The 56,607-nt window shown below is 67.2% G+C and carries 49 protein-coding genes and 1 pseudogene (2 of these 50 cut by a window edge); 18 read left to right on the top strand and 32 right to left on the bottom strand.

From position 1 onward, the window contains the following. Positions 1-662 carry the 3' portion of a TolC family outer membrane protein gene (locus FOC84_RS31260; protein WP_173149199.1) on the top strand. Its footprint begins 676 nt before the window's first position, so 662 of the gene's 1,338 nt are visible here — the last part of the coding sequence; the start codon falls outside the window, past its left edge; its stop codon occupies positions 660-662. A 32-nt stretch (positions 663-694) separates the two neighbouring features. Here the strand turns inward: FOC84_RS31260 and FOC84_RS31255 are convergent, their stop codons facing one another. Next, entirely contained in the window at positions 695-1,882 is a 1,188-nt protein-coding gene (locus FOC84_RS31255; RefSeq protein ID WP_173149197.1) for an MFS transporter, read from the bottom strand. A 225-nt stretch (positions 1,883-2,107) separates the two neighbouring features. Here FOC84_RS31255 and FOC84_RS31250 point away from each other — a divergent pair, with 225 nt between their 5' ends. Further along, positions 2,108-2,659: a Dps family protein gene (locus FOC84_RS31250; protein WP_173149195.1), complete on the top strand. Its 552-nt coding sequence runs from the start codon at positions 2,108-2,110 to the stop codon at positions 2,657-2,659. Positions 2,660-2,719: 60 nt separating this feature from the next. Here FOC84_RS31250 and FOC84_RS31245 read toward each other — a convergent pair whose 3' ends face one another. Continuing rightward, a complete protein-coding gene (locus FOC84_RS31245) occupies positions 2,720-4,933 on the bottom strand; it encodes a TonB-dependent siderophore receptor (protein WP_438800901.1) in 2,214 nt (737 codons plus the stop codon). Positions 4,934-5,120: 187 nt separating this feature from the next. Between FOC84_RS31245 and FOC84_RS31240 the strand changes: the two genes are divergently transcribed. The 4 genes from FOC84_RS31240 (at position 5,121) to FOC84_RS31225 (ending at position 10,273) form a co-directional block, all read left to right on the top strand. Continuing rightward, a complete protein-coding gene (locus FOC84_RS31240; protein ID WP_254241840.1) occupies positions 5,121-6,125 on the top strand; it encodes a helix-turn-helix domain-containing protein in 1,005 nt (334 codons plus the stop codon). A gap of 116 nt (positions 6,126-6,241) precedes the next feature. After that, positions 6,242-6,769, top strand: a complete 528-nt coding sequence (locus FOC84_RS31235; protein WP_173149193.1) for a sigma-70 family RNA polymerase sigma factor — start codon at positions 6,242-6,244, stop codon at positions 6,767-6,769. A gap of 5 nt (positions 6,770-6,774) precedes the next feature. Then, positions 6,775-7,737: a FecR domain-containing protein gene (locus tag FOC84_RS31230; protein WP_173149191.1), complete on the top strand. Its 963-nt coding sequence runs from the start codon at positions 6,775-6,777 to the stop codon at positions 7,735-7,737. An 88-nt stretch (positions 7,738-7,825) separates the two neighbouring features. Continuing rightward, on the top strand, positions 7,826-10,273 hold the full coding sequence (locus FOC84_RS31225; protein ID WP_173149189.1) for a TonB-dependent siderophore receptor: 2,448 nt from the start codon (positions 7,826-7,828) through the stop codon (positions 10,271-10,273). An 8-nt stretch (positions 10,274-10,281) separates the two neighbouring features. Here the strand turns inward: FOC84_RS31225 and FOC84_RS31220 are convergent, their stop codons facing one another. Both FOC84_RS31220 and FOC84_RS31215 read right to left on the bottom strand, forming a co-directional pair. Next, entirely contained in the window at positions 10,282-10,782 is a 501-nt protein-coding gene (locus FOC84_RS31220) for a hypothetical protein (RefSeq protein WP_173149187.1), read from the bottom strand. After that, entirely contained in the window at positions 10,779-11,945 is a 1,167-nt protein-coding gene (locus FOC84_RS31215) for an MFS transporter (protein WP_173149185.1), read from the bottom strand. The genes FOC84_RS31220 and FOC84_RS31215 overlap by 4 nt, the downstream gene beginning before the upstream one ends. Here FOC84_RS31215 and FOC84_RS31210 point away from each other — a divergent pair. Continuing rightward, positions 11,944-12,993 (top strand): SDR family oxidoreductase, encoded by a 1,050-nt coding sequence (locus tag FOC84_RS31210; RefSeq protein WP_254241838.1) that lies wholly within the window; start codon positions 11,944-11,946, stop codon positions 12,991-12,993. The genes FOC84_RS31215 and FOC84_RS31210 overlap by 2 nt on opposite strands. Here the strand turns inward: FOC84_RS31210 and FOC84_RS31205 are convergent. Continuing rightward, positions 12,874-13,881 carry a LysR family transcriptional regulator gene (locus FOC84_RS31205; RefSeq protein WP_173149183.1) on the bottom strand — a complete coding sequence of 336 codons (1,008 nt, stop codon included), beginning with the start codon at positions 13,879-13,881 and terminating at the stop codon, positions 12,874-12,876. The genes FOC84_RS31210 and FOC84_RS31205 overlap by 120 nt on opposite strands. A 184-nt stretch (positions 13,882-14,065) precedes the next feature. On the opposite strand from FOC84_RS31205, the pseudogene FOC84_RS33465 reads away from it, so the two are divergent. Both FOC84_RS33465 and FOC84_RS31195 read left to right on the top strand, forming a co-directional pair. Then, a pseudogene (locus FOC84_RS33465) lies at positions 14,066-14,221 on the top strand (nitrilase-related carbon-nitrogen hydrolase); the annotation flags it as partial. A gap of 274 nt (positions 14,222-14,495) precedes the next feature. After that, positions 14,496-14,666: a hypothetical protein gene (locus FOC84_RS31195; protein ID WP_173149182.1), complete on the top strand. Its 171-nt coding sequence runs from the start codon at positions 14,496-14,498 to the stop codon at positions 14,664-14,666. 53 nt (positions 14,667-14,719) lie between these two features. Here the strand turns inward: FOC84_RS31195 and msrA are convergent, their stop codons facing one another. From msrA to FOC84_RS31170, 5 genes are read right to left on the bottom strand one after another with little or no spacing between them, the layout of a single operon-like run. Beyond that, positions 14,720-15,412: a peptide-methionine (S)-S-oxide reductase MsrA gene (msrA, locus tag FOC84_RS31190; protein WP_173149180.1), complete on the bottom strand. Its 693-nt coding sequence runs from the start codon at positions 15,410-15,412 to the stop codon at positions 14,720-14,722. Between the two features lie 31 nt (positions 15,413-15,443). Further along, on the bottom strand, positions 15,444-15,944 hold the full coding sequence (gene msrB, locus FOC84_RS31185; protein ID WP_173149178.1) for a peptide-methionine (R)-S-oxide reductase MsrB: 501 nt from the start codon (positions 15,942-15,944) through the stop codon (positions 15,444-15,446). 35 nt (positions 15,945-15,979) lie between these two features. Further along, the gene (locus tag FOC84_RS31180) at positions 15,980-16,339 is read right to left on the bottom strand and encodes a pentapeptide MXKDX repeat protein (RefSeq protein WP_173149176.1); all 360 of its coding nucleotides are present in this window, start codon (positions 16,337-16,339) and stop codon (positions 15,980-15,982) included. A gap of 41 nt (positions 16,340-16,380) precedes the next feature. Further along, positions 16,381-17,172 (bottom strand): molybdopterin-dependent oxidoreductase, encoded by a 792-nt coding sequence (locus FOC84_RS31175; RefSeq protein WP_173149173.1) that lies wholly within the window; start codon positions 17,170-17,172, stop codon positions 16,381-16,383. 10 nt (positions 17,173-17,182) lie between these two features. Further along, the gene (locus tag FOC84_RS31170; RefSeq protein ID WP_173149171.1) at positions 17,183-17,812 is read right to left on the bottom strand and encodes a cytochrome b/b6 domain-containing protein; all 630 of its coding nucleotides are present in this window, start codon (positions 17,810-17,812) and stop codon (positions 17,183-17,185) included. A 147-nt stretch (positions 17,813-17,959) separates the two neighbouring features. Here FOC84_RS31170 and FOC84_RS31165 point away from each other — a divergent pair, with 147 nt between their 5' ends. Next, positions 17,960-18,688 (top strand): response regulator transcription factor, encoded by a 729-nt coding sequence (locus FOC84_RS31165; protein ID WP_173149169.1) that lies wholly within the window; start codon positions 17,960-17,962, stop codon positions 18,686-18,688. Beyond that, positions 18,685-20,157, top strand: coding sequence for a sensor histidine kinase (locus FOC84_RS31160; protein ID WP_173149167.1), 1,473 nt, complete (start codon positions 18,685-18,687; stop codon positions 20,155-20,157). Before FOC84_RS31165 ends, FOC84_RS31160 begins: the two co-directional genes overlap by 4 nt. A 17-nt stretch (positions 20,158-20,174) precedes the next feature. Here the strand turns inward: FOC84_RS31160 and FOC84_RS31155 are convergent, their stop codons facing one another. From FOC84_RS31155 to FOC84_RS31120, 8 genes are all read right to left on the bottom strand, one after another. After that, positions 20,175-22,745: a PEP/pyruvate-binding domain-containing protein gene (locus FOC84_RS31155; protein WP_173149165.1), complete on the bottom strand. Its 2,571-nt coding sequence runs from the start codon at positions 22,743-22,745 to the stop codon at positions 20,175-20,177. After that, the gene (locus FOC84_RS31150; protein WP_173149163.1) at positions 22,742-23,392 is read right to left on the bottom strand and encodes a TetR/AcrR family transcriptional regulator; all 651 of its coding nucleotides are present in this window, start codon (positions 23,390-23,392) and stop codon (positions 22,742-22,744) included. The genes FOC84_RS31155 and FOC84_RS31150 overlap by 4 nt, the downstream gene beginning before the upstream one ends. 85 nt (positions 23,393-23,477) lie before the next feature. After that, on the bottom strand, positions 23,478-24,635 hold the full coding sequence (locus FOC84_RS31145) for an NAD(P)H-dependent flavin oxidoreductase (protein WP_173149161.1): 1,158 nt from the start codon (positions 24,633-24,635) through the stop codon (positions 23,478-23,480). A gap of 89 nt (positions 24,636-24,724) precedes the next feature. After that, a complete protein-coding gene (locus FOC84_RS31140) occupies positions 24,725-25,537 on the bottom strand; it encodes an anaerobic ribonucleoside-triphosphate reductase activating protein (protein WP_173149159.1) in 813 nt (270 codons plus the stop codon). After that, positions 25,503-25,685 carry an anaerobic ribonucleoside-triphosphate reductase gene (gene nrdD / locus FOC84_RS31135; protein ID WP_173149157.1) on the bottom strand — a complete coding sequence of 61 codons (183 nt, stop codon included), beginning with the start codon at positions 25,683-25,685 and terminating at the stop codon, positions 25,503-25,505. The genes FOC84_RS31140 and nrdD overlap by 35 nt, the downstream gene beginning before the upstream one ends. Before the next feature lie 74 nt (positions 25,686-25,759). Next, positions 25,760-27,754 (bottom strand): ribonucleoside triphosphate reductase, encoded by a 1,995-nt coding sequence (locus FOC84_RS31130; RefSeq protein ID WP_173149155.1) that lies wholly within the window; start codon positions 27,752-27,754, stop codon positions 25,760-25,762. 111 nt (positions 27,755-27,865) lie between these two features. Continuing rightward, positions 27,866-28,216 carry a DUF3325 domain-containing protein gene (locus FOC84_RS31125; RefSeq protein WP_173149153.1) on the bottom strand — a complete coding sequence of 117 codons (351 nt, stop codon included), beginning with the start codon at positions 28,214-28,216 and terminating at the stop codon, positions 27,866-27,868. Further along, positions 28,213-29,820 carry a PepSY-associated TM helix domain-containing protein gene (locus FOC84_RS31120; RefSeq protein ID WP_173149151.1) on the bottom strand — a complete coding sequence of 536 codons (1,608 nt, stop codon included), beginning with the start codon at positions 29,818-29,820 and terminating at the stop codon, positions 28,213-28,215. The genes FOC84_RS31125 and FOC84_RS31120 overlap by 4 nt, the downstream gene beginning before the upstream one ends. A gap of 327 nt (positions 29,821-30,147) precedes the next feature. On the opposite strand from FOC84_RS31120, the gene FOC84_RS31115 reads away from it, so the two are divergent. After that, complete coding sequence (locus FOC84_RS31115; RefSeq protein ID WP_302053181.1) at positions 30,148-30,666, top strand: lipid-binding SYLF domain-containing protein; 519 nt, start codon at positions 30,148-30,150, stop codon at positions 30,664-30,666. Positions 30,667-30,689: 23 nt separating this feature from the next. On the opposite strand, the gene FOC84_RS31110 is transcribed toward FOC84_RS31115, so the two are convergent. Continuing rightward, entirely contained in the window at positions 30,690-31,670 is a 981-nt protein-coding gene (locus FOC84_RS31110; protein ID WP_173149146.1) for a Bug family tripartite tricarboxylate transporter substrate binding protein, read from the bottom strand. Positions 31,671-31,684: 14 nt separating this feature from the next. Further along, complete coding sequence (locus FOC84_RS31105) at positions 31,685-33,106, bottom strand: M20 family metallopeptidase (protein ID WP_173149144.1); 1,422 nt, start codon at positions 33,104-33,106, stop codon at positions 31,685-31,687. Positions 33,107-33,219: 113 nt separating this feature from the next. On the opposite strand from FOC84_RS31105, the gene FOC84_RS31100 reads away from it, so the two are divergent. After that, positions 33,220-34,131, top strand: coding sequence for a LysR family transcriptional regulator (locus FOC84_RS31100; RefSeq protein ID WP_173149142.1), 912 nt, complete (start codon positions 33,220-33,222; stop codon positions 34,129-34,131). Positions 34,132-34,166: 35 nt separating this feature from the next. Here FOC84_RS31100 and FOC84_RS31095 read toward each other — a convergent pair whose 3' ends face one another. From FOC84_RS31095 to FOC84_RS31070, 6 genes are all read right to left on the bottom strand, one after another. Beyond that, positions 34,167-35,141 (bottom strand): Bug family tripartite tricarboxylate transporter substrate binding protein, encoded by a 975-nt coding sequence (locus FOC84_RS31095; protein ID WP_173149140.1) that lies wholly within the window; start codon positions 35,139-35,141, stop codon positions 34,167-34,169. Positions 35,142-35,254: 113 nt separating this feature from the next. Further along, a complete protein-coding gene (locus FOC84_RS31090; protein ID WP_173149138.1) occupies positions 35,255-36,403 on the bottom strand; it encodes an FAD-dependent monooxygenase in 1,149 nt (382 codons plus the stop codon). After that, positions 36,400-36,876: an acyl-CoA thioesterase gene (locus FOC84_RS31085; protein ID WP_173149136.1), complete on the bottom strand. Its 477-nt coding sequence runs from the start codon at positions 36,874-36,876 to the stop codon at positions 36,400-36,402. The genes FOC84_RS31090 and FOC84_RS31085 overlap by 4 nt, the downstream gene beginning before the upstream one ends. Continuing rightward, the gene (locus tag FOC84_RS31080) at positions 36,863-38,551 is read right to left on the bottom strand and encodes an AMP-binding protein (protein ID WP_173149134.1); all 1,689 of its coding nucleotides are present in this window, start codon (positions 38,549-38,551) and stop codon (positions 36,863-36,865) included. The genes FOC84_RS31085 and FOC84_RS31080 overlap by 14 nt, the downstream gene beginning before the upstream one ends. Positions 38,552-38,575: 24 nt before the next feature. Further along, positions 38,576-39,475 carry a VOC family protein gene (locus tag FOC84_RS31075; RefSeq protein ID WP_173149132.1) on the bottom strand — a complete coding sequence of 300 codons (900 nt, stop codon included), beginning with the start codon at positions 39,473-39,475 and terminating at the stop codon, positions 38,576-38,578. A gap of 23 nt (positions 39,476-39,498) precedes the next feature. Further along, entirely contained in the window at positions 39,499-40,758 is a 1,260-nt protein-coding gene (locus FOC84_RS31070; RefSeq protein ID WP_173149130.1) for an alpha/beta hydrolase, read from the bottom strand. A 219-nt stretch (positions 40,759-40,977) separates the two neighbouring features. Between FOC84_RS31070 and FOC84_RS31065 the strand changes: the two genes are divergently transcribed. Then, positions 40,978-41,688 (top strand): TetR/AcrR family transcriptional regulator, encoded by a 711-nt coding sequence (locus FOC84_RS31065; protein WP_173149128.1) that lies wholly within the window; start codon positions 40,978-40,980, stop codon positions 41,686-41,688. 1,121 nt (positions 41,689-42,809) lie between these two features. Here FOC84_RS31065 and FOC84_RS31060 read toward each other — a convergent pair. Then, on the bottom strand, positions 42,810-43,538 hold the full coding sequence (locus tag FOC84_RS31060; protein WP_173149126.1) for an IclR family transcriptional regulator: 729 nt from the start codon (positions 43,536-43,538) through the stop codon (positions 42,810-42,812). A 198-nt stretch (positions 43,539-43,736) separates the two neighbouring features. Between FOC84_RS31060 and FOC84_RS31055 the strand changes: the two genes are divergently transcribed. From FOC84_RS31055 to FOC84_RS31040, 4 genes are all read left to right on the top strand, one after another. Further along, on the top strand, positions 43,737-44,675 hold the full coding sequence (locus tag FOC84_RS31055) for a hydroxymethylglutaryl-CoA lyase (RefSeq protein ID WP_173149124.1): 939 nt from the start codon (positions 43,737-43,739) through the stop codon (positions 44,673-44,675). Positions 44,676-44,764: 89 nt separating this feature from the next. Then, positions 44,765-45,961, top strand: a complete 1,197-nt coding sequence (locus FOC84_RS31050) for a CaiB/BaiF CoA transferase family protein (RefSeq protein ID WP_173149122.1) — start codon at positions 44,765-44,767, stop codon at positions 45,959-45,961. A gap of 2 nt (positions 45,962-45,963) precedes the next feature. Next, entirely contained in the window at positions 45,964-46,950 is a 987-nt protein-coding gene (locus FOC84_RS31045) for a Bug family tripartite tricarboxylate transporter substrate binding protein (protein ID WP_173149120.1), read from the top strand. A gap of 33 nt (positions 46,951-46,983) precedes the next feature. Then, the gene (locus FOC84_RS31040) at positions 46,984-47,964 is read left to right on the top strand and encodes a Bug family tripartite tricarboxylate transporter substrate binding protein (protein ID WP_173149118.1); all 981 of its coding nucleotides are present in this window, start codon (positions 46,984-46,986) and stop codon (positions 47,962-47,964) included. 21 nt (positions 47,965-47,985) lie between these two features. Here the strand turns inward: FOC84_RS31040 and FOC84_RS31035 are convergent, their stop codons facing one another. The 5 genes from FOC84_RS31035 to FOC84_RS31015 form a co-directional block, all read right to left on the bottom strand. After that, complete coding sequence (locus FOC84_RS31035) at positions 47,986-51,075, bottom strand: efflux RND transporter permease subunit (protein WP_173149116.1); 3,090 nt, start codon at positions 51,073-51,075, stop codon at positions 47,986-47,988. After that, positions 51,072-54,152 (bottom strand): multidrug efflux RND transporter permease subunit, encoded by a 3,081-nt coding sequence (locus FOC84_RS31030; RefSeq protein ID WP_173149114.1) that lies wholly within the window; start codon positions 54,150-54,152, stop codon positions 51,072-51,074. The genes FOC84_RS31035 and FOC84_RS31030 overlap by 4 nt, the downstream gene beginning before the upstream one ends. Further along, positions 54,149-55,315: an efflux RND transporter periplasmic adaptor subunit gene (locus tag FOC84_RS31025; protein WP_173149112.1), complete on the bottom strand. Its 1,167-nt coding sequence runs from the start codon at positions 55,313-55,315 to the stop codon at positions 54,149-54,151. Before FOC84_RS31025 ends, FOC84_RS31030 begins: the two co-directional genes overlap by 4 nt. 199 nt (positions 55,316-55,514) lie before the next feature. Continuing rightward, positions 55,515-56,288, bottom strand: a complete 774-nt coding sequence (locus tag FOC84_RS31020; protein WP_173149110.1) for a hypothetical protein — start codon at positions 56,286-56,288, stop codon at positions 55,515-55,517. A gap of 14 nt (positions 56,289-56,302) precedes the next feature. After that, positions 56,303-56,607, bottom strand: partial view of a hypothetical protein gene (locus FOC84_RS31015; RefSeq protein ID WP_173149108.1) — the 3' portion only. Its footprint extends 259 nt past the window's final position; the window shows 305 of its 564 coding nt (coding positions 260-564); its start codon lies off the right edge, out of view; it ends in the stop codon at positions 56,303-56,305.

Here is a 56,607-nt window from a genome sequence, read left to right as displayed (position 1 = left end):
TGATGGCGATCAACCTGAATACCAGGCAGTTCTTCCTTCAGGGCGTGGACCAATCGGCGTTACTGGATTCTGCCTTGCAGCAGAGTCCGGAGGTACAGACTGCGCGATTGGCTGAGAGCTACAACGACTTGGTTATTGAGCGTGAGAAGGGGCGGTTCATGCCTCGCGTTTCGCTCTATGCTACGCACGAGCGCATAGATTCGGATAGCGTCAATAATCGGGGACGGGATTACAAGAGCAATACGATTGGCCTGCAGATTTCGATTCCGATCTTCAACGGTGGTTCAAGCTACTATGCCACGCGTCAGGCCTACAACCAGCGAGCACAAGCCAGCCACGAATTGCACGACAAGAGCAACAGCGCTGCCATGCTGCTTCGGAAATACTACTTGGTCTGCATTACCAGCATGCAGCGCATTCGCACGCTGCGCGAGAACGTCGCTGATGGTGCCTCTCTGGTTGTTGCGCTGCGTCGAGGCGTACTCGGCGGTGAGCGGATCAATTCCGACGTGTTGAATGCCGAACATCGCGCCTATCAGGCTCGGCAGGAATTACTGCGCGCCTTTGTGGAATTGTTCCTGGCCTATTCAAAAGTACAGTTCTACGCGGGGAGATTTTCTGACGAGGACTTGCTGGTATTGAGCCAGCAGTTGGTAATGTAGGAAGAGGCCAGGATTCTGCGCCTGGGCGGGGGCTAGGCCCGCGGGCTTCCCGCCTTCCTGCGCAACTTCTCCGCGTAAACCACCAAGGGAACCGCCCCAATGGAGCACAGCGACATCGCCAGGAATCCCCCTGGCGCATAGCTGCGGTACAGCGCGCCTCCCAGCTGGATGCTGGCGAACATGAAGACGCCGCCGGACAGCAGGGCATAGAGTGCAATGGCGGAGGTCTTGATGGCGGCGGGCACGTGACGCGTGATGTACCACATGATGGCGGCGTTGTTGCCTGCCAGGGTGAAGCACTGCAGCAGCTGCAAGCCACCGATCAGCGCGGGATCCGTGGTGGCGGACAGCCCCGCCCAGCGGATCGCGGTCATGACGGCGGACGCCAGGATCAGCCATTGGGCGCCCGTGCGGGCCAGAATGCGGGGCGCCAGGAAGAAGAACAGGACCTCGCTTGCGACGCCCACCACCCACAGCATGGAAATCAGCGTGGTCGACAGGCCGCTGGCGCTCCAGTACAGCGTGGAGTAAGAATAGAGAAAGCCGTTGCTGGCCTGGACCAGCGAGGCCGCAGCGATGCACATCAGCAGGGGGCGGTCGCGCAGGACTTCGAGCATGGGCAGGCGCACCGTTGGCGCGGGCGCTTCGCCGGCGGCGGGGCGCGCCGCCTGGGGCAGCAGCCGCACGCAGGCCAGACAGGCGATGATGAGCAGGATCGACAGCCACATTACCCAGTCGGTGTCGAAGGTCTTGATCAGGTACCCGCCGGCCACGGTGACGACGGCGAAGCCCAACGAGCCGCAGGCTCGCATGACGGTATAGGAATTTCCCTGGCCCCGGCCGCTCGCGATGGCCATGCGGTCCATCAGCGGCAGCACCGCCGGGAAGACGGCGTTGAGCAGCAGGGTGATGGCCAGCAGCCAGGCGGGCGTGCTGCTGAAGGGATAGCAGACGAACAGCACCAGCGACGCGGCCAGCGCCGCGGCGATCAGGGCATGCGCGCGGCCGGTCTGGTCGGCCACGTGGGCGACGACTGGCGTGGACAGGATCTTGGGCAGGAAGGACGTGGCGACAATCAGGCCGATGAGGGCGGAGTCCAGGCCGCGGCTGGCGAACCACAGGGGCAGGAAGGGGATGCTGACTCCCTGCAGCCCGTAATACAGGAAGTAGAACCCGTGCAGGGCGATGGCGCCTTGCCTGGCGTCGGGGTTGCCGCGCATAGCAATGAATGGATCCGGCTGAATTGACGCGGCGTAGCATACTCCTAGCCGGGCCGGATTTCAGGAGAGGCGCCGTCTTGATGCCGGGCATGGCCAAAGAAGAGGCGGCTCCTTGACCCAGGACATTGGCAAAAATGCGCGGGCGGATTTACGCTAGCGGAGTCGCGGCGCGTACAAGCGGCGCCGCGCGTGCGTTTTCACCATCATTCCTAGGAGTTGCGACCCATGGCCAAGAAACTGGATGAGAAGACCACCAAAACCCTGAAAGAGCGGCGCAAGCGCCCGCTGGCTACACCGACCGACTTGGCGGCGGCCGCCACCAGGGATATTTCCGCCGCGCTGAACCAGATACTGGCCGACGTGTTCGCGCTGTATCTGAAGACCAAGAACTTCCATTGGCATGTCAGCGGCCCTCATTTCCGCGACTACCACCTGCTGCTGGACGAGCAGGGCGACCAGTTGTTCGCCATGACGGACCCGCTCGCCGAGCGCATCCGCAAGATCGGCGGCACGACGCTGCGCTCCATCGGCCACATCGCGCGTTCGCAGCGCATCTCGGACAACGACGCGGATTACGTGCAGCCGCTGGACATGCTGGCCGAGCTGCGGGAAGACAACAAGGTCCTGGCCGCGGCGCTGCGCGAAGCGCACAACATCACCGACGAGCACCGCGACATCGCCAGCTCCAGCCTGATTGAGAACTGGATCGACGAGACCGAACGGCGCACCTGGTTCCTGTTCGAAGCCAGCCGGGAAGGGGATTCGACGGGCCATTGAGGCCGCCGGCGAACCCTGCGCGTCCTGGCCTGGCCAGGCCGCGCGGCCGGGTTCCGCGCCTTAGAACGACGCGGTCATCGTTGCGTAATAGGCGCGGCCCGGTTCGTTGTAGGTGGCGGCTCCGGCTTCGCCCGCGTTGCCTTCGCGGTAGAGCTTCTTGTCCAGCAGGTTGCTGACGCCGACGCGGAACCGCAGGTTCTTGTTGACCTCGTAGCCCGTGCTCAATCCGACCAGGGCGTAGGGGCTGACGCTTTGCAGCCCCTGGCCCGTGATGGTTTCGCCGCGGCGCGGGTTCAGGGTCGGGGCTTCCTGCTTGCCGTAGTAGGTCAGGTTGGCCTGGAACGACAGTTTTTCGGTGGCGAACCAGTCCAGCGTGGAGTTGATCGTGTACTTCGGGATGATGCTCAGGGGTTGGCCGTTGTCCTTGCTTTCGCTCTGGATCATGTAGGTGAAGTTGGTGTTCCAGTCCAGGCTGGGCGCCAGCGGAATGTAGAGATTGCCTTCCAGTCCCTCGACCACGGCCTTGCCCGAGTTGCTCCATTGCAGCACGCGCGCGCCGTTGGTCAGGCGATAGGCGATATCCGTGCCGGCCACTATCTTGTTCTTGTAGTCGTTGCGGAAGTAGGCCGCGCTCATGCGCCAGCTGCCGGGGTCGTACTCGAAGCCGATTTCCTTGTTGACGCTGGTTTCGGGCGACAGGTTTTCATTGCCCACCAGATAGCAGCCGTTCTGGTTGGCCTGCGACGCCAGGCAGCCGAAGCCGCGGCTGTACATCAGGTAGTTCGGATTCGACTGATACAGGTTCGGCGCCTTGTATGCCCGCGCGATGCCGCCCTTGAGCTTGAAGGTTTCGGTGACCTTATAGGCGGCGTTCAGGCTGGGACTCCAGTTGTTGCCGAACTTCTCGTTATGGTCGAAGCGCACGCCCGGCGTCAGGGTGGTGCGTTCTCCTGCCTCGATGTTGTCCTCGACGAACAGCGCATAGCTGTTCTGCGTGGTCTTGGGATCGCGGTTGCCGGAAGCCACGCCGCCGATGACGCCGCCCGTGTAGGTCTGGCGCAGGCTGGCGGGATCGTCCAGGGATTCGCGCAGCCATTCGACGCCGACGGTCGCGACCTGCTCGAAACCGAGCTTGAACGGGACGTTGACCTCGCCCGCCGCCCGCAGGTTTTTCAGGCGTGAGGTGGACCAGCCCAGGTCCATCGGGCTGCCTTCGCCGCTGCCGGCCAGACCTTCGTTCTGGCGCGCGTTGCGGGTGTAGTCATAGCCCATCGAGGCGCGCGAGGTGCCCCAGTCCCAGGTGCCGCGATGGGTCAGGCTCAGGCTTTCCCGATAGAGCACATTGGTTTCCTTGCCGTACAGGCTGTCGGTGAACTTCGAAGTGGAGTTCAGCATCGTGTCGCCGGCATAGAGGTTGCCCTGGCGGCTGAACGCGGCCTCCAGGTCCAGCGTGTTGCGGTTGTCGGGGCGCCAGGAGAAGACCGTGTTCAGGTCCTGGTTGATCACGCCCTCGCGGCCGGCCGATTCCGCCAGGCCGTCGCCGTTGAGCAGCGAGCGGCCGGCGTTGATGTTGCGGGCGTCGGGGTTGGTCTTGTTGTAGTTGCCGTAGAGCCGGAAGCTGAGGGTGTCGCTGATCGGGCCGCTCAGGCGGATGCCGACGCGGTTGGTGTTGCCTTCGTCGCTGTTCTCGGGCTGGTTCAGGTAGTAGGTCAGCGAACCGCTGAGTTTGTCGGTGGGACGCTTGGTGATGATGTTCACCACGCCGCCCATCGCGCCCGAGCCATAGCGCGCGGCGGCGGGCCCGCGCAGCACTTCGATGCGCTCGACTTCTTCGGCAGGCACCCAGTTGGTGTCGCCGCGGGTGTCGCGGTCTCCGCTCCAGCCATAGCGGATGGCGTTGCGGGAGGTGGCGGGTTTGCCGTCGATCAGGATCAAGGTATTTTCTGGCCCCATGCCGCGAATGTCGACCTGGCGGTTGTTGCCGCGCGAGCCGCTGGCGCTGTTGCCGGTCAGGTTGACCCCGGGCTCGCGGCGGATGATGTCCGACAGGTCGTTGGTGGGAGGACGACGGGCGATTTCCTCGGCCGTGATCACCGAGACGCCCAGGGCTTCCTTGACTTCCTCTTCGGCGGTGCCGAGCACCTGGACGGTAGGGAACTGCTGGATGCGGGAATCATCCTGCGTCGAGGATGTCTGCGCGGAGGCGCCGGCGGCATAAAGCACGCAGAACAGCGCCGCGGCGGCGTAGTTCAGGCGTTGGTTGGACAGGGACAGCACGAAGTTCTACTCCACGGGCGGCGCGGCATACGGACTGGGCGGGCAGGGTGGGGTTTTCGCAACGTCCGCCGCTGATCCGCAACCCAAAGCCGGATGCGCATGATTTAATTGAGAACGATTTCTATTTAATGCATTCAGAATTATGTCAGCGGGAGCGCACGCCGGGTTTTGCGCCGGCACCACAATGCTTTGCGGCATCGCCAATCCCCCGGCATCCGGCATGGGCGGGGACCAGCGCTGGTCCGAAGCCGTCGCGGCATCGGTACCCCGGATCGCCCATTACGGCATGGCGGCCACGGCCCCCGCACGCGCCCAAACCATCATGGAAGGCTGGTCCGACCTGACCGAGCTGGACCCAGGCATGGTGCTGTGGCGGCTGGACGCGCGCGATCTGCAAGGCGCAAGCATGCGGGCCACGGTGCGGCCCGGCCTGCATCTGGCCCTGGTCGTCGGCGGCCGCGTGAACGTGACGCTGGGGCAACACCGGCTCAGCCTGGGGCCCGGCGCCGATGGGAGCGTGCAGGGGGTGATGCTTTCCGTGCTGCAGCCGGATGCCTTCCTGCGCGAATCATGCCGTGGCCATGTCGAACGCACGGTGATGTTGACCTTGCAGCCGCAGTGGCTGGATCGGCATCTTCCTGGCGAAGAGGGACTGGCGCTACGCGCCTTCGCGCAGCGCCATCTGGCCTTGCAGACTTGGAAGGCATCGGATCAGGCCGTCGCCGCCGCCCGGCAGATGCTGCGTCCGCCCGTGCTGCCGCCGCCCTTGTGGCGCCTGTACCAGAAGTCGCGCGCGCTGGACATCGTGGTGGAGGCGCTGACGCATGTGCACGGCGTGGCAGCCGAGGAAGCCGCGCCGCTCAGCCCGCGCGACCGCCGCCGCATGGCCGCCTTGCGGGAATGGATCGACCAGGGCGGCGCCGATGCCTTGCTTCTGGCGGAGATCGCTGCCCGCGTCTGCGTCAGCGTGAACACGCTGCAGCGGCATTTCCGCGCCATGTGGGGCACCACGGTGGCCCAGTACCTGCGCGACGGCAGGCTGTCGCGCGCGCGGCTGGCGCTGGAGCGCGACGGCATCAGCGTCGCGCAGGCGGCTTGCATCGCCGGCTATGGCAGCGCGGCCAACTTCGCCACGGCGTTCCGGCGCCGGTTCGGCGTATCGCCAGGACAGGTACGGGCGCGGCGTTGAGACGCGATTCAGCATGGGGGGCGTGCATTGCCGATGCCATTCTCGAAATTGCTCTACGCCATCAATAATGATTACAATTCCCATTCTTAAAAATTCAGGTAGCGGTCGCTAAGGCCATGTCGTCCCAGCAATCCTTGGAGCACCGCGAGCTTGGCTTCCTCTACCGTGATCATCATGGTTGGCTGCGCGGTTGGCTGCTGCGGCGCTTGAAGGTGCCCGCCGAAGCCGCCGACCTGACTCAAGACACGTTTCTGCGCTTGTTGGCGTCGCCCGCGTCCATGGCCCAGTTGCAGGGCGTAAGGCAGCCTCGCAGTTTTCTCGCCACGGTTGCGCAACGCACGCTGGTGGATCACATCCGCCGCCAGGTGCTGGAGCGCGCCTGGCTGGAAACCCTGGCCCAGCAGCCCGAGGCCCACGCGATCTCGCCCGAGTCTCAAGCCATTCTGCTGGAAACCATCCGCGAGATCGACGCCATGCTGCATGGCTTGGGCGACAAGGTGCGGCGCGCCTTCCTGATGTCGCAGCTTGAAGGCGCAAGCTACGCGGACATCGCGGCCAGGCTGGGCGTGACGGTCAGCTCGGTGAAGAAGTACATGGCGCGCGCGACCGAGCATTGCCTGGTCTACGCCTTGGAACGGCAGTAGGTGCGATGGCGGACAAGACGATTGCCGCGGCGGCGCGATGGTATGCGCGGCTATGCGCCGATGATGTCAGCGCGGCCGATGTGGCGGCGCACGGCGTCTGGCTGGCGGCCGATCCCGAACATGCCCGCATCTGGACGCACGTGGAGCGTCTGCGCGGCACCCTGGGCGCGGCGCCCTCCCGACTTGCCGTCGATACGCTGAACCGCGCAGACCGCCACTTTGAACGCCGGCGCGCCGCGCTGCGCAACGGCCTCGGGGCGGCGGCGCTGTTCGGCGCTGGCGGCTTGCTGGCCTGGCGCACCCTGCCGGTCGAGCAGATGGTGGCGGGCTACCTGGCCGACTACCGCACGGGCACGGGCGAACGGCGCGAAGTATTGCTGGCGGACGGCACTCAGCTGTGGCTGGACAGCGCAAGCGCGATGGACGTAAGGGTGGACGCCCATGGCCGCCACATCACCGTTCATGCGGGCGAAATCCTGATCGACACCGAACACGCCGCCCAGGGCTTGCCGCCTTTGCGCGTGACCACCTTGCACGGCACGGTGCGTCCCTTGGGCACACGTTTCACCGTCAGCCGCCAGGACGCATGGACGCGAGTCGCCGTGTTGCGGCATGCGGTGGTGCTGCAGCCCGCGGCGGGAGGGGAACCCTTGACGCTGAATGCAGGCGAACAAGGCCTGCTGGAAACATCGGCGGCCCGTCATGCAGGCGTTGTCGCCGGCGAACCCGACGCATGGACTCGCGGTTTGCTGATCGTGGACGACATGCGCTTGGGCGACTTCATTGCGCAGCTGGACCGCTATCGTCCCGGCAGCCTCAGGTGCGACGTAGCGGTCGCGTCGCTGCGCGTGTCCGGCGCATTCCCGATCGACGACACCGACCGCGCCCTGGCCGCGGTGGCGCGCGCGCTGCCCGTGCGTATTTCGCGTTTTACGCGCTACTACACCCGGGTCGTCGCCCGCGGCTGATTTATTTTTGCCTGGCATTGTCCTTTTTCCGCGCTCATCCGACTTAGCAGGGATTACGTCGGATTTGAGTCACGGAAAACTTGAGCTTATGCCTTTCACTACCTCCTTCCATCGCCATCCAGGTCCTCTGGCGCCCATCGCCGGCGCCGTCTTTGTCGCATCGATGGCATTGGCGTCGGCGCCTCCCGCATGGGCGCAGGCCGCGTCGTCGGCCGATGCGGTCCGTTCCTACGAGGTGCCGGCCGGCCCCCTGGGCTTGGCGCTCGGCCGCTTTGCCGCCCAGGCGGGCGTGGTGCTGTCGTTCGATGCCCAGCTGACGCATGGCAAGCAAAGCGCCGGCCTGCACGGACCGTACGGCGTCGCTGCGGGGCTGGCGGCCATGCTGTCGGGCACCGGACTGGAAGCCGTCAGCCAAGGCGGCAACAACTACGGGCTGCGCATCGCCGGCGCGCAGACGCTTGCGCCCGTGGAGGTGTTGGGCTCGCGCGAACCCGCGCCCAGCGAAGGTTCGGGCTCGTACACCGTGGGCCTGTCCACCACCGCCACCAAATTGCCGATGACGCTGCGCGAGACGCCGCAATCGGTATCGGTGATGACGCGCGAACGCTTGTCGGACCAGGGGCTCAATACGTTGGAGGACGCCATCGTCAACACGCCGGGCCTGACCTTCAAGAAAAAGGGGTCGGCCGATGACAACGAAAAGGGCTTGTACGCGCGCGGCATGGAAGTCACCAACATGCAGGTGGACGGCGTCCCCACGCACAAGGACTTCAATGCGCTGGGGTTGGATACCGCGCTGTACGACCGGATCGAAGTGGTGCGCGGTTCCACGGGCTTGCTGAACGGCGCCGGCAATCCGGCGGCGTCGATCAATCTGGTGCGCAAGCGCCCGACCCGTGAGTTCGAGGCCGGCGTGGGGGCCTCCGTTGGCTCCTGGGACTACCGGCGCGCGGAGTTCGATCTGGGCAGCCCGTTGGACGAGGCCGGCAAGCTTCGAGGCCGGCTGGTTGGCGCGTGGCAGGAGGGCGGTTCGTTCATCGATCGCGTCAAGCAGGATTCGCAATTGCTTTACGGCGTGATCGAGGCCGATCTGACCGAACGCACGCTGCTGACCCTGGGCGCGGAGTATCAGCGCAAGAACTGCACCGCATGCTCGTACTTCGGCTTTCCTGCGGTATACGCGGACGGTTCGAAAACGGATTTCCGCCAGCGCTTCAACTCGGCGACCAACTGGAGCCGCCAGGAACGCACGCGCTACAACGTGTTCGCCACGCTGGACCACGAATTCGCGCCCTTGTGGAAGGGATCGGTGACCGTATCCCGCACCGGAGACGACAATGACCGCACCTATGGCTGGTTCAGCAGCAATGGGTGGGCAGACCCGGCCACCGGCGGGGGCGCCTCCGTATGGGTCGCGAAATGGCCCATCCCCAAAACGCAGAACGCGGTCGACGCAAGCCTGAGCGGCGCATTCGACGCCTTCGGCCGCCGACATGACCTCATCGTGGGCGCGAGCGCGTCGCGCACTAACGGCGACTACGATATGTATCCTCTGTGGGTGGCGCCGGGCTACAACCCGAAGATTCCAGATATCCGCGACTGGAATGGCGACATGCCCGAACCCGATTGGCAGTCCACTGGCAAGCGCGACTACACCGAGAAGCAGGCGTCGATCTATGGCGCGCTGCGCCTGCGTCCGACCGATGCGCTGTCACTGGTGCTGGGGTCGCGCGTGACCTGGTGGGACCAGCAGGCCTCGTATAACTACAACGATGGTTCGTCCTACCCGGACAATATGCGGGAGCAGGGCGTCTACACGCCCTATGCCGGCGTGGTCTATGACCTTACCGACAGCCTGTCCGCCTATGCCAGCTACACCAGTATCTTCCTGCCGCAACAGGCACAGAGCGCCTCGGGCAGCGTGCTTGCTCCCATCAAGGGCAATACCTACGAGATCGGTCTGAAATCGGCCTTGCTGGATGGCCGCCTGAACGCGGCGCTGGCCCTGTTCCGGACCCGCCAGGACAACTACGCCATGCTGGACGGCGACCGTCTGGCGCCAAATGGCGACAATGCCTACGTCGCCGCTGACGGCGCGGTCATGCGGGGCGTGGAAGCCGAAATCAGCGGCGAACTGACCCCGGGCTGGCAGATGCAGCTGTCCTACGCGTACGTGGACCGCAGGCTGCCGCAAGGGTTCATCACGCAAGTCGGCCTGCCGCGCCATATCGCCAAGCTGTACACCACGTATCGCCTGCCTGGCGACTGGAGCGCCCTGACGGTGGGCGGCGGGGTGCGCTGGGAAAGCGGCAGCGAGTATTCCAGCCGCGGACCCGGCGGACAGCAGATCGAGTCGTCGCAAAGCGGCTACGCGCTGGTGGATCTGATGGCGCGCTATCAGTTCAGCCGCCAGTGGTCGGCGACCTTGAACCTGAACAATGTATTCGACAAGAAGTACTACGCCAGCACGAACGTATACAGCAACTATTACGGCGCGCCGTTCAGCGCCATGCTGGGCGTGAACTACAGGTATTGAGGTCTTTGTCAGCCGTGCTTCGGAAAACCGCCGCTGGCCCATTCCGATGCGCGCTGCACGCTCAGCTTGTACGTCGGCGCGACCTGGGTCTGGGCCAGTTGTTCGCCGGATTCGTCGTAGGCGCTCAATACGGCATACGGCTCGTCTTCGTCGGGAACGATGTCCAGCTTGATGGTCAGGCGGCCGGCGGCGGCGTCGATCTTCACGCTCTTGTGCAGCGTCGCGTGCAGTTGCTGTTCGTGGCGGCGCAGGACTTCCCGGGCGGTCTTGACCAGGGTGATGAAGGCCGGGGAGTCGAGCGGCTTGGGGTTCTTCTTGTCGCGGCCCATGGTCCAGGGACCGACCAGGGCCGGCTCGGCCTCGCCGTCCATGGTCATCTCCACGGCCCAGCCGTCGTCTTCCTCGTTCTTGATGATCCGGGCGGTCCAGCCGTCATCGCGCCACAGCGTGGGCAGCTGTTCTTTGCGGTCTTCGGGGGCTTCCGTTTCCGGTATGCGGGTATCGTTCACTGCTGTACTTCTCCTGGACTCGTTTGCCGGCAGAGCCGCGATTGGGGCGCGTTGCAGCTCCCGGCTGCCGCCGGAAACCGTTGCCGCAGCGCGAGCGCCATCGCGATGGCTGCAATTGCGCCTGCCGACAATAGGGTGCCGGCAACGCCGGTCTTGGCCAGCATGATACCGCCCAGCGTCGCGCCGCAGCCGATGGCACCGTTGAGCACTGCGGTATGCCCGGCCGCGGCCGATGTCGCTGCGTTGCCGGCGGCGCGCAGTATCCACGCCTGCAGGCAAGTGAACAAGGCCGTGATGGACGCACCCCAGCAGGCGAGCAGCAGCGCAATGGGCGCCAGGAAGCTTTCGGGGCCGATGATGCCCAGCGCAATGAGCGCCGCGCATAGCCCTGCCAGCGCCGTGAGCGTCACCTCTCGCAGGTGCCGGTCGAGCAGCACACCGGCTGCGATATTGCCCAGTACGCCCGCGGCGCCGAAGGCGAGCAACAGGGTTGCGACCATTGTTGCGGGCATCCCGGGAACGGCCGACAGATACGGGTCGATGAAGGTGTATGCCCAAAAGTGGGCCGTGGTGGCGCAGGCCGTCACTAGATAAATGCGGCGTAGCGGCGCGGCGCGGAGCACGAAGCCCAGGCCCTGGCGGGCCGCGCTGGAGACGCCCGGGATGGGAGGAAGCATGATCAGCATGAGCAGCGCGGCCACGGCGGCGAGGGCACCGATCGCGCCGAATGCGGCGCGCCAATTCCAGGCGTGGCCGATCAGGTTGGCCAACGGCACGCCGGCGACGGTGGCGATCGAAATGCCGCCAAAAATGATGGCGGTGGCCAGGCCGGCACGCCCGGGCGGGGCGATGCGCGTGGCGGTCGCCGCGGCCAAGGCCCAGAACACGCCGTTGGCAACGGCGCCCAGCGCGCGTGCGCCGAGCAGCGCGGCGTAGGTCGGCGCGGCCATCGTGGCGGCATTGGCTGCCACCATCATCAACATCAGGCAGATCAGCAGGGGTTTGCGGGAGACGCTGCCCAGCCGGCCCGCGGCCAGCAGGCCGCTGCCCGCGCCGATCCAGGCGAACAGCGTCACGGTCAGGCCCAGTTCGGCCTCGCCGTGGCCCAGATCGGCGGCCATCTGCGTCAACAGGCCGATGGGCGCGAATTCGGTTGTGACCATGCTGAAGGACGCCAGGCCGAGCACGACGATGGCGAGCCAGGTTCGCGCTGGAGGAAGAGGGGATCGGGTGGGCATCGGGCTGCAGGCGATCAAGGCAGGCGCGTTCGGGAACGGCGGGCGGATCCGGAACGTTAGCATCGCAGCGCACCGGATGCAGCATTGCTTTCCCACTTTCATCATTCACGCAATGCACCGGAACCTGGACGCGCGGGCATCGGACAAACCGATGCCTCAATCAAACATTCCTGCTGGCGCCCGGCAAGGCATAACGCCACCATCGGTTGCTCCAAACACGTATTTCAAGGAAATGAGCATGGGCAACGGTCTTGCGGGGCAACGGGTAGTGGTGGTCGGCGGTAGCTCGGGCATGGGGCTGGCCGTCAGCGAGCGATTGCTGGGTATGCACTGCGAGGTCCTGATCGTGGGCAGATCCCGCGACAAGCTCAACGCGGCGCGCGAGCAGTTGCGCGCGTTTGGCGCGCTTCGCTTGCACCAGGCGGATGTGACGAGTGAAGCGCAAGTGCAGCGGCTGTTTGAAGAATCCGGGCCGGTGGATCATCTGGTCTGCACGGCTGCCGACATACGCGGCGCCTACGAATTGCTGCCGCAACTCTCGCTGGAAGCGCTCGACCGAGCCATCCGCTCGAAGGTCGTCGCGCCTATCCTGCTGGCCAAACATGGCGCCCCGCGCATGCCGGCGCACGGTTCCTTCACCCTGACTTCCGGCATCGCCGCCTACCGGCCCCGGCCCAAGGGCGTTGCCGTGGCGGCGATCAATGCCGCGTTGGAGGGTGTCGTGCGCGCCATGGCGGTCGAGCTTGCGCCGTTGCGAATCAATGCCGTATCGCCGGGCTGGGTGGATACGCCCATCTGGAATGACGTGGCCGGCGCCGACAGCGGACCGCTTTTGGCATCGATGGCCGAGCGGCTACCGGTGGGCCGAGTCGGCGCCGGCAGCGATATCGCCGATGCCATCGGCTTCCTGATCGGCAATGGCTACACGACCGGTACCGTGCTTCATGTCGATGGCGGCCATCGGCTCGTCTGAGCCGGTCGCCGCGAGGCGGATCATCTCGATGAAGGCGGCCACCTGGCGCGTGGGCGTCCGGTGCAAGGTGAGCAGGCAGATGGGAAGACCTGCTCCCGCGGTCGACAACGGCCGCCACTGGATGCAAGCCGTGGTTGCCGCAGGATCCATGGCCATCCGTGGCAGGATCGATACCCCGAGGCCCGCGGACACCATCTGTATCAAGGCCGGTACGCTGTCGGCGACGCCGCGGATATGCGGCTGCACCGGGGCTTCCTGCAGCACGGCCTCCAGGTATTCCCGATATCGGCAGCCTTCCATGGTGACAATCAGCGGAAATGCGGCAAGCGCGTCGGCCTTGATGTCGGCAGCCTGGCACAGCGGATGCCCAGGGGGCATCACGACCACCGGCATGTCCCGCGCAATGGCTTGCGCCTGGAGCTTGGCGTCATGCGCCGGCCATCCGTGCACCAGGCCGAGGTCGGCCGTCCCATTGAGCACCGCCTGGGCTGTCGCCATGGAGTTTTTTTCTTGGACGGCAACTTGCGTTCCGGGATGCATGCCGGCAAAGCGCAGCAGTTGCGGAACCAGCACACTGGTGCACAAGGTCTGTGGCGCGGCGACCCGGATCGCGCCGCCTGAATCGTCGACGTTTTCGCGAACTTCCCGGAAGGCCTCGTCGGCGCGGGCAAGCAATTCGCGTGCTCGAATGGCCAGTCTCTCGGCGGCCGGGGTGGGTTGCAGGCGATTGTTCTGGCGGATGAAGAGCGCCTGGCCGACGCTCTCTTCCAGCGCCCGTATCTGTTCCGTAACGCTGGGTTGGGACAGATGCACCCGTTTGGCGGCTTTCGTGAAGCTCAACGTTTCCATCGCCGCGACGAAGATCTTCAGCTGTCGTAGTTGGAACATGTGGGTACGGGGTTGTGCTGGGTGGGCCTGTGTGCAGGTGGCTGTCTGCTGCCGAGTGTACTTCCGGCCCAAGGCGGGCAGTTCAGGCATAGCGGGCGCCCTTGGCCAGTTCAGGCCGCGGGCAGGCATGACACCCAGAAGGCATCGAACCGCATGCGCTGGTGCTGGGCTCGGCTGGCGCAGCAAGCAACGCAAATGGATGCCGACCGTCGTGGAACAGTTGATCTGGGGCTATGGCGACGGCTCCGCCATGCCCGTGTTCGATACACCCCGCGGAAAACTGGGTACCGTGATCTGCTGGGAAAACTACATGCCGCTACTGCGCATGGCGATGTACGGGGCAGGCATGAGCCGCCGTGGCTGAACTGATACGGTCGCGGATACGTAGCAGTTTCCGGTGCAGCAAGTTGCATGAAGTTCGACGGTAAACTCCGATTGTTTGCAGGGCGTATGGCGCTCGCTCTGCCCATTTCCAACCTCTTTTTGCGTTGCCATTTTTAAGCAACCGTCAGAGGAAGGCATGGGGAAAAATCTCCGGTTCCTATTCGCGGTACCTGCTGATAGCGCTCGGCGGCGCTGAGTTCGTTTGTCTTGGCCTGGCCCACGAGTCGTAAATGAAGCTGCTGAAGCAGCGTTTTGAGGAAATGATGAATTTTTGGGTCCCTGTAGTCTTCGGTACGTTCAAGCTCCTCGTGTTGGGAACGGGCATGTTCCTCGCCATCAAGTCCCACTACGATGGAGAAAAGAAGGAGAAGGAGGAAAAGAAGGAGATGAAAGCTCCGTAGTGGAGACTTCGCATGTCACGGCGCTTGCGCGCGACCGGCTCCATTTATCGTTTTCATTTCACCAGCACAGGCTTGTCCCGATATTGCTGCGGGAACGTCTTGGCCAGGTTTTCGACCTTGGGTACGTCGTTCACCATGATGTACATGCTGTACGGATGGCGCACGAGATAGTCCTGGTGGTAGTCCTCGGCGGGGTAGAAGGCCTTCAGCGGTTCTATCGTCGTGGCGAGCGCCTTGGGATAGACGCCGGCTTGGTTGAGCTGCGCGATGTAGGCTTCGGCGACCTTGCGCTGACCGTCGTCCGCGGGGAATACCGTTGAACGGTACTGGGTGCCGCTGTCCGGACCCTGGCGGTTGAGCTGGGTGGGGTCGTGAGCCACCGAGAAATAGATCTGCAGCAGCTGGCCGTAGCTGACCTGGGCGGGGTCGTAGGTGATCTCGACCGCTTCGGCGTGGCCGCTGCGCCCGCCGCTGACGGTGTCGTAATTGGCGGTGGACGCCTGGCCGCCGGCGTAGCCGGAGACGGCGGAGCTCACGCCCTTGACGTGCTGGAACACGGCTTGCACGCCCCAGAAGCAGCCGCCGGCGATGACGGCTTTTTGCATGGCGGCGGCCGCGGGCTGGTCGATTGCCGGGGGCGGAATGATGAAGGCGGCTTCCGCGGCGTTGGCCGAGGCGGCGCCCAGCAGGCCGCAGGCGGCGGCCAGCGCGGCGCAGAGTTTGCGGGGCAGGTAGGTGGCGGACATGGTGTCTCCTGATGGATAGGGCGGCCGGGGTTCAGGCCTGGGGGGTGAACGCCAGGGCCACGCCATTCATGCAATAGCGTAGTCCCGTCGGGCGCGGGCCGTCGTCAAAGACATGGCCCAGATGGCCGCCGCAATTGGCGCAATGCACGGCAACGCGCGTCATGCCGAAGCTGCTGTCCTTGGTTTCACCGACGGCGCCGTCCATCGGTTGCCAGAAGCTGGGCCAGCCGGTGCCGCTGTCGAATTTGGTGGACGACGAGAACAGCGGATGGGCGCAGCCGGCGCAGGCGTAGGCGCCCTTGCGGCGCTCCTTGTCCAGCGGGCTGGAGTAGGGGCGCTCGGTTCCTTCGCGGCGCAGTACCTCGTATTGTTCGCGCGTGAGCCGTTCGCGCCATTGCGCGTCGCTCAGCGTGTAGGGGAAGGCCTGGGCGGCGGCCGTGGGGCCGCCGCGCGCGGCCAGGACCGGGGCCAGGCTGGCGACGATGGCCGCCGCGCTGCCCAGGCCCAGGAAATGCCTGCGGTCTAGTTTCATGACATGCTCCGGATCAGGGGCGGGCCGGTTGGACGCTATTGCTTCATGCCGTCCTTGGACATGCCGCCTTTCGACATGCCGTCCTTGGACATGCCATCCTTCGACATGCCGCCCTTGGACATCGAATCCTTCGACATGCCGTCCTTCGACATGCCGTCCTTGGACATTGAATCCTTGGACATGCCATCCTTGGACATCGAGTCCTTGCCCATGCCGTCTTTCGACATGCCGTCCTTGGACATCCCGCCCTTCGACATGCCATCCTTGGCCATCGAGTCCTTGGACATCGAGCCGCCGCCCATCGCGTCCTTGCTCATGTTGTCGGCGGCGTGGACTGCCGCGGCGCCGAAGGCCAGGCACAGGGACAGCGCGGCGGTGGTAGCGATTTTCTTCATGATGCGTTCCTTTATGGAGAGGGGTTGGGTAAAGATTCCACCTAGCTGCCGCCGAACCAGTTGTAGCCCTGGTCCTCCCAGTAACCGCCCGGGTAGGTGTTGGTGACGAAAATTGCCTGTATGTGCTTGGGGTTCTTGTAGCCAAGCTTGGTGGGCATGCGCAGCTTCATGGGGAAGCCGTACTCTGGTGGCAGCGTCTGGCCGTCGTAGGTCAGCGCCAGGATGGTCTGGGGGTGCAATGCGGTGGGCATGTCGATGCTGGTGTAGTAGTCGTCTGCGCACTGGAAGCCGACGTACTTGGCGTTCAGGTCCGCGCCCACGCGCTTGAGGAAGGCGGAAAACGGCACGCCGCCCCATTTGCCGATGGCGCTCCAGCCTTCCACGCAGATGTGCCGCGTCACCTGGTCGATCTGTGCCATGGCGCGCAGTTCCTCCAGCCGCCAGCGGCGCTTGTCGGCGACCAGGCCGCTGACTTCCAGGCGGAACGATTCCTCGTCCACGTGCCGCACCTGGTCGATGCCGTAATAGGCGTTGAAGGGGAAGGGCCGCGTGATCATGGATTCGGGATAGGTGGGCGCCAGCTTGCTCGGATCGAAGATCCAGCCCTGCACCCGGTCGTTGAAGCGCGAGACGGCGGTCAGGGCCTTTTCCACGCTTTCATCGTCGGACAGCGAGCAGCCCGACAGCATGGCCAGCCCGCCCAGGGTCAGGCTGTTGCGCAGGAAGGCGCGGCGCGAGGGCTGTTCGACTCGTTTTTCCAGGATCCTGCCGGCGTCCTTGAGGATGGCGGGGCCGTCCAGGCCGGGCAGGGAGGGGCGCTTGTGCTTGTTCACGGAGGGCTCCTTATTTGCCGCGGATCATGGCGATCAGGCTGCGGGGCACCAGCGCCACCATCAGCAGGTGGACCGCCACGAACGCCGTCAGCAAGGCCATGGCGATGAAATGCACGCGGCGCGCGGCCTCGTATCCGCCCATCAGTTCGCGCAGCAGCTCGAACTGCACCGACTTCCACAGCACCAGTCCGGACAGCACCAGCACCGCGATATCGAGCATCACGAACAGGTAGGCCAGGCGCTGCACCTGGTTGTAGCGGCGCGGGTCGGCATGGGCGAGCTTGCCGCGCAGCGCCGCGCCCAGGTCGGCGGCCACGCCACGGGCGCTCAAGGGGAAGAACTTGCGCCAGAGACGGCCGGTGGCCAGATTCATCGCCAGATAGAGGACGCCATTGAAGAACAGCAGCCACATGCCGGCGAAGTGCCATTGCAGGGCGCCGCCCAGCCAGCCGCCCAGCGTGATTTCCCTGGGAAAGACGAAGTCGAACAGGGGCGAGGCGTTGTAGATGCGCCAGCCGCTCATCGCCATGACCACCACGGCCAGGGCGTTGAGCCAGTGCATGGCGCGCAGCCACCCGGGATGGATGGGAACATGGGCCGGCGGAACTGGGGCGTCATGGCTTGCGGGGGTGGCCAGCATGGCGGGACTCCGGGGGGCTTGTTGTCGTTGGAGCCATTCTTCCCCGGGGCCGATACCGAAGTCCTCACGCAAACTTAAATTAATTGTGATAACTCGGCGGCGCGGATTGGCGACAATAGGCGCATAGCCCCTTTAGAGTTCCTGCCCATGGACACGCCCCGACGCGTACTCATCGTCGAAGACGACGCCCACATCGCCGAATTGCTGCGCCTGCATCTGCGGGACGAAGGCTATGCGGTCGAACATGCCGCCGACGGCAACGAAGGCATGCGGCGGCTGGAGGAAGGCAGCTGGGACGCCCTGGTGCTGGACCTGATGCTGCCGGGCATCGACGGCCTGGAGATCTGCAAGCGCGCCCGCGCCATGGCGCGCTATACGCCCATCATCATCACCAGCGCGCGCTCCAGCGAAGTGCATCGCATCCTGGGGCTGGAGCTGGGCGCGGACGACTACCTGGCCAAGCCGTTCTCCATGCTGGAACTGGTGGCGCGGGTGCGGGCGCTCCTGCGCCGCAGCGACGCCCTGGAGCGCAACGCGCGCATCGACGCCGGCAGCCTGGCCCTGCACGGCGTGGCCATCGATCCGGTGGCGCGCACGGCCGAGGTCGACGGCCGCCGCCTGGACCTGACGCCGCGCGAGTTCGACCTGCTGCATTTCTTCGCGCGCCATCCGGACAAGGTTTTCTCGCGCATGGATCTGCTGAACCAGGTGTGGGGCTACCAGCACGAAGGCTATGAACACACGGTCAATACCCACATCAACCGGCTGCGCACCAAGATCGAGGCGGACCCGTCCGACCCGCGGCGCATTCTGACGGTATGGGGCAAGGGCTATAAATTCGCCGCGGGGCCGGCCGGCGCGGGAGGCGCATCATGAAGCGGTTCACGCTCACCCAACGGCTGTCCGCCGTGTTCGCGCTGCTGCTGCTCGCTTGCTGCGGGGCTTCGGCGTGGCTGCAGATCGCGGCCAATTCCCGCTACGAGCAAGAGGTGGTCCAGCGCCTGTCCAGCGGACTGGCGCAGCACATCGCCGGCGCCAACGAATTGATGGACACCAACGGCTGGAAACCCGCCGCGGTGCGTTCGCTGTTCGACATGCTGATGGCCGTGAACCCCGCGGTGGAAGTCTATCTGCTGTCCAACGATGGCCGCATCGTGGGCGATGCCGCGCCCGCTGGCCAGATCAAGCGCGACCGCGTCGACCTCGAACCCGTCAAGCGCCTGCTGGCGGGCGGCATGCTGCCCATCACGGGGGACGATCCGCGCAGCCTGGACGCGCAGAAGGTCTTCAGCGCCGCGCCGGTGCGCGTGGGCGGGCAGGACAAGGGCTATGTCTACGTGGTGCTGCAAGGCCAGGCGCACGATGCGCTGGCGATGGCGGTGTCGCGCAGTTCCGTGCTGCGCACGACCCTGTGGTCGATCGCGCTGGTCGCGCTGCTTGGGTTGGTGGCCGGGCTGGCGGCGTTCGCGCTGATCACGCGCCCGCTGCGCGGCCTGACGCGGGCCGTGCGCGCCTTCGAGGGTGACGACGGGCAGGCCCTGGCTGCGCTGGAACGCCCGGGCGACGCCTCGGAGCGCAATGGAGATGAGATCGCGGTGCTGCGGCGCAGCTTCGTGCAGATGGGCAAGCGCATATCGGACCAGTGGCGCGAACTGACGCGGCAGGACCAGCAGCGGCGCGACCTGGTCGCCAACATCTCGCACGATCTGCGCACGCCGCTGACCTCGCTGCACGGCTATCTGGAAACGCTGAGGCTGAAGGACCAGACGCTGGATCCGGACGAACGCCGCCGCTACCTGGACATTGCGCTGGCGCAAAGCCGCAAGGTCGGCCGCCTGGCACAGGAGCTCTTCGAGCTGGCGCGCCTGGAGTCCGGCCTGGTGCGGCTGGAACCGGAAACCTTTTCGCTGCCCGAGCTGGTGCAGGACGTGATGCAGAAGTTCGAACTGGCGGCCGAGGCGCGCCAGCAACGGCTGACCACGGACATCCCGCGCGAGCTGCCGCCGGTGCGCGCGGATCTGGGGCTGATCGAACGCGTGCTGACCAATCTGCTGGACAACGCCATCCGCCACAGTCCGCCGGGCGGCCTCATCGAACTGCGGCTGGGCAGCGCGCACAACCTGGTGCAGGTGCAGGTCAGCGATACCGGCGAGGGCATACCGCAGGCGCTGCGCGCCGGCCTCTTCACGCGGGCCAGCGCCTTGAATCGCGGTCCGGGCGACGGAGGCGGCCTGGGGCTGGTGATCGTGCAGCGCATTCTGCAGCTGCACCACAGCGAGATCCGGCTGGTGGAGCGCGCCGGCGCGGGCGCGGTGTTCCAGTTCGACCTGGCCGCGGCGCGCTAGCGGGCGCTGCGCGGTTTCTACGGGCCGGGCGTGGCTAGGCTGGAAGCGGATGCCAGCCGCCGTACCGTGCCGCGCGACGCGTCCACTTCCAGGATGTCGCCGGTGGCGACGTGCCGCATGATGCCTTGCACATTGACGATTGCCGGTATGCCGAACTCGCGCGCCACGATGGCGCCGTGCGACAGGTAGCCGCCCGCCTCCATGACCAGGGCGCCAGCCCGCAGGAACAGCGGCGTCCAGGCCGGGTCGGTGGACGCGGCGACCAGGATGCCGCCCGCGGGCATGGCCAGTCCTTCGGACGGCGAGTGGGCGACGAAAGCGCCGGCCTGCGCATGGCCGCCCGCGGCAGGCGTGCCGCGCCAGGATCCGGCGGCGTCGGAATCGGCAGGCGCCGGGGTCGCGAGCGCCGCGGAGCCTTTTTCGGCATGCTCGGCAATGACGTCCTGATCCGGGGTCGAGGCCCAGGCTTCCAGCTGAGCCCGGCGCAGGGCGGCGCGGCGGCCCGCGGCGGCGGGCGTCAGCCTGGCTTCGGCCAGGGCGAAGAGTTCGGCCGCGTTCAGGTGGAAGATGTCGTCCGCGGCGGCCAGACCGTCGGGGCGAACGAAGCGGCGGCCCAGCGCCAACGCGTTCTTGCGCGCGGCCGCAAGATAGGCCACCAACACGCTGCGAGCGGCCTCGCGCTGCCTGCCCTCGATGCGGGCCGCGGCCAGCAGCCGGGCGACCAGCGGGCGCTGCCAGAAGGGTAGTGTCGCGCGCAGGCGCAACTGGGCTTGGCTTGCCGCGGTGTCCTGCCGGGCGTGCAGCGCGGCAGGATCGGCGTCGGTCAACTGCAACACGCTGTCCAGCAGATAGCCGGGATCCTCGCGCCAGCGCGGGTTGCGCAGATAGGTTTCATAAACGGCGCGATGGCCGTACTGGCGCAGGAAGTCCGCGAAAGCCTGCTTGAAGGGGCCGTCCGGCAAGGCGTTCTGCCAGCCGGCGTTGTCGCGCGCGGGATCGCGCAGCCAGTCCATCACGCGCACGTCATCGGCGGCCAGTTTGGCCAGCGCCATGAGGGCATAGCTTTGCGCCGCGGTGACGCTGGGTTCGCCGCCGGCCATCAGCGCGGCCGTGAGCGCATGGCCTTCGCCGGGGCAGGCTTTTTCCACCAGCTCCAGCAGCTTGTGCAGCGCGCCGCCGCCCGAGCCTTGCAGGAAGAACAATTGATCCGCCGCCAGCACCGTGTGGAATTGTTCCCGCAAGCGCGCGCCCAGCGCGGCGTTGGACGCGGGCGCGGGCTCGTTCAGCCAGGCCTGGGCGCGGGCGAACAGGCGCGGCAGGTCCTGGTCCGCCTGCTTGCGCAAAGGGGCTGCGCGGCGCAGGTAGCGCAGGATGCGCGCGCCATGCCGCAGGCGTTGCACCAGCGTCAGCGGCGCCACCGCGATGTCGGGCTGGGGGCCGCCCAGCAGGGCGTTCATGGCTTTCGGCGGCACGCCTAGCGCGTCGTAGCCCACCCATTGGATGACCGAGGCGTCCAGATAGACCCGGCCCTGGAACAGGGCCGCCAGCCGCACGCCTGGCAGGGTGGAATAGCCGCTCAGTTCAAAACCCGTGGTCAGCATGCGTTGCGCCATGACACGCCCCGTGTCCCATTCCAGCGCCGACATGGCCAGCGGCAGGACCTCGCGGGTGTTGCCACGCGACCAGTAGGCAGGTTGCGCGCGCAGCGCCGGATAGGTGTGGCGCGCCGCCGCGGTGACGGGGCGCGCTTGCACGATCCAGAATTGCCGCCCATCCCAGACCCATTCGATGTCGTAGCCGCCGCCGGCATAGTCCAGCGCCCGCGCCGCGTCGCGCACGATGTCGCCCAGGGCTACGGCCTGCGCGTCGCTCAGCACGGCCTGGGCCGCGCGCGCGGCGGGCGTGGGGGCAAGCAAGGTGCCCGCGCCCCCCGCGGCTTGGCTGGCGTGGCGTTTGGCGCCGATGCGGCGGCCGGCCAGGGGCCACGCCTGGCGCAGATAGTCTTCACGCAGACGGTATTCATCGCCTTGCGCCGCGCCGTCGACCAGGGACTCGCCCAAGCCCCAGTTGGCATGGATGAGCATCTCGTCATGCCGTCCCGATACGGGGTCGATGGTGAAGGCGATGCCGGACGCGGCCGCGTCGATCAGCGGCATGACGACCACGGCCATGCCGGCCGGGTGCAGCCCCAGCTTCTCCCGGTAGGCGCAGGCCTGCGGCGTCCATTGCGAATCCCAGACCTGCGGCACGGCGTCGATCGCCGCATCCGCGCCGCGCACGTTCAGGCAGGAAAGATGGATCCCCGCGAACGACGCGCCGGCGGAATCTTCCTGCGGAGCGGACGAGCGCAAGGCCAGCGGCCGTTCGAGCCAGCCGCGCGCGGCCAGTTCAGCGCGCAGCGCTTGGGCGACGGCGGGCGGCAGCGCCTGGCCCGGCGCCCGATCGAGGCTCAGCGTGGCGGGCAGCACGAAGCCGTCGGGCACCGGCACGCCCAACTGCGCCATGCGGCCCAACTGCCAGCCCTTGCCGCCGGCCGCCTGCGGGCCGGCCAGGGCGGCGCCGGCCCAGTCGAGCACGGCGGCAGTCATGCCGACACCTCGGGGGTCACGCCGCGCACGAAGAGGCTGATGGCGGCGTCGAACTCCGCCTTCAAGCTGGCGCGGGGTTGGTCCAGCCAGCGCAGCATCGCGCCCAGGTACAGGAATTGCAGCTGATGCGCCAGTTGCGCGGCGGCTAGATCGGTCCGCGCCTGGCCGGCGGCCTGAGCCTCCTCGACCAGCGCCGTGTACAGCGCCTGCATGCCGCTGCGCGGATAGCGGCCGTCGTCGCGCGCGCCGGGCTGCAGCGTGGAAAGCCGGTAGCGCAGGTACGGCCCCAGGTAGGCGCGATGCGATTCGGACCAGTGGGCCGAGGCATGCAGTATCCGCGTCAAGCGCCGGGCGAGGGTGGGCAGGGCGCGCAGCGCCGGCTGGAGTTCCCGGATGCTGGCGGCCAGTTCGCCATGGAAGCGGTGCGCCAGCAGGGCTTCCTTGACGGGGAAATGGTTGTACAGCGTGCCCTTGGAAACATCCGCCTGCGCGGCGATCTGTTCCATGGTGACCGCGTCATAACCCAGGGTTTCGAACAGGCGCCAGGCGGTTTGCGCCAGGTGGTCCAGGGTTTGCAGGCGTTTGCGTTCCCGGCGCCCGGCCTCGGGCGCGGCGGATTCGGATGAGGGCGGGATGGAGGAGTCCATGATGCGAAAATAATTGAACGACGAATAATATTATACGTCGTTCAATTATTTTTGAAAGCCCCCGGTCGAAGGAGGCCGGCGGGACTCAGGCCGCGGCGGGCATCTCGCCGTGCAGCAGATAGTCCATCAATTCGCGCACCGAGCGTATGGCGCTGCCGAAGGGCAGCTTGGACGCGCCGCGGAAGAACAGGCCGCGGCTGACTTCGCCGCGCATGGCGGCCGCCAGCTTCAGGTCGATGCAGAATTGCCCGAAGCGTGCCAGGCCATCGCGCAGTCCGCATTGCGTCAGGCAGTCCATGCGCTGGCTGCAGCGCCGCGCGTCGCAGCGGGTGTTGGCCTGCAAGGTCTTTTCCTGGCGCAGATAGCGCGTCAGCCAGGGCGTTTCCACGGCGCGGGCCGGCAGACCCGCCACGCTGGTGAATTCGGCCAGCTTGTCCGGATCGGCGTCGATCAGCACGCGCTTGAAGTTCTCGTGCGCGTCGCCCTCGTCGGTGACGGCAAAGGCCGTGCCGACCTGCACGCCGTCGGCGCCGTTGGCCAGCCAATGGCGCACCTGCTCGTGGCTGCCCACGCCGCCCGCCACGATCAGGCGGGGAGCGTCCGAGCCCAACGCCAGTTCCTGGAACAGCGTGTGGCAATCGGCCAGCACGCGCTGGAAGTCGAAGCGCTCATTGTGGATGTCGTCCAGCCGGGCCGCGCCCAGATGGCCGCCGGCGTAACCGGGGTGCTCGATCACCACGGCGTCGGCCATGCGGCCCTTCTTCATCCATTTCTTCAGCACCACGGCCACGCCGCGCGCCTCGGACAGGATGGGCACCAGCGCCACCTTGGGATAGTCGGCGGTCATCTCGGGCAGGTCCAGCGGCAGGCCCGCGCCCATGACGATGGCCTGGGCGCCGCTTTCGCAGGCCTGTCGCACCAGGGCGGGATGGTCGCGCACCGCCTTCATGACGTTCACGGCCACCAGGCCGCGGCCCTGCGCCGTGTCCAGCGCGGCGCGCACTTCGCGGTCCAGCGCGACCTGGTTGGCGCTGTCGATGACGTCGCGGTCATGGCAGCGCTCGGTTTTCTCCATCAGATCGGGATGGTGGTGGCGCAAATCCACACTGGCGATGGTGCCCACGGCGTTCTGGCTGGCGACCGCGCCGGCCAGGCGATGGGCGGATACGCCGACGCCCATGCCGCCCTGGACAATGGGCAGCAATTCGCGTCCGGCGAGGGTGAGTGATTTGAACCACGTCATGATGAGTCTTTCCTCTTTTCAAGTGGACAGAGGCTAGAGCAAGGGGGAGCGGGTCGCCTTGCGCAGGATCAAGCGGAGCTGCACCCCGCTCAGCGATAGGCGAACTCCTCGAACCATTGCATCAGCAGCGCCAGGGCTGGCGCGCCCAGCGCGCGCACCGGCGGTGAATCGGGCGAGCGGCGCGCGCCCTGTACGGCAAAGCGGCGCACGCCGCGGCGCGCCAGCTCGCGCGCCAGGGCCAGCAGCCGGGTTTCGTCCAGCCAGTCCGGATGCCAGGTGATGCGGCATTCGAAATCGATGTCGGCCGAAAGCAGTTGGGCCAGGCATGCCTGCGCGGGACGCTGCGAATCGCGCCGGCCGGTGATGTCGTCATAGCCCTGGGCGTCGGCCTTGATGTCCAGGCCGACCCAGTCCAGATGCCGCAGCACGTCGGCCAGGCGCAGGGGATAGATGCCGGCGGTATGCAGGCCGACGCGGTAGCCCATGCGCCGGACGTCGCGGATCATCTGCGGCAGGCGCGGTTCGCTCAGGGGCTCGCCGCCGGAAAACACGATGGCGTCGAGCAGGCCCTTGCGCGTTTCCAGGAAGGCGCGGGTCTCGCGCCAATCGTAGCGGGCGCTGCGGGTCTGCAGCTCGACGTTGTGGCAGTAGTGGCAGCGCCAGGGGCAGCCCGCGATGAACACGACCGCCGCCAGTTGTCCGGGCCAGTCCACGGTGGAAAAAGGCACCAGCCCGCCGACCGCGTGCGAATGCCGCGGCAGGGGCTGGGCCACCGGTTGCGGCGCAGCCGGGTAGGCCGGCCGCGCCGTCAGCCGGCGCGTGCCCGGGCCGCAGCCCGTAGTGGACGCGGCGGCTGGCGTGGCGCCTTCAGGCGCGGCGTTCGACGAAGAAGCGGCGTTCATTGAATTCGCCCTGTTTGCCGGTGTTGAAGGATGCGACGGGGCGGTGGTAGCCCATGACGCGGGTCCAGATCTCGCAGCGCACGCGCTGGCTGTCGTCCAGCTGCATGGCGGGTGCGGGGGTGACTTCGGGAGCGATCAAGGTTTGCATGGCGGTTCCTCAAGGAGTGGATGCCGGGCGGCTGCCCGGCGGTCCGGTCCAGAGCCTGTCGTCGTGTACAGGCCCTAGGCCGGGGTGCAGCATGCCGCCTGCTTGGCCAGCAGTTCGGCATCGCATTTCGGGCAGAATTCATGATGCCCCGCCAGATAGCCATGGTTGGGGCAGATGGAGAAAGTCGGCGTGACCGTGATGTAGGGCAGCCGGAAGTTCGACAGCGCGCGGCGCACCAGCTGCTTGCATGCGGCGGCGGAAGAAATGGCCTCGTTCATGTACAGGTGCAGCACGGTGCCGCCGGTGTACTTGCCCTGCAGCGTTTCCTGCAGCTCCAGCGCATGGAAGGGATCGTCGGTGTGGCCCACCGGCAGCTGGCTGGAGTTGGTGTAGTAGGGCTGCGTCTCGCTGCCGGCCTGCAGGATGGCGGGATAGCGTTTCCGGTCTTCGCGGGCGAAGCGGTAGGTGGTGCCTTCGGCCGGCGTGGCCTCCAGGTTATACAAGTGGCCGGTCTCTTCCTGGAACTCGGTCATGCGGGCGCGCACGCGGTCCAGCAGCCGCACCGCCAGGGCGTGGCCCGCCGCGGTGGTGACGTCTTCGGCGTCGTCCGTGAAGTTGCGGATCATCTCGTTGATGCCGTTCACGCCCAGCGTGCTGAAGTGATTGCGCAGGGTGCCCAGGTAGCGGCGGGTATAGGGGTAGAGCCCCTGGTCGATGTAGCGCTGCACCACCTTGCGCTTGGTTTCCAGCACGTCGCGGCCCAGTTCCAGCAGATGGTCCAGCCGCTGCATCAGCCGCGCTTCGTCGCCGCGGCAGGTGTAGCCCAGGCGCGCGCAGTTGACCGTGACCACGCCGACCGAGCCGGTCTGCTCGGCCGATCCGAACAGTCCGTTGCCGCGCTTGAGCAGTTCGCGCAGGTCCAGCTGCAGGCGGCAGCACATCGAGCGCACCATGTGCGGCTCCAGGTCCGAGTTCAGGAAGTTCTGGAAATAAGGCAGGCCGTAGCGCGCCGTCATTTCGAACAGGCGCTCGGTGTTGGGATGGTCCCAGTCGAAGTCGGGCGTGATGTTGTAGGTGGGGATGGGGAAGGTGAACACGCGGCCCTTGGCATCGCCGGCCATCATGACCTCGATGTAGGCGCGGTTGATCATGTCCATCTCGGTCTGCAGCTCGCCATAGGAGAACGGCATTTCCTCGCCGCCGATGTACGGGATCTGGTCCTTCAAGTCAGGCGGGCAGGTCCAGTCGAACGTGAGGTTGGTGAAGGGCGTCTGCGTACCCCAGCGGCTGGGCACGTTCAGGTTGTAGATCAGCTCCTGCATGGACTGCTTCACTTCCGCGTACGTCATGGCGTCGCGGCGGATGAAGGGCGCCATGTAGGTGTCGAAGGAACTGAAGGCCTGGGCGCCGGCCCATTCGTTCTGCAGCGTGCCCAGGAAGTTGACGATCTGGCCGATGGCCGCCGACATGTGGCGCGGCGGCGTGGCTTCGACCTTGCCAGGGATGCCGTTGAAGCCCTCGGTCAGCAGTTGGCGCAGCGACCAGCCGGCGCAGTAGCCGCTCAGCATGTCCAAGTCGTGGATGTGGATGTCGCCTTCGCGGTGGGCGCGGCCCGCTTCGGGCGCGAACACATTGGACAGCCAGTAGTTGGCGGTGACCTTGCCGGCCACGTTCAGGATCAGGCCGCCCAGGCTGTAGCCCTGGTTGGCGTTGGCGTTGACACGCCAGTCGCGCTGGTCCAGGTATTCCTCCATCGCGCTTTCCACGTCCACCAGCGTGTGGCGCAGCGCGCGCAGCCGGGCGTGCTGTTCGCGGTGCACGATGTAGGCGCGCGCCGTGCGCCAGTGGCCGGCCTGGACCAGGGCTTCTTCCACGCGGTTCTGGATGGTTTCGACGCCGGGGCAAGGGTTGCCTTCCAGCGCGGCGATGACGGTGTCGGTCAGGGCTTGTGCGCCTGCCAGGTCCAGTTCTCCGGTGCTGCCGCCGGCCGCCGCCATGGCCTGGGCGATCTTGTCGCGGTCGAACTCCGCGACCCGGCCGTCGCGCTTGAGGATGTGCTGGATATGCATGGCTGACACCATATGTAGTAGGGTGTGAAAACTCTACCACCACATATGGTGCAGATATCGCACCGCACGGTCTGGATGTCAGCCTTGCTTGATGCGCGTCAAACGCGCGCTTCAGAAGCCGATGCCGACCCCGGCCAGGGATATCGCCACGGCCAGCGCGGCGGTGCGGGCCGCCGGGCGAGGCGCCCACGACAGCATGCCGACCCAGAGCAGGGCGCCGGCCGAGAGCCAGCCCAGCCATGCCACCACGCCCACGGTATTGCCCCACAGTCCCACGCAGGGCAGCAGCGCCAGCGCCAGCAGCAGCACGCCGGCGCAGCGCAGCACGCGGGTATGGCGGGCGGAGGGATCGCGTCCCCAGACCTGGTCGTAATGGCGCGGCATGGCCAGGCTCAGGCAGGCCATGCCCGAATAGGTCAGCAGCAGCGCCATGGAAATTGCGTACAGGTCGTTGGTGTTCATGCGGCCGCCTCTGCGTCATTGCGGGGATTGCGCCGGGCGGGCGCGGTTGCCGGCCGCCGCCACAACAGCAGGGCCGCCCAGCCCGATAGTACGCCGAATGCGACGGAGGTCAGTTCGACGCCGGCGCTTTCCCAGTCGCCGCGCGCGATCTGCGCCAGTGGATGGTCGCCCAGCGTGGCGAGCGACAGTACCGGCAGCAGCAGGCACAGCGCCGACAGCAGGGCCAGCTGCGAGATCCAGGCGCGGCGCGGGCTGCACAGCCAGGCATGCGCCAGGGTCAACGCCCAGACCAGGAAGAAGCAGCGCAGCTCCCACAGCGCGCGATTTTCCAGCGCCACGGGCAGCAGGCGGTTGGCCCAGAAGTAGCTGATGCAGGCGATGGCCAGTCCGGCCAGCGCCGCCACGTTCAATCCTTCTATCAGCCGGTACATGCGCGCCGTCGCGCCGCCGAATTCGCCGCCATGCTTGGCGCGGCGCTTGACCATGAACAGCAGCGCGCCCGTGCCCATCATGGCCGCGCCCGCCAGGCCGCAGATGAAGTACAGCCAGCTGACGGCCAGCCCGCCGAATTTGGACATGTGCAGATCGCTCATCACCTGGAACGCCAGCGCAGGGGCGCCGCCATGCACGCCGCCTGCCGGCCGCAGGCGCAGCAGTTCGCCGCTGGCGGAGAATTCGGCCATGCCCGTGGTGGCACTGAGGTTGCGGAAGGTGTTTGCGTCTTCGTTCCAGCCGTAGACGCCGATGCGCATGGAGCTGTCTTCGGGATTGTTGATGACGATGGCGCGCGCCGTCTGCCCGATCAGCTGTTCGCCGCGGGCCACGATGGGCTCGAGCGCCGGCATGGCCAGCGCCACGCCGGTGCGGTCTGGCCGTTCTTCGCCCGTCAGCTCGGCCAGGTACAGGCGGCTGGCCTGCGGGCCCGCGCCATAGGTCGCCGCGACCGGGGCGGGCATGAGCTGGGCGCTGGATATCACGATGCCGGTGTAGGCGATCATGAACTGGAAGGGCAGGGTCAGTACCGCCACCGCGTTGTGCGCATCCAGCCAGGACCGTTGGCCCTTCTTGGCGCGGAAGGTGAAGAAGTCCTTGAAGATGCGCTTGTGCGTGACCACGCCGGAAATCAGCGCGACCAGCATCGCCATGCTGGCGAAGGCGACGATCCACAGCCCCAGGCCGGCGTCGTGCAGCGTGTAGTGGAAGTCCACGAAATGCGTGCCGCCCATCGTCGCGCGGCCTTCGGCGTCGTGGTGGTCAGCCAGTTCGGCGCCTGTCTCGGGGTCGAGCTCGGCATCCGCGTACTGGCCGTTCTGGTCGAACCAATAGGCGGTCAGCCCGTTCTCGTGAAAGCGGTCCACCGGCCAGATTTCCCACATGCCCGCGCCAGCATGGTTGCGCGCCATGTAGTCCACCGCCAGCTCCAGCCGGCGGGCGCGGTCCACCGGGACGCTTTCCTTTTGCGCAGCCTGGGCTTCCGCCTCCTGGTGCTCGGGCGTCATCCAGTGCGTGATGGGTTCGGAGAAGACGGCCAGCGATCCCGTCAGGAAGACGGCGAACAGCAGCCATGAGAACCACAGGCCGACCCAGGTGTGGAGCCAGGCCATGGATAGGCGGAAACCGGATTTCAGGACGAGCCTCTTTATTGTTGATGCCGCCGCGGACTGGACGGTCTGATTTTATTGAGAATAGTTTCGATTCTAATCTAATTGGGGACATTGATGCCATGGTAAGGATCCAGCGCTGCCAGAGCACCAGAGCACCGCTACAGGGGCCAGTAGCATCTTGACAAGGCCCCGACGCCTGCCAATACTGATCCGGCAAGTCGGGGCGAGCGCGTCGGGCGCTTGCCGTCCTTTTGACAAGGGGGCTGTATGCGTCGCGCGTCCGTTTTGCCTATGCACCGTTGGGGTTGGCTGTGGGCCAGCCTTTTTTTGTGGGCTGCCTGTTTCCTCCTGGCGCCGCAGGCCAGGGCGGAGTCCGCGGCCGAGCTCAGCCGGGAGGCGCAGAGTGCGCTGGATCGCCTGTACCAGCAGGAACCCAGGACGCGTGAACTGGGCAAGAAGGCGGTGGGTGTGCTGGTGTTCCCCCGCATCCTGAAGGGCGGCCTGCTGGTCGGCGCGGAAACTGGCGACGGCGCCCTCATCCGCGGCGGCAAGGTCCAGGGCTACTACAACATATCGGCGGTATCGTTCGGCCTGCAGGCCGGCGCGCAGGCGTTCAGCTATGCGCTGTTCTTCATGAACGAGCCGGCGCTGCGGTACCTGGACCAGAGCGACGGCTGGTCGCTCGGCGCCGGCCCGAGCCTGGTCGTGGTGGACGACAGCTATGCCTCCAGCATTACCACCACCACCCTGAGCCAGGATGTATACGCCGTGCCATTCGGCGGACAGGGACTGATGGCGGGCATGGGCCTGGAAGGGTCCAAGATCACCCGCACCCAACCGGACTGAGGCCAGGCGCCAGCCCGCCGCGGCTATTCCAGGGTGATGCCGGCGCGGGCCGCTACTTCGGAAAAGGTGCGCAGTTCCTTCGCGATCTGCGCCTGGAATGCCGGCCCGGGCATATAGACGGGATCCAGCGCCAGGTCCGCGACCGATTTGCGCACTTGCGGATCCTCCATGATTTCCGCCACGGCGCGGCTCAAGGTTTCCACCACCGGGGCCGGCGTGCGCGCCGGCGCCACCAGCGCATACCAGCCCACGAAGGAAACGTCGGCCATGCCGGCTTCGGCGAAGGTCGGCACGTCGGGCAGTTGCGGCATGCGGCGTTCGCCCGTCACGGCCAGTGCGCGGATCTTGCCGGCGCGGACCTGCGGTGCGGCGGAAGACACGGTGTCCACGCCCAGGTCGACCTCGCCGCCTATCATCGCCGTGACCAGTTGCGCGCTGCCCTTGTAGGGCACCGGCATCATCTTGGCGCCCGCCGCCTCGGCGTACATCTCGCCGGCCAGGTGCGGCGCGGATCCAGGGCCGAAGGTGCCGTACATCAGGCCGCCCTTGGCGCTGTGCTGCCGGGCCAGCGCGGCCGCTTCCTGCACGGTGGCGGCCGCCAGCCCGTTCTTGGCCAGGAGCACCACGGGCGCCATGGCGACGATGGCGATGTGTTCATAGCTCTTCTGCGGATCGTAGGGCAGGCCAGGCTTGAGCGCCGGCAGCACGGTATAGGTGGTGCTGCCCGACAGCATCAGGGTATAGCCGTCGGGTTGCGCGCGCGCCGCCGCTTCCGCGCCGATCACGGTGGATGCGCCGGGACGATTTTCGACGATGACGGGCTGGCCGAACTTGCCCGACAGCTTGTTGGCCAGCAGCCGCGCCACGGCGTCAGTCGCGCCGCCCGGGGTGAAGGGCACGACGATCTTGATCGCCTGTTCGGGATAGGCGGCATGGACGCCGCCCGCATGCGCGGCGGCGGCAAGGCTTGCGGCCGCCAGGGCGGCGCGGAGTTTGACGGTCATGACGTAGATCCCGGTCAGTTGGAGTTGGAAGACGGTTTTGCGGCCGCCTGGCGCAGGGCGCTGCCCTGGTCGCCCAGGTCCCAGAACAGACCGGCCATGATGGCCAGCCCCTCGCGGGCAACGCTGCCCAGCAGGTGTTCGTTGGGCGCGTGCTGGGCGCAAGCGGGATAGGAATGCGGCACCCACAAGGTGGGCAGCCCCAGTTGGTCGGCGAAGATGTCGTTGGGCAGCGAACCGCCCAGGTTCGGCAGCAGCGCCGGCCGCTTGCCGGTGCTGCGTTCCAGCGAGGCCGCGGCCCAGCGCACCCAGGGATTGTCGGGCGACAGGCGGGTGGCGCCGGCCTGCATGCCGATGCGCACCTGCACGTCCTCGAAGCCCGCCGCGCGCAGATGTTCCTGCACCTGCGTCTGTAGCGCCCGCCAGTCCGTGCCCACCACGAAACGCAGTTGGCACCAGGCCACGGCCTCGGGCGGTATGGCGTTGACCGGCTTGGCCGGATCGCCGGCGCCAAAGGTCAGGACGTCCAGGCTGTTCCAGCCGAACACTTTTTCGGACGCGCTCAGCCCGGGCTCGCCCCACCAGGCGTTGATGTCGGGATCGTCCTCGCCGCCGCCGACCTCCAGGTCGGCCAGCGCCTCGGCCACCGCGTCAGGGATGGAGGGCGGGCGCAGGCCGGGCACCGTGATGCGGCCGCGGGCGTCGACCAGCGTGGCGATGGCGTGCACCAGCACGATGGCGGGGTTGGCCAGCAGGCCGCCCCAGTTGCCAGAGTGGTAGCCGCGTTCGCGCGCCCGCAGTTTCAGTTCGAAGTTCACCGCGCCGCGCGAGCCCATGAAAAGGGTGGGACGCCGGGCGCTCAGGCGCGGGCCGTCGCTGGCGATGAACACGTCCGCCGCCAGCGCCTCGCGCTGGGCTTCGCAGAAGGCGGCCAAGCCGGGCGAACCCGCTTCCTCGCCGGTCTCGATCAACCAGATCGCGTTGAAGCCCAGCGCGCCGCCGCGCGCGGCGATGACCTGGCGCAAGGCTTCCAGATTGATGCTGTGCTGGCCCTTGTTGTCGGCGGTGCCGCGCCCGTACCAGCGGTCGCCCTCGACCTGCAGGCGCCAGGGATCGCGGCCGGCTTCCCACTTGGCGGCGTTGCCGCGCACCACGTCGCCATGGCCGTACATCAGCACCGTGGGCAGGCCGGCCTGCTCAATGCGGCGCGCCACCAGGATGGGCAGGTCGGCCCCGGAAGGATTGGGATGCACCTCACAGGCGAAGCCCAGTTCCTTGAGCCAGGGCAGCAGTTCCTCATTGAGGTAGGCGTGCTGGGCCGGCGCCTGGCCGGGTACTTCGCTTTCCGTCGCGTAGGCGACGCGGCGGGCCAGCGCGGCATGCAGGTCGCCGTTGTCGTAGGCTTGAACGGCTTGGAGCAGGGCTTGTTCGCGTGTCACTTCGGTGCCTGGGATGCTGAGAGAGGCACAAAGTTATTACGCTTCACCACGTGCCACAATTAGATAATTAGCATTCCTTCATTGCTATAAAGGCATGGGTAAAAGGGACCGTCATGATTTCGCTGGGCTTGAGGTATTTCCTGGAGGTCGCGCGCTGCGGGTCGATCGCCGGCGCCGCGGCGGCGCAGCACGTGGCGGCCTCGGCCGTCAGCCGGCAGATCGCCAAGCTGGAGGACGGACTGGGCATCGCGCTGTTCGAGCGGCAGGCGCGCGGCATGGAACTGAGCGAGGCTGGCCGCCAGTTGGCCGCCTACGCCAATGCCGCCGCGCTGGAAGCCGAGCGCGTCACCACCGAGATCCGCCAGCGCAGCCATCTGGGCGATGTGACCATACGCCTGGCCTGCACCGAAGGCTTCGCCCACCGTTTCCTGCCCATGTGCATGGCCGAGTTCAAGCGTGTCAGGCCCGAGGCCCGTTTCCATCTGCACGTGGAGCGCCCCGAGGAGGTCAGCCGCCAGATCCTGGAAGGCCTGTCGCAGCTGGCGCTGCGCTACACCACCGCGCAGGACGACCGCCTCAAGACCGAGCTGCTGGTGCGCGCGCCGGTCTATGCGGTCATGTGCCGCAACCATCCGCTGGCCAGCCGCCGCAGCCTGAGCATGCGCGACCTGACCCGCGTGCCGCTGTCGCTGGGCGACCAGGGCACCACGGTGCGGCAGTTGTTCGACGCGGCTTGCGCCAATGCCGGGCTGCATATCGAGCCGGCCTATGTGTCCAACCATTCCGCGGCCTTTCTGCCCATGCTGCCGGGCAGCGACATCGTGGCGCTGTCGGGCTACCTGACGATGCTGGGACAGCGTGACGGCGAGGGCCTGGCCGCGGTGCCGTTCAGCAATCCGGAAATGCGGCAGCGGAGCATCCAGGTCCTGACCTTGCAGGGCCGGACCCTGCCGGCGCTGGCCCGCGAGTTTCTGGCGTTCATGGCGCAGCGGCTAACGGCCACGCCCAAGGCGCCGGAAGGGTAGGAGGGGGCCGCCGCGGGCGGCCCCGGGATTGCGCTTCAATCCAGCGAGATATTGGCCTCTTTGACCACGGCCGCGAAGCGCGCCGAGTCCGCGTCGCGGGCCTGGGCCAGCGCGGCGGCGTCCTGCGGCCAGGCGTCGAAGCCATAGGTTTCGAAGCGCTTGCGTATCGCGGGCGTGACCACGGCTTGCGCGATGGCGGCGTTGATGCGCTTGACCACGGCATCCGGCGTGCCCTTGGGCGCGAACGCCGCGACCCAGGTCTTCAACTCGAAGTCCTTGGGGCCGCCGGCCTCGCTGACCGTGGGGACGTCGGCGTAGGAGCCCAGGCGGGACGGCGCCGCCAGCGCCAGCAGCTTGACCCGCTTGGCCTGGTACAGGTTCTGCACCGTGGCGGCCGTGCCGAAGGCCCAGTCGACCTCGCCGTTGGCCACCGCCGTGTAGAGCTGGGCCAGGTCCTTGAAGGGCACGTGCGTCATGCTGGTCTGCGTGGCGGTCTGGAACATGGAGGTGCCCACGTGCGCCACGCTGCCCATGCCCCAGGTGCCGTAGGTCAGCTTGTCGGGCTGGGCCTTGGCCGCCGCGATCAGGTCGGTGACGTTGTTCCAGGGGGACGAGGCCGACACCACCATGAAGAAATGCGTGGTGTAGATCGGCGCCACCGGGACGAAATCCTTGACCGGATCGAAGGGCAGATTGCGGTAGAGCTGCGGCTGCAGCGTCATGTGGGTATTGTCGACCACGGCCAGCGAGTAGCCATCGGGCGCGGCGCGCTTGACCTCGCCGATCGCCAGCCAGCCGTTGGCGCCGGGCTTGTTCTCGACGATGAGAGGCTGCTTCCAGGCCGCGGTGAGCTGTTCTCCGAGCATGCGGGCGACGGCGTCGGGGCCGCTGCCCACCGAATACGGCAGCACGATGCGTACAGGCCGTTCAGGGTACTTGTCGGATTGGGCTTGCGCCGAGGCGCAGGCCAGGGCGCCCGTCAGCGCCATGCACCAGAGAGTATTTTTCATGTCTCCTCCACTTCCCATGGATGGTTGCGGCGCCTGCGGCGCCGCTTATCGTTGAGGCCGCCAGCGCGTATCGGTGCGCCACGGCCGGGTACTCAAAACAAGCTGCGAGTGCTTCAGGACACGGTTGCGGCTTCCGGGTGCAACGCCTCGTAGGCGGCGGCGAATCCCGGGTCGCGCTGGCGCAGGTCGTCGTGGCTGACCTGGCCCGTGCGTCGCATGTAGTCGTAGGCGAAGGACACCGGGTCCAGGTGCATCTTCGTCGCCACGTCCTCGTACCAGTCCAGGCTGCGCGCGGCGGCGGTCTGGAAGTTGGCCGAGGCCGGACGGCGCTGCGCCTCGAAGTGCGCGAACGCGGCCTGCGTGTCGTCGGGATGCTGCGTGAGACCCTGGTGCAGCGCGATCGCGTCCTGCATCGCCATGCGGGTGCCGGAACCGAGCGAAAAATGCACGGTACGCAGCGCATCGCCCAGCAGCACGATGTTGCGGTGCGACCAGCGCTCGTTGCGCACGATGTTGGCCTCGAACCAGAGGGAGCGGTTGCCAAGCAGTTCGTTGGCGCCCAGGTCGGCGCGGAACACCTCGGCGCAATAGCGGCGGCTTGCGTCCTCGCTGGCCGTGTCCAGGCCGGCGCGCTGCCAGGTGTCCGGGTCCACTTCCACCAGGAAGGTGCTGAGATCCTTGCTGTACTGGTAGCTGTGCGCGATGAAGATGCCGTGATCCGTTTCGCGGAAGATCAGCGATACCGGGTGGAAGCGCTGGCGCGTGCCGTACCAGGCGAACTTGTTGCGGCGGCGTTCGAAGCTCGGCCGGAAGTGTTCGGCGTATTGCTTGCGCACGGCGCTGTTGCTGCCGTCGGCGGCCACCACCATGTCCACTTCCGCGGCCAGCCGCTCCACGTCGTCGATCCGCTGCTCATGCAGGATCTTGACGCCGGCGTCCAGGCAGGCCTGCTCCAGCACTTCCAGCATGTCGATGCGGGCCGTGCGCGAGAAATGGTTGCCCTGGACCTGGACGCGGGCGCCCTGGTGGATGATCTCCATGTAGTCGCAGCGTTCATGGTGCGCGACGAAGGCCTTGAAGAATTCCGGGTCGGCTTCGCGCAGGAAGGACAGGCCGATGTCCGAGAACACCACGCCCCAGCCATAGGTGGCGCCGCGCGGGTTGCGTTCATACACGGTGATGTCGTGTTGCGGCGCATGCTTTTTGGCGAGCAGCGAAAAGTACAGGCCGGCGGGGCCCGCTCCGATGACGGCGATCTTCATTTGGTTTCACTCCTGTTTGCTTCGGCCTGCGCGCAGGCTTCCTGATATGACTGCAGCGCGCCGCGCAGCGCGGCGGGCACTTCGATGGCGCGCCGTTCGCCGCGCGCCACGCAGATCGGGGTCAGCCTGGCGTCGAACGCCGGCTGGCCCCGCACGCTGCCGGCCACGTGCAGGGTGTAGGTGCGGGTGCGGATTTCCTCGACCCTGACGCACATGTCGAATTCCTCGTCCGGCCATAGCGAGGCCTGGAAGTCGAAGGACAGCGCGCGCGTCGGCGTGCCGAATCCGTGCTCGTCCTTGATGCGCTGCGGCGTGCCCTTGAACAGGTGGCCGTAGAACAGTTCGGCGGCCGACAGCACGTATTCGCCGAAGGTGACGGTGTAGACCACGCCAGCGGGATCGCAGTCGCCCCATTTGACGCGGCGGCGCACGATGAACGGCGTTTCGCTCAAGACGTACTCAGTGCTGGTCATTGCCGTTCTCCCTGGCCTTTGCGGCTTCCTGATTGAGCATTTCCGCGACGCTATGGCGCAAGGCGGCCTTGTCGAGCTTGCCGACCTTGGTGACGGGGAAGGCTTCGATCTGCTCGATGCGTTCCGGGCACTTGTATTTGGCGAGCCCCTGGCCGGTGAGGAAGTCCGCCAGCTGCGTCAGGCTGGGCGCCGCGTGGCCGGGCCGGACGATGACGAAGATGCAGCCTTTCTCGCCATAGAAAGGGTCTGGCATGGCCACCAGGCGCGCTTCCGAAATCGCGGGATGCGCGCCCACCAGCGCTTCGACTTCCTCGCAGCCGATCTTCTCGCCGCCGCGGTTGATGTTGTCGCGCAGGCGGCCCTCGAAGGCGTAGCAGGTTGCGCCGTCGATCACGCGCGCCGTCATCATGTCGCCGGTGCGGTAATAGCCGTCCGAGGTGAACGCAGCGGCGTTGGCCGCGGGGGCGTCGAAGAACCCAGGCAGCGTGGCGGGGCCGCGGAAGCAGAGCTCTCCCATCTGGCCTTCGGCCACCGGCTCTTCGGTGCCGGGCGCGAGCAGGCGGATGTCGTCCTCGGGGCAGCCCGAGCGGCCCTGCGTATGGTGCCGCTCGTACTCGGACGCGGCGGCGGGCGAGCCGAGCAGCAGGCCCTCCGTAATGCCGAACAGGTTGGAGCAGGGCACGTTCAGATGCGCTTCGAGGCGGTCGGCGGCGCTCATGGTGATGAACAGGCGCAAGGAAGACAGGTCGTAGCGCGCCAGGTCGGGGAAGGCCATGATCTGCGGCGCTATCGGCCCGATGGACATGGCGCGGGTGACGCGGTGGCGCTCGATCAATTCCAGCATGCGCGGCACGTCGACCCGCGGCATCAGCACCGCGGACAGGCCCATGGCGATGACGGGAATCAGCACATAGACCTGGGCCGCGTTGTGCAGCAGGGGCAAGGCCCAGATGATGCGGTCGTCGTCCTGCATTTGGTAGCGCCGGGCGCAGGCCAGCGAATGGCCCAGGTACTCGGCGTGGAAGCGCGGGATGATCTTGGGCATGCCGGTGGTGCCGCCCGACAGCTGGAAGCTCAGCACGTCTTCGCAGCCGGGTCCCTGGTCCGCCAGGATGAGGCGGGCCTCGGCCAGCGGCATCGCGTCCAGCAGCGCGTGCAGGGACACGCCATGGCGCGAGTCGCCGCGCGCCACGACCAGGTATTCCAGCGTGTCGCTGGCGGCCAGCATGCCGGCGGCGAAGGCCGGCAGGTCGAACTTGCCGAAGTCGGCCTGCACGAAGTAGCCGCGGGCGCGGGTCTGGCGCGAAAGCTGGCCGATCTCCAGTTCGCGGTGCTGCGGCAGCGAACAGACGGGAACGATCCCCGCCTTGTAGCAGGCCAGCAGGGCCAGCGCTGTTTCCAGCGTGGTCCCCATCTGGAAGATGGCGCGGTCCGCGGGCGCCAGGCCCAGCTTCAGCAAGGCGGCGGCCAGCCGGTCGGTCTGCTCGTCCAGTTCGCGGAAGCTCAGGCTGCCTTCGTCGATGATCAGCGCGGCGCGCTCGGGGCAGCGCTGGGCGGTGGCGTGCAGCGCCGCGCCCACGGTCGACTGTTCCCAGGCGCCGCTGGCGAAGTACTGGCGGGCCCGCTCGGGGTGGTGGTAGATCACGCCCTCTATGGGGTGGCGTATATCTCGCATGATGGTCTCCTCCTGGCCCGTGTCTCAGGGGCGCGCGGCCGAGATCCGGACGCGGTCCCGATCCAGTACGTCGATCGTGCCGCTGACGCCGCCGGTGAACAAGCCATACCAGACGGCGGGCTTGAGTCCCAGGGCCTTGCGCTGGAATTCGACCGGGCCGTCGGAGACGATGCAGTCGAAATGCTCGCCCGGCACCACGGTGCAATTTTCGCGCCCCGAGGCGTCCTGCACCAGGGAGGAGAACTCCTCGACGCGCGGCACGAAGATCCGTACGGGCGGCTCGGCGCCGCCATCCGCCAACGCCAGCCGCTCTTCCAGCAACGCAGCCTTGCGCGCCCAGACGTCGTCGATGTGCTGCATGCGCCCGCCGGCCGATTCCGCATCGGCTTCAGCCTGCATGGCCGCCTGCAGCGTCAAGGCGGCGTCGATCGCGTCGACTTCGCCCAGGGGCCGCAGCTTGCGCGTGAATTCGATGAAATAGCCATTGGGATCGCGCACGTAGATGGACTCGATCACTTCATGGCGGGTTTCGACGGAGACTTCCAGCCCGGCATCCTGCAGCTTCTGTTTCCAGGCTTTGAGTTCGTCTTCGCTTTCCACCAGCCAGGCGGTATGCGTGGCGTCGAACACATGGTCCTCGGGCAGCGGCCGCATGCGGCTGCGTCCGCGCAGCGCCTCGGGTTCGTCCGAGCCCAGGTAGTAGAAGAAAGCGATGGTGCTGCCCTGGCCGCTGTCGAAGAAGAAGTGCAGGAAGTCCGGGTGCGTGGCGGGGCCCCAGCCGCGCGCCGAGATCACGTGCACCAGCGGCAGGCCGAGTATGTCGCGATAGAAGGAGACGGTTTCGCGCAGGCGCCAGGTGGGCCGCGCCGTATGGTCCACGCCGTGCAGGCGCAGGGGGGCGGGGGTCTTGGGAGTTGCAGTCATGACTTGCTCCGTCGGCATTCGGATTACAGGAAGCGTTGGCGCAGCCAGGCGGCGAGTTCGCGCCCGGCCGCGTAGCGTCCGGGTTCTTCGCCGTCGGCCAGGGCGCGGCCATGGTGGTCGCCCCGGATGCGCAGGTGGGTCTTGTCCGGCGCGGGGATGGCGTCGTGGATGGCGCGCACGTCGGACGGGAAACAGGCCTGGTCGCCGGTGTATTCGATGACCAGGGTGGGCTGATTGATGCTGCCGGCGGTGCGCGCCATGCTGGCGTTGGACGACAGGCCGGACCAGGTCGACAGCCAGCTCTCGGGCGTGCAGAAGCGGGCGAAGCCGACGGCGCCGTAGTTCGAGGCGTAAGGATCCTTGCCCCACAGCGAGCCCGGGTGGCGGTCGGAAGGATCCAGGCTGAGGTCCAGGCAGCGCAGGTCGGCGTCGGTGCGCCAGACCACCAGCACCGGCGTGTGCGCGGCCTGGCGGCGGCGTTCGGGACTGGCGTCGGCGCCGCTCTTGACGTCGGCGCGGGCGGCTAGGCGGTCGGCGATTATCTGCCGCGCCTGCGCGTCCAGGCGGGCCACGCGGTCGCGCTGCGCCTGGCGGTAGCGGGCGACGAACTCCGGCGCATAGCGCGCCTGGCCCTTGGGCCGGTAGCCGTTTTCGGGCGCCAGCGGATCCAGGTCCGGCGCCACCGACAGCGCATCGTTCTCGTCGGCGACGGACGGGTCGATGCAGTTCAGCAGCAGCGAACCCTGGCCCGGATGCGGGCCCACCAGCACCAGGCCGTGCACCTCGGGCATGTCCAGTTCATCCAGCCCGCTGGGCTTGCCGCCCGGCGTGCGGGCGACGCGCTCGCCGGCGGGCAGGCCGGCCTGCTGCGCATAGAACGCGTACAGGCCGGCGCCGCCGGAATTGCCCAGCAGCACAATCTTCTTGAAACCCTGCTCGCGCAGGAAACGCAAGCCAGCCGCCACGTCCTGCAGCGCCTGTTCGTGTTCCAGCCTGAGGTCGTTGCCGACCGAGCGGGCGCCTTGCGACCACGCCGCAAGACCGGCGCCGACGATGTCGGGGATCAGATAGTGGCAGGCCATGAACTCGCGCGGATGCATGACGCAGACCACGGTGTCGGGGTGCGCGCCCACCGGCTGGTACAGCGATCCGGAGGTGGCGGCGCCGTCCGCGGTGCGCAGCACGACGTTGCGGGTCGAGGCGCCGGCGGGCAGGTCGCGCGGATTCCAATCGGTGTTGAGAAAGCCTGCGGTGATCTGGCTGGAGGGGGCGGCGGTAGTCACATTCGTCTCCTGTGGCGATGGTCCTTGGACCTCGGTTTGACGTATTAGACGAATATTTGACTTTAGTGTCAATTAAATTTAAAAAATTGACAGTAGCGTCAAAAATTAGGGACTCAAGGATACGAAAGCGCCGGTGGGCGCGGCCAGGCAGCGCGATCGCGCATGCCATAATTTCGGGACAGGGCCGTCCCGCACGGTCTATTCGAGGAACATCGCAACGTGAACGACGCAAGCACCAAGGGAGCGCTGAAGGGCGAAGCGCTGCGCACCGCCATACTCGACGCCGCGGCCACGCTATTCATCAAGCGCGGCACCGGCGGCACCAGCATCCAGGACATCGCCGAATCCCTGGGCCTGAGCCGCACCGCCGTCTACTACTACTTCAAGAGCAAGGATGCGATCCTGCGTTCGCTGACCGAGGACGTGCTGAGCGCGGCCAAGAAAATGGCCGGCGAAACCGCTACCCGCGAAGACCTGGATCCGGTCGAGGCGCTGCGCGCCCTGGTCACGCAGCATGCCGACCTGATCCTGTCCCGCACCGCCGAATTCCGGGTGGCCGACCGGACCGAGGCCGACATGACGCCCAAGCAGCGCGCCGCCGTGCAGGCGTCGCGGCGCAACGTGCTGGAGAACTTCAGCCGGGTCATCGAAAACGGCATCCGCGACGGCCAGTTCCGCATGGTCGACCCGCACGTCGCGGCCTTCAGCCTCATCGGCATGTGCAACTGGTCGGCGTGGTGGTACAAGCCGGACGGCCGCCTGAGCCGCGCGGAGGTCGCGGCCATCATGGCAGACATGGCGGTGCAGTCGTTGTTGCGCGACGCCTCGCGGCGGCCGCGTTCGCCGGACGTGAGCGAGTCCTTGCGGCTGGTGCGCGAGGACCTGGATTATCTGGAGAAGCTGGTGCTGCCAGGCGGGCCGCAGCCCTGATTTCTAATGCGTTGGTTTCAGCCCCTGTTCATGGGCAGATGTCGTGAGCCGGTGGCCGGGCGGAGGGATCCGAAGCGCAGCCCCACTGGGGCGAGCATCGGAATCCCGCAGTCCGGACGCCGGCGGCTCAAGAACGCTGCCTCACAAAACCGAAGTGCGGGGCGGTAGGGCTTCGAGCTTGCGGATGTCAGGGTTCTTTAGCCGCCGAGGCTGCCCTGCGCCATTCCGATGCTCGCCCCGGTGGGGCTGCGCTTCGGATGGCTCCGGGCCGCCTCGGCTGGCAGTCGCCCAATGCGGTGGTTTCGGACCCCGTTCATGGGCAGATGTCGCGAGCCGGTGGCCGGGCGGAGGGATCCGAAGCGCAGCCCCACCGGGGCGAGCATCGGAATCCCGCAGTCCGGACGCCGGCGACTCAAGAACGCTGCCTCACAAAACCGAAGTGCGGGGCGGTAGGGCTTCGAGCTTGCGGATGTCAGGGTTCTTTAGCCGCCGAGGCTGCCCTGCGCCATTCCGATGCTCGCCCCAATGGGGCTGCGCTTCGGATGGCTCCGGGCCGCCTCGGCTGGCAGTCGCCCAATGCGGTGGTTTCGGACCCCGTTCATGGGCAGATGTCGCGAGCCGGTGGCCGGGCGGAGGGATCCGAAGCGCAGCCCCACCGGGGCGAGCATCGGAATCCCGCAGTCCGGACGCCGGCGACTCAAGAACGCTGCCTCACAAAACCGAAGTACGGGGCGGTAGGGCTTCGAGCTTGCGGGTGTCAGGGTTCTTTAGCCGCCGAGGCTGCCCTGCGCCATTCCGATGCTCGCCCCAATGGGGCTGCGCTTCGGATGGCTCCGGGCCGCCTCGGCTGGCAGTCGCCTAATGCGTTGGTTTCAGCCCCCGTCCATGGGTAGATGCCGTGAGCCGGGGGCTGGGCGGAGGGATCCGAAGCGCAGCCCCACCGGGGCGAGCATTGGAATCCCGCAGTCCGGACGCCGGCGACTCAAATACCCCACCTCAGGAGGGGGCGGCGGCGGTGGCGGGAAATGCATTGTTTATCCGCTTCGGCCTTGTCCATCGTACGCAAGCACGGGTTCTCTTGTACCGCCTGGCCGCAGCAGCGCCTGCCGTGCCCGGGTCCGCTAACCGACTTTCCCCGTCAGGCGCCGCGCCGCCTCCTGCACCGCCGCCAGGTGGGCCGCGACATAACGGTGGACGGGCGCGGTCAGCGTCACCGCGGCGGCGATCTCGCCGTTGAGCAGAAAGACGGGCGCGGATATGCCCGCCACTTCCGCCAGGCGATCGCCCAGGGCGGCGAAATAACCGTCCGCACGGATGCGGGCATACAGTTCCTGGTCGGGCCCGGGCGTCCGGCCCAGCACCGGGTCGTAGGCCGTCAATACGCGTCCGCCGCTGCCGCGATCCAGCGGCAGCAGATCGCCCGCGCGGATGTGGTCGCGCACGGGGTGCGGTGAATCCACGCGGTACAGGCACAGGCGCGCGTCGCCCTGGCGCACGTGGTAGGCCGCGCTTTCGCCGGTCGCCGCCACCAGGTCGCGCAGTACTGGCATGACTACCTGCTCCAGCGAAAACGAGGCGGCGTAGATGCCATGCAGGCGCGCGACTTCCCCGCCCAGCGCATAGCGGCCGTCGTCCAGGCGTTGGATCCACCCGGCATGTTCCAGCGATGCCAGCAAGCGCAGGACCGTGCTCTTGTACAGGCGCGTGCGGTCGGCCAGTTCGCCCAGGGACAAGGCCTTGTCGAGCGGCGTGAACACCGACATCAAGCTCAGGGCGCGATCCACCGCCGCCACGCCGCCTTGGGCGGCGTCGGTGTCGGCGAGCGATTCCGTGGCGGCTTTACGCGGCATGCGGATCTCCGGAACGTCGAGTCGTGGGCAAGGCCATATTCCATCCTTTAGAACGAATGCTGCGCATTGTAGGCGCCGCTTGCCGCTGAACCGTGGCCTGCCCGGGAAACCTGGGGCTTGACAGCGGAAAGCGGTGGGCTCAATAATTCTATCTTAAAGAATAGTGTTCTATAAGATAGAATTTGGAGGTAGCTAGCCATGACTCAATCGAACGCCCACGCGCCCGACGTCCTGATCAGCGAGGTCGGCCCGCGCGATGGCTTGCAGTCCGTCAAGGCGACCATGCCCACCGCCGACAAGTTGCGCTGGATCGACGCACTGGTCGCGGCCGGCGTGCGCGAGATCGAAGTGGCGTCCTTCGTGCCGGCGCGCCTGCTGCCGCAGATGGCGGATGCGGCTGACGTGGTGCGCCATGCGGCGGGCCATCCTGGCCTCACGGTGATGGCCCTGGTCCCCAATTTGCGCGGCGCCGAAGCGGCGCTGCGGGCCGGCGTCCACAAGCTGACCCTGCCGGTTTCGGCCAGCCGCGAGCATTCGCTGGCAAATGTGCGCAAGACGCCCGAGGAGATGGTGGACGAGGTGCGCGCGATCGCGCGGCTGCGCGACGAGCTGGCTCCCGCCGTCAAGTTGGAAGCGGGCATTTCGACGGCTTTCGGCTGCACCTTGCAGGGCGAGGTGCCGGAAGACGAGGTCATCCGACTGGCCGCGCTGTGCGTGGCCGCGGGTGCGGACGAGTCGGGGCTGTCGGACACCGTGGGCTATGCCAATCCCGCGCAAGTGCGCCGGCTGTTCCGCCGCTTGCGCGCCGAAATCGGGGAGAAGGCTGGCGCGGCGCATATGCACAACACGCGAGGCCTGGGTCTGGCCAACTGCCTGGCGGCCTGGGAGGAGGGCGTGCGCACCTTCGATAGTTCCCTGGGCGGGCTGGGCGGATGCCCATACGCGCCGGGCGCGTCCGGCAACGTCGTGACGGAGGATCTGGTCTTCATGTTCGAGGCCATGGGCGTGCGCACCGGCATCGACCTGGATCGAATCGTGGCCGCGCGCGCGCCGCTGGCCGCCGGCCTGCCCGGCGAGCCGTTGTATGGCATGACCCCCGACGCTGGCCTGCCCAAGGGATTCCGCCAGCGGGCCTGATCGGCCATCCCCCCGAGCCTACATACCAGAAACATGCGGCCAGGCCGGCCTTTGCCGGCACAGCCCTTACTTGCAGAAGATTCACGCTCATGTCCAGCCACGCCCATCCGCGCCTTCCGTACGAACACATCCGCGTCGTCGAATTCACCCACATGGTCATGGGCCCCACCTGCGGCATGCTGCTGGCGGACCTCGGCGCCGAAGTCATCAAGGTCGAACCGGTAGGCGGCGACAGCACGCGCCGGCTGCTCGGGTCGGGCGCGGGCTTCTTCCCCATGTTCAACCGCAACAAGAAGAGCATCGCCCTGGACCTGAAGCAGCCCGAGGGCATAGAGGCCGCGTTGCGCCTGATCGATTCGGCCGACATCGTGAGCGAGAACTTCAAGGCCGGCGTCATGGAGAAGCTGGGCCTGGACTACGCCACGCTCAAGCAACGCAATCCTCGCCTCATCTACGTGAGCCACAAGGGCTTCCTGCCCGGGCCCTACGAACACCGGACGGCGCTGGATGAAGTCGTGCAGATGATGGGCGGCCTGGCCTACATGACGGGGCGTCCTGGCGATCCCCTGCGCGCGGGCGCCAGCGTCAACGACATCATGGGCGGCATGTTCGGCGCCATCGGCGCCATGGCGGCGCTGGCGCAGCGCGAGCAGACGGGCGAGGGCACGGAAGTGCAGGCCTCGCTGTTCGAAAACAATGTCTTCCTGGTGGGCCAGCACATGATGCAGTACGCCGTCACCGGCCGCGCCGCCGCGCCCATGCCCAGCCGCATCTCGGCCTGGGCCATCTACGACGTGTTCACCGTCAGGGGCGGCGAACAGATCTTCCTGGCCGTGGTCAGCGACAAGCAATGGGGCATCTTCTGCCGCGCTTTCGGGCTGGGCGAATTGCTGGCCGATCCCCGCCTGGCCAGCAACAACGATCGCGTGCAGGCACGCGATTGGTTGATGCCGCAGTTGCGCTCGCATCTGGCTGACCGCAGCGCGGCCGAGCTGGCGGCGGTATTCGAGCGTGAAGGCCTGCCCTTCGCGCCAATCACGCGGCCCGAACAGCTGTTCGATGACCCCCACCTGGCGGCCACCGGCGGCCTCGCGCCCATCGTGTTGGAAGACGGCCGCGAGTCCCGGGTGCCGCTCGCGCCCTTCACGCTGGGCGGCGCCCAGCCCGGAATACGCCTGCAGCCACCGGCGGTGGGCGAACACACCGACGCGCTGCTGCGCGGCGTCGGCTATCGCGACGATGAAATCGCGGCCTTGAAAGCAAGGCAAATCACACAAGGAGACTAACCATGATCACGCTATCCCGCCGCGCCTTCCTGGGCGCCGCGCTTTGCGCCGCCGCCTTGCCGCTGCGCGCCCAGACCGCGGGCGGCTATCCGAACGGCCGGCCCGTGCGCCTTATCGTTCCCTATACGCCGGGCGGCGGCACGGACTCGGTGGCGCGCGCCATCGCGGCCAAGGTCACGGCGATGGCAGGCTGGCCGGTGGTGGTGGAGAACCGTCCCGGCGCGGGCGGCAACATCGGGATGGACTTCGTGGCCAAGGCCAAGCCGGACGGCTACATGCTGGGTTTGGGCCAGACCGCCAACCTGGCCATCAATCCCGCCCTGATGCCGCAGATTCCCTTCGACGCGGAAAAAGACTTCGCGGCGGTCTCCCTGATCGCGTCGCTGCCTGTCGTGCTGGTGGTCAAGGCCAACGCGCGCTGGCAGACCTTGTCCGACCTGATCAAGGATGCGCGCAGCGAGCCCGGCGCCATCAAGCAGGCCCTGGCGGGTTCCGGCACGGTAGGCCATCTGGCGGGCGAACTGCTCGCCTATCAGGGCAAGTTCCAGGTGCTGAACGTGCCGTACCGGGGCGCGGCGCCCGCGCTCAACGATCTGCTGGGCGGCAATACCGACTATATGTTCGCCACGCCGCAGGCCGCCCAGGAAATGCTCAAGGGCAAGGTGCTGCGGCCGTTGGCGGTCAGCTCTCGCGCGCGGCTGGCGATCCTGCCCGATGTGCCCACCGTGGCCGAGTCCGGCTACGAGGGATTCGAGGCGCTGGATTGGAAGGCGTTGGTGGCGCCGGCCGGCACGCCGCCCGAGGTCGTCCTGGCCGTCAATGCGGTCGTGGAGAAGGTGTTGGCCGATCCGGCCACCGTGGCCATGTTCACCGCCGAGGGCAGCACGGCCATGGGCGGAACGCCGCAGGCTGCGCAGCGCTACATCCAGGACGAACAGAAGAAGTGGGCGCGCCTGATACGCGAAGCCGGCATCCAGACCGCTGCCTGACGCGCCCCGCAGAACTTGCCAGGAGACAAATCCATGAAGCATCTTTTAGGAATCGCCGCGCTCGCCTGCGCTGTCGCGGCGCAGCCCGCCCTGGGCAGTACAGGAGCGCAATGGCCCGAGCGCCCCATCCGCCTGGTCGTTCCGTTCCCCGCCGGCGGCCCGACCGACATCGCCGCACGCGTGGTAGGCAAGGCGCTCTCCGACCGCTTGGGCACGCCCTTCGTCATTGAGAACAAGGCCGGCGCGCACGGCTTCATCGGCGCCAGCGAGGTTGCGCGCAGCAAGCCGGACGGATACACGCTGATGATGGCCAGCATAGGCACCATGGCGATCAATCCTGGGCTCTATCCCGACATCCCCTACGATGCGAACAAGGACTTCATGCCCCTGGCGCTGATTCTTACCGTACCCATCGCGGTCGTGATCAACCCGCAACAGATGCCGGTGCAGACAGTGGGCGAGCTGGTGGACTACCTGAAAGCCCATCCGGACCGAGTGAACTACGGTTCGGCGGGGAATGGCGGGTCTTCCCACCTGGTGCCGGAATACTTTAAGTACAAGACCGGCACCTCCATGACCCACATCCCCTACAAGGGTTCAAGCCCGGCCGTGACCGATCTGGTAGCGGGCCAAGTCCAGGTCATGTTCGATACCTTGCTGACCAGTACGCCCTTCGTGAAGGCCGGAAAACTGCGCATGCTGGCGGTCACGACAGCGCAGCGGCTGCCGGAATATCCGCAGGTTCCGACCATGGCCGAGGCGTTGGGCGCGCCGGATTTCGAGGCCTCGTCCTGGTTTGCGATGTACGCGCCCACCGGCACGCCGCAAACGGTGCAGCAAAAGTTGTCATCGGCCATCAACCAGGCCTTGGGTGATGCGGCGGTCAAGCAGCGGCTGGCTGAACTGGGTGCGATTCCGGCTGGAGGCACGCCCGGCGAACTGGAGGATTTCCAGCGGGCCGAGCAGCGCAAATGGCGGCAGGTCATCCAGGCGGCGGGAATACTGCCGGATTGAACCGGCGGGCAGGCTCAGGCTTCAGGCCCCGGGGCGAGGCCGCAGCCGGCCAGCCTTCCATTTCAACCGCAGCCTCTCCAGCGCCAGATACACGATGGGCGTGGTGTACAGCGTCAGGAACTGGCTGATGAGCAGCCCGCCGACGATGGCGATGCCCAGCGGCCGGCGCAGCTCCGAACCTTCGCCCATGCCCAGCACCAGGGGCAGGGCGCCCAGCAACCCCGCCAGGTTGGTCATGACGATGGGCCGCAGGCGCAGCATGGCGGCGCGGTGGATGGCTTGTTCAGGCGTCAGCCCTTCGCGCCGTTCCAGGCTGAGCGCGAAGTCGATCATCAGGATGGCGTTCTTCATGACGATGCCCACCAGCAGGAACAACCCCAGCAACGCGATCAGCGTGAATTCGATGCCGGCCAGGCGCAGCGCCAGCAGCGCGCCCACGCCGGCCGACGGCAGGGTCGACAGGATGGTAAGCGGATGCAGCGGGCTTTCGTACAGAATACCCAACACCAGGTAGATCGCCACCAGCACCGCCAGGATCAGCCAGGGCTGGTCCTGCAGGCTTTGCTGGAAGTTGCGCGCGTCGCCGCCCAGGCGGGTCTGGATGTAAGAGGGCACCATCAGCTCGGCCATGCTTCTGTCGATGGCGGCCAGGGCCTGTTGCAGCGACACGCCCTCGGCCAGGGAAAAGCCCACGCCCACGGCCGCGAACAGGCCATCATGGAACACGCGGTCGTTCACCAGCCCGTAGTCGTAGGTGGCGAAGGCCGTGAGCGGCACGCGGGTGCCGTCGGCGGCGACCACCTGCACCTGTTCCAGTACCTCGGGGTCCTCGGTGTAGCGCGGGTCCAGTTCCAGCACCACGCGGTACTGGTTCATGGCGTCGTACAGCGTGGCGACCTGGCGCTGGCTGAAGGAGTTGCTGAGCACGCTGCTGATGGTGCCCATGTCCACGCCCAGGCGTTGGGCGGCGGCGCGGTCTATGTCGATCACGACCTGTTGGGTGGCGCCGTCGCCTTCCGCGTCGACGTCGCGCAGTTCGGGAATCTCCTGCATGGCCTTGGAGATCTTGCGCGACCATTGCCGCAGCGCCGGCACGTCGCTGGCCATGATGGCCAGTTCATGGTCGCCAGAGTTGCCGAAGCCGCCGGGCATGCGCAGGTCCTGGTCCACGTTCAGGAAGAACATGCCGCCAGGTACGGCCGGGGCATGGGTGCGCAGCCAGTTGATGACCTCGGTCGACGATTCGCGGCGCTCGGCGGCGGGCTTCAGGCGGATCAGGAACAGGGAGTTGCTGATGCCCAGGCTGCCGCCGTTGTAGCCGATGACGTCCTGCACCGCTGGATGCTTGAGCACCAGCTGGCGGTACTGGTCGATCTTGGGCTGCATCACCTGGAACGAGAAGCCGTCGTCGCCGCGCACGAAGCCCACCAGCTGACCGGTGTCCTGCACCGGCAGGAAGCCCTTGGGCGCCTGCACGTACAGATAGACGTTCAGCCCCACTACGCCGGCCAGCAGCAACAGCGTCAGCCGGGCATGGCCCAGCACCCGCCACAGGGTGTTGCCGTACCAGGCATGGAGGCGTTCAAAGGCCGCCTGCATGCGCGAGGCGCGCCCGCCCGCTTTGGGCGCGGCCGGGCCGGCGGGCTTGAGCCAGCGCGCGCACAGGCTGGGGATGATGGCCACCGAGACCACCAGCGAGATGACGGTGGCTGCGACCAGGGTGATGGAGAACTCGCGGAACAGCCGCTCGACCAGGCCGCCCATGAACAGGATGGACACGAAGACCACGCTCAGCGCCACGGTCATGGCCACCAGCGTGAAGCCCACTTCGCGCACGCCGCGCAGCGCGGCCTTGCGCGGCGAGAGGCCGCGCTCGATGTGGCGCGAGATGTTCTCCAGCACCACGATGGCGTCGTCGACCACCAGGCCGGCCGCGACGATCAGCGCCATCAGCGACAGATTGTTCAGCGAGAAGCCCCACAGGTACATGACGGCGAAGGTGGCGATCAGGCACACCGGAATCGCCACGCTGGGGATGGCCGCCGCCCGCGCATTGCCCAGGAAGGCCCACACCACCAGGATCACCAGCGCGGTGGCCAGCCCCAGCGTGATGTGCGCTTCGCGCAGGGTGGCGTTGATGCCCGGCGAGCGGTCCAGCGCCACGGTCAGGTCCACGTCGGCCGGCATCAGCGCGCGCAGCCCGGGAAGAGCCTGGTTGATGGCGGCTATGGTTTCGATGATGTTCGAACCGGGCTGGCGGCTGATGGTCAGGACCACGGCCGGGTTGCGGTTGTGAAAGCCGCTGCTGTAGCGGTTCTCGACCGAGTCGCTCACGCGCGCGATCTGCGACAGCCGGATCACCGCGCCGTCCTGGTGGCGCACGATCAGGCTTTCGTAGTCGCGCGCGGCGCGGGGCTGTTCGGGCGTGCCGACCTCCCAGCGCCGGCTGGCGGAATCCAGTTGGCCTTGCGGCCGCATGGGCGCGGCGTCGGCGATGGCCTGGCGCACTTCGTCCAGCGCCACGCCATAGTGGGCCAACGCGTTGGAATTGACCTGCACGCGTACCGCCGGCAGCGAGCTGCCGCCCAGGGTCACTTCGCCCACGCCGTTGATCTGCGAAATCTTCTGCGCCAGCACGGTCGAACCCAGGTCGTAGAGTTCGCCCGCGGGACGGGTGGGCGAACTGAGCGCCAGCGCCATGATGGGCGCCTGGGAGGGATTGACCTTGCGGTAGCTGGGATTGCCCGGCATGCCGGCGGGCAGCTCGGCGCGGGCCATGTTGATGGCCGCCTGCACGTCGCGGGCGGCCTCGTTGATGTCGCGGTCCAGGTCGAACTGCAGTTGCACGCGGGTCGCGCCCTGGTTGCTGGACGAGGTCATGGCGCTGACGCCGGCGATGCTGCCCAGCGCGCGCTCCAGCGGCGCGGCCACGGTGCTGGCCATGCTTTCGGGACTGGCGCCCGGCAGTTCGGCCCGCACCTCGATCGTGGGAAAGTCGACCTGGGGCAAGGGCGCAACCGGCAGCAGCCGCCACGCGACCGCGCCCAGCAGGGTCAGCGCGATCGCCAGGAAGATGCAAGCGATCGGGCGGTGCAACAGAGCGCGGATCATGGCGCCGGGCCTTCAACCCCGGGTTTGGCGGCCGCGGCGCCGCGGCGTTGGCCCAGGCGGTGGAAGAAGAGATACACGGCGGGCGTGGTGAACAGGGTCAGGACCTGGCTGACCAGCAGACCGCCCACCATGACCCAGCCCAGCGGCTGGCGCAGTTCCGCGCCCGAGCCCGTGGCCAGCATCAGCGGCAGTGCGCCGAACAGCGCGGCCAGCGTCGTCATCAGAATGGGCCGCAGGCGCAGCAGCGCGGCTTCGCGGATGGCGGCCTGCGGCGCCAGGCCGCGCGAGCGTTCGGCCTCCAGCGCAAAGTCCACCATCATGATGCCGTTCTTCTTCACCAGCCCGATCAGCAGGATGATGCCGATGACCGCGATCAGGTCCAGCGGACGCCCGGTAAGCAACAGCGCCAGCAGCGCCCCGACGGTGGCCGAGGGCAGGGTGGACAGGATGGTCACCGGATGGATGGCGCTTTCATACAGCATGCCCAGCACCAGGTACATGGTGACCACCGCGGCCAGCATCAGCCACAGCGTGTTCGACAGCGAGGCCTGGAAGGCCGCTGCGGCCCCCTGCAAGCGCAGCTCCACGCTGACCGGCATGCCGATCTCTTGCCGCGCCGATTCGATGGCCTCGATGGCCTCGCCCAGCGAGCCGCCCGCGGGCAGGTTGAAGGACAGGTTGACGGCGGGGAACTGCGACAGGTGGTTCACAGCCAGCGGCGCCGCGCGCTCGCTGACGGTGGCCAGCGCCGACAGCGGGATCGCCTGTCCGTCTTCGCTCTGCAGATGGATGCGTTCCAGCGCGTCCGGGTTCAGCGCCAGCTTGCGGTCCACCTCCAGCACCACCCGGTATTGGTTGGATTGGGTGAACAAGGTCGCCACCTGGCGCTGGCCGAAGGCGTTGTAGAGCGTCTGCGCCACGTCGTCCATGGTCACGCCCAGACGGGCGGCGGCATCGCGCGAGACTTGCAGATAGGCCTGGCGGCCGTCGCCTTGCAGGTCGGTGGAAACGTCGGCCAGCTCGGGCGCCCGGGCCAGGCGTTCGGCCAGCGCGTTGGTCCAGCGGGCCAGCAGCGGGCTGTCCGGCGAGGTCAGGGTGAACTGGTACTGGCCGCGGCTCACGCGGTCCTCGATATTGAGCTCCTGCACCGGCTGCAAGTAGAGCGAGATGCCCTGGACCTCGCGGGCGCGCGCATCCAGCCGCGCCATGATGTCCGCCAGCGGTGCGCTGCGCTCCGACCAGGGCCGCAGATTGATCAGCAGCCGGCCGGTGTTCAAAGTGGTGTTCATGCCGTCGATGCCGATGAAGGACGACAGGCTGACCACGTCCGGATCGGCCAGCAAGGCCTCCGCCACCGCCTGCTGGCGCCGCGACATGGCGTCGAACGAGGTGCTTTGGGACGATTGCGTCACGCCTTGCAGCGTGCCGCCGTCCTGGGTCGGGAAGAAGCCCTTGGGCACGGCCAGGTACAGCAATCCCGTCAGCGCCACCGTCGCCAGCATCACGGCCAGCGTCAGCCGTTGATGGCGCAACGTCAGGTCCAGCCAGCCGGCGTAGCGAGTCTGGATGCGGTCCAGCAGCCCGGGGCGCGTCGGTTCGTGCGCGGGCAGCAGCCGCGCGCACATCATCGGCGTCAGCGTCAGCGACACCGCCAGCGATATCAGGATGGCGACGGCCAGCGTGACCGCGAACTCGCGGAACAGCCGGCCCACCACGTCTTCCATGAACAGCAACGGGATCAGCACGGCGATCAGCGACAGCGTCAGGGACACCAGCGTGAAACCGATCTGGCCGGCGCCCTTGAGCGCCGCCGACATGGGGCTGTGGCCCTGCTCGCGGTAGCGCGCAATGTTCTCCAGCATCACGATGGCGTCGTCCACCACGAAGCCCGCGCCGATCGTCAGGGCCATCAGCGTCAGGTTGTTGGTGGAGAAGCCCGCCAGGTGCATGAAGCCGAAGGTGCCGATCAGGGACAGCGGCACGGCCAGGCTGGGGATCAGCGTGGCGGGCAGGTTGCGCAGGAACAGGAATGTCACCAGCACCACCAGGCCCACGGCGAAGGCCAGTTCCCATTGCACGCCGCGCACCGACGCGCGGATGCTCTCGGTGCGGTCCGTCAGCACGCGGACCTGCGCGGCGGCGGGCAGGCTGGCCGTCAGTTGCGGCAGCAGCGCCTTGACCTGGTCGGCCACGGCGATGACGTTGGCGCCCGGCTGGCGCTGGATGTTGACCAGCACGGCCGGCTGCTTGTCGACCCAGGCGGCCAGGTAGCGGTCTTCCGCCCCGTCCTCGACCGTGGCGACCTGGCCCAGCCGTACCGGCGCGCCGTTGCGCCAGGCCACGATCAGTTCGCGGTATTCCTCGGCGCTTTGCAGCTGGTCGTTGGCGTCCATGATGACCGAGCGTACCGGCCCGTCGAAGCTGCCCTTGGGTTGGTTCGAATTGGCCTTGGAGATGGCTTCCTGCACGTCGGTCAGCTGCAGGCCGCGCGCGGCCAGCGCCATGGGATTGACCTGCACCCGCACCGCCGGCCGCTGGCCGCCCGCCAGGCTGACCATGCCCACGCCGGACAACTGCGACAGGCGTTGCGTCATGCGGGTGTCGACCAGGTCGTAGACCTGGGGCAAGGGCAGGGAATCGGACGTGACCGCCAGCGTCAGGATGGGCACGTCGGCGGGGTTGACCTTGCGGTACACGGGCGGCGTCGGCAGGTCATTGGGCAGCAGCGCGCCGCTGGCGCTGATGGCCGCCTGGACTTCCTGCTCGGCCACGCCCAGCGAGACGTCCAGCGAGAACTGCAGCGTGATCACCGAGATGCCGCTGCCGCTGGTGGAGGACATCTGCTTCAGACCCGGTATCTGTCCGAAGCGCCGCTCCAGCGGCGCGGTGACGGTGCGCGCCGTCACGTTCGGACTGGCGCCGGGGTACTGCGTGGTCACCTGGATGATGGGATAGTCCACTTGCGGCAGCGCCGCCACGGGCAGCATGCGCCACGCCAGGATGCCCGACAGCAGCAGGGCGATCATCAGGAAGGACGTGGCGACGGGGCGCAGGATGAAGGGGCGCGACAGGCTCATGATTTCTGCGGTTCGACAATTTGCACGTCGCGGCCGTCATGCAGGCGGTCCACGCCTTCGACCACCACGCGTTCGCCTTCGGCCAGGCCGGCCTGCACGACGATGCGGCCGGCATTGGCCGGACCCAGCTCCAGCACGCGGCGCGTGGCGCGTGTGTCCTCGCCGATCACGAACACGAAGGCGCCCTCGGAGCCGTACTGCACCGCCGCCGTGGGAATGGAAATGACGTTGTCCTGCTGCACCACCGCCAGCCGGATGTTCACGAACTGGTTCGGAAACAGCGATTCGTCGGCGTTGGCAAAGCGCGCGCGCAGCCGTACGGTGCCGCTGGCGGCCTGGATGCGGTTGTCCAGCGCCTCCAATGTGCCCACGGCTAGCAGGCGGCGGTCGTCCGCGTCCCAGGCCTGGACCCGCAGCGCGGCGTCGCGCGCCTGGGCCTGGCGCAGGATGTCCAGGCGCGTTTCGGAAATACTGAAGAGCGCCGAGATCGGCCGCGTCTGCACCAGCGTGGTCAGGCCCTCGGCGTCGGCGGCGCGCACGTGGTTGCCGGCGTCGATGCGGCGCAGCCCGATGCGGCCGTCATGGGGCGCGACGATACGCGTGTGGTCCAGCAGCCGCCGGGCATCGGCCACCTGGGCCTGGTTGCGTTGCCGCTGGGCGGCATAGACGCGCACCTGGGCTTCGGCGGTATCCAGCTGCTGGCCCGCCACTGCTTCCTGGCGCGCCAGCTTGCGGTAGCGCTGCAGGTCGGCCTCGGCGTTCTCCAGCAGCGCTTGGGTGCGCGCCAGTTCGCCTTCGGCCGCGGCCAGCGCCGCAAGATAGGGACGCGGATCGATCTCAGCCAGCATCTGGCCGCGCGTCACGGCCTGGCCTTCGGTGAAATGCAGCTTCAGCAGTTCGCCATCGACCTGGCTGCGCAGGGTCACTTGCGCCAGCGGCGTAATGGTTCCAAGCGCATGCAGGTCGCGCTGCAGCGGACCGGCGCTGGCGGCCTCGACCGCGACAGCGACCGGAATCTGCCCATACTCGGGCGGACGCGCGGCGGGAGAGCCCTTGGATCCGGCGTACCAGAACGCCAGGGCGGTCAATATGGCCAGCGCGGCGGCGATCAGGACCAGGTGTTTGCGGGGGAAATGAGGGCCCGTGGAAGGGGGCAGGGACATCGGGACTGCCAGGCTAGGGGGTTACGGACAGTCCGGATTCTATATGAATAAAAACTATTCGCGTTTTTGCGTCAGTGAATTGTCAGCTTCGAGCGCAACCGCGATCAGGGTCCGCAGCAGTTCCCCCGGGTAATCGGCCCGCAGCGCGCATGGGGGGGAAGGCGCGCTTCACGCCGCTTTGGACGGCCTGCGCTCGGGTTCAAGGACGGCTGGAGAGCGCTTGCGCGGCGGGTTCGCAGGAATCGCGATAAGCAACCGCATACATCGCCGCCACCAGAAATACGAGCGGGATGCAGGGCAGAGCGCTCATCGCTGCCCGCGCCAATCCAACATCCGGGTAGCCGTACGCGACCATGCCCAGGATGTAGCCGGCATGGCCGGCCGCCGCGATCAACATGAGCAGCGCCAGCATCAGCGGCCAGGGTTTGTACGGCATGGCGGCGCGCGTGGCTTGGAAACCGTACTCGCCGGTTACCGCCGCGCGCGGCAGGCTCAGGCCATACATCGCCAGCGCGTACAGCGTTGGCACCCAGATCAGCGCCAGCGCGGCGCACAAGGCGCTCCAGAACACAGTGTCATTCGATCCGGTCAGCACCATGTAGATCACATAGGGCAGGTCCCCGGTAGCGCGAGCCATCGCAGTGGCTGCAATGACGAGCGCGCTGAGCAAGGCCAGATGACGGGCCTGCGCCGCGCTGCCGCGGGTGGCGCCGACGCCCGCCGGGTCGCCTGGCTTGACGACGCGATGCCAGGCGCAGGTCATGCGCGCCAACAAAATCACGTTGATCAGCGCCAGCGCCATGAACAGCCCATCCCCGTACGGAAACAGGTTGGCGATCAGCAAGGCGAAAGGCAGCGACACGATGAACAGCGCCAGCGACCAGGGGGCTGCGGCCAGCATGGCGCGGCCTCGCTGGCGTATGGCGTCAGCCGTCGCCGCGACGAAATGGCGGGCTCCGAGTTTGGTCGACAAGAGGGTGTGCTGCCTTAATTGCTGCGATAGTTGTTGGCTTCGCGCTCGCCGGCCCATTTGCGCAGCGCGGCGATGAACTCGGGGCAGACGTTGCCGTCCACTTGGCTGTCGATGATGACGCTGTTCTGCATGCGCATCACCACGCTGCATTCATAGACCTTGGTGCGGCCGCTGTAGTAGCCGTGGTTGGTATTCTGGAACACCGGCGTGGCGGCGCTGGTCGAGGTGGCCGGAATCATGCCGACCACCTGCTGCGAAGTGCCGGTCGAGACCCATTCTGTATAGGGCGCGGTCTGGTAATCGGACCAGATGAGTTCCA

Source organism: Achromobacter pestifer (assembly GCF_013267355.1).
Lineage (GTDB): Bacteria > Pseudomonadota > Gammaproteobacteria > Burkholderiales > Burkholderiaceae_B > Achromobacter > Achromobacter pestifer_A.
This window is presented reverse-complemented; position numbering and strand designations above follow the sequence as displayed.

What these genes read in the sequence shown, in the direction of transcription:
- FOC84_RS31255 (WP_173149197.1), bottom strand. Translation starts at nt 1,882, where the DNA reads ATGCGCGGCAACCCCGACGCCAGGCAAGGCGCCATCGCCCTGCACGGG.
- FOC84_RS31250 (WP_173149195.1), top strand. Translation starts at nt 2,108, where the DNA reads ATGGCCAAGAAACTGGATGAGAAGACCACCAAAACCCTGAAAGAGCGG.
- FOC84_RS31240 (WP_254241840.1), top strand. Translation starts at nt 5,121, where the DNA reads ATGCTTTGCGGCATCGCCAATCCCCCGGCATCCGGCATGGGCGGGGAC.
- FOC84_RS31235 (WP_173149193.1), top strand. Translation starts at nt 6,242, where the DNA reads ATGTCGTCCCAGCAATCCTTGGAGCACCGCGAGCTTGGCTTCCTCTAC.
- FOC84_RS31230 (WP_173149191.1), top strand. Translation starts at nt 6,775, where the DNA reads ATGGCGGACAAGACGATTGCCGCGGCGGCGCGATGGTATGCGCGGCTA.
- FOC84_RS31225 (WP_173149189.1), top strand. Translation starts at nt 7,826, where the DNA reads ATGCCTTTCACTACCTCCTTCCATCGCCATCCAGGTCCTCTGGCGCCC.
- FOC84_RS31210 (WP_254241838.1), top strand. Translation starts at nt 11,944, where the DNA reads ATGCTGAAGGACGCCAGGCCGAGCACGACGATGGCGAGCCAGGTTCGC.
- FOC84_RS31215 (WP_173149185.1), bottom strand. Translation starts at nt 11,945, where the DNA reads ATGGTCACAACCGAATTCGCGCCCATCGGCCTGTTGACGCAGATGGCC.
- FOC84_RS31205 (WP_173149183.1), bottom strand. Translation starts at nt 13,881, where the DNA reads ATGTTCCAACTACGACAGCTGAAGATCTTCGTCGCGGCGATGGAAACG.
- FOC84_RS31195 (WP_173149182.1), top strand. Translation starts at nt 14,496, where the DNA reads ATGAAGCTGCTGAAGCAGCGTTTTGAGGAAATGATGAATTTTTGGGTC.
- msrA (WP_173149180.1), bottom strand. Translation starts at nt 15,412, where the DNA reads ATGTCCGCCACCTACCTGCCCCGCAAACTCTGCGCCGCGCTGGCCGCC.
- msrB (WP_173149178.1), bottom strand. Translation starts at nt 15,944, where the DNA reads ATGAAACTAGACCGCAGGCATTTCCTGGGCCTGGGCAGCGCGGCGGCC.
- FOC84_RS31180 (WP_173149176.1), bottom strand. Translation starts at nt 16,339, where the DNA reads ATGAAGAAAATCGCTACCACCGCCGCGCTGTCCCTGTGCCTGGCCTTC.
- FOC84_RS31170 (WP_173149171.1), bottom strand. Translation starts at nt 17,812, where the DNA reads ATGCTGGCCACCCCCGCAAGCCATGACGCCCCAGTTCCGCCGGCCCAT.
- FOC84_RS31165 (WP_173149169.1), top strand. Translation starts at nt 17,960, where the DNA reads ATGGACACGCCCCGACGCGTACTCATCGTCGAAGACGACGCCCACATC.
- FOC84_RS31160 (WP_173149167.1), top strand. Translation starts at nt 18,685, where the DNA reads ATGAAGCGGTTCACGCTCACCCAACGGCTGTCCGCCGTGTTCGCGCTG.
- FOC84_RS31155 (WP_173149165.1), bottom strand. Translation starts at nt 22,745, where the DNA reads ATGACTGCCGCCGTGCTCGACTGGGCCGGCGCCGCCCTGGCCGGCCCG.
- FOC84_RS31150 (WP_173149163.1), bottom strand. Translation starts at nt 23,392, where the DNA reads ATGGACTCCTCCATCCCGCCCTCATCCGAATCCGCCGCGCCCGAGGCC.
- FOC84_RS31145 (WP_173149161.1), bottom strand. Translation starts at nt 24,635, where the DNA reads ATGACGTGGTTCAAATCACTCACCCTCGCCGGACGCGAATTGCTGCCC.
- FOC84_RS31140 (WP_173149159.1), bottom strand. Translation starts at nt 25,537, where the DNA reads ATGAACGCCGCTTCTTCGTCGAACGCCGCGCCTGAAGGCGCCACGCCA.
- nrdD (WP_173149157.1), bottom strand. Translation starts at nt 25,685, where the DNA reads ATGCAAACCTTGATCGCTCCCGAAGTCACCCCCGCACCCGCCATGCAG.
- FOC84_RS31130 (WP_173149155.1), bottom strand. Translation starts at nt 27,754, where the DNA reads ATGCATATCCAGCACATCCTCAAGCGCGACGGCCGGGTCGCGGAGTTC.
- FOC84_RS31125 (WP_173149153.1), bottom strand. Translation starts at nt 28,216, where the DNA reads ATGAACACCAACGACCTGTACGCAATTTCCATGGCGCTGCTGCTGACC.
- FOC84_RS31120 (WP_173149151.1), bottom strand. Translation starts at nt 29,820, where the DNA reads ATGGCCTGGCTCCACACCTGGGTCGGCCTGTGGTTCTCATGGCTGCTG.
- FOC84_RS31110 (WP_173149146.1), bottom strand. Translation starts at nt 31,670, where the DNA reads ATGACCGTCAAACTCCGCGCCGCCCTGGCGGCCGCAAGCCTTGCCGCC.
- FOC84_RS31100 (WP_173149142.1), top strand. Translation starts at nt 33,220, where the DNA reads ATGATTTCGCTGGGCTTGAGGTATTTCCTGGAGGTCGCGCGCTGCGGG.
- FOC84_RS31095 (WP_173149140.1), bottom strand. Translation starts at nt 35,141, where the DNA reads ATGAAAAATACTCTCTGGTGCATGGCGCTGACGGGCGCCCTGGCCTGC.
- FOC84_RS31090 (WP_173149138.1), bottom strand. Translation starts at nt 36,403, where the DNA reads ATGAAGATCGCCGTCATCGGAGCGGGCCCCGCCGGCCTGTACTTTTCG.
- FOC84_RS31085 (WP_173149136.1), bottom strand. Translation starts at nt 36,876, where the DNA reads ATGACCAGCACTGAGTACGTCTTGAGCGAAACGCCGTTCATCGTGCGC.
- FOC84_RS31080 (WP_173149134.1), bottom strand. Translation starts at nt 38,551, where the DNA reads ATGCGAGATATACGCCACCCCATAGAGGGCGTGATCTACCACCACCCC.
- FOC84_RS31075 (WP_173149132.1), bottom strand. Translation starts at nt 39,475, where the DNA reads ATGACTGCAACTCCCAAGACCCCCGCCCCCCTGCGCCTGCACGGCGTG.
- FOC84_RS31060 (WP_173149126.1), bottom strand. Translation starts at nt 43,538, where the DNA reads ATGCCGCGTAAAGCCGCCACGGAATCGCTCGCCGACACCGACGCCGCC.
- FOC84_RS31055 (WP_173149124.1), top strand. Translation starts at nt 43,737, where the DNA reads ATGACTCAATCGAACGCCCACGCGCCCGACGTCCTGATCAGCGAGGTC.
- FOC84_RS31050 (WP_173149122.1), top strand. Translation starts at nt 44,765, where the DNA reads ATGTCCAGCCACGCCCATCCGCGCCTTCCGTACGAACACATCCGCGTC.
- FOC84_RS31045 (WP_173149120.1), top strand. Translation starts at nt 45,964, where the DNA reads ATGATCACGCTATCCCGCCGCGCCTTCCTGGGCGCCGCGCTTTGCGCC.
- FOC84_RS31040 (WP_173149118.1), top strand. Translation starts at nt 46,984, where the DNA reads ATGAAGCATCTTTTAGGAATCGCCGCGCTCGCCTGCGCTGTCGCGGCG.
- FOC84_RS31035 (WP_173149116.1), bottom strand. Translation starts at nt 51,075, where the DNA reads ATGATCCGCGCTCTGTTGCACCGCCCGATCGCTTGCATCTTCCTGGCG.
- FOC84_RS31030 (WP_173149114.1), bottom strand. Translation starts at nt 54,152, where the DNA reads ATGAGCCTGTCGCGCCCCTTCATCCTGCGCCCCGTCGCCACGTCCTTC.
- FOC84_RS31025 (WP_173149112.1), bottom strand. Translation starts at nt 55,315, where the DNA reads ATGTCCCTGCCCCCTTCCACGGGCCCTCATTTCCCCCGCAAACACCTG.